General features: G+C 65.2%; 32 protein-coding genes, 3 pseudogenes and 1 other annotated feature (1 of these 36 cut by a window edge). Of the genes and pseudogenes, 12 read left to right on the forward strand and 23 right to left on the reverse strand.

Annotated features, from left to right (window positions below; genetic code table 11):
• The 7 genes in view from ACP16H_RS18695 to ACP16H_RS18725 are tightly spaced (at most 52 nt apart) and all read left to right on the forward strand, a layout consistent with a single transcriptional unit that may run on beyond the window.
• Nucleotides 1-19,497, forward strand: partial view of a hypothetical protein gene (locus ACP16H_RS18695; RefSeq protein ID WP_425073765.1) — the 3' end only. 28,590 nt of this gene lie to the left of the window's left edge; only the last 19,497 of its 48,087 coding nucleotides appear in the window; its start codon lies beyond the left edge, outside the window; the stop codon is at nucleotides 19,495-19,497.
• 52 nt (nucleotides 19,498-19,549) lie between these two features.
• On the forward strand, nucleotides 19,550-19,876 hold the full coding sequence (locus ACP16H_RS18700) for a DUF3467 domain-containing protein (RefSeq protein ID WP_425073766.1): 327 nt from the start codon (nucleotides 19,550-19,552) through the stop codon (nucleotides 19,874-19,876).
• Nucleotides 19,873-21,459, forward strand: a complete 1,587-nt coding sequence (locus ACP16H_RS18705) for a TolC family protein (protein ID WP_425073767.1) — start codon at nucleotides 19,873-19,875, stop codon at nucleotides 21,457-21,459. The genes ACP16H_RS18700 and ACP16H_RS18705 overlap by 4 nt, the downstream gene beginning before the upstream one ends.
• A complete protein-coding gene (locus ACP16H_RS18710) occupies nucleotides 21,459-22,277 on the forward strand; it encodes an efflux RND transporter periplasmic adaptor subunit (protein WP_425073768.1) in 819 nt (272 codons plus the stop codon). Before ACP16H_RS18705 ends, ACP16H_RS18710 begins: the two co-directional genes overlap by 1 nt.
• Before the next feature lie 16 nt (nucleotides 22,278-22,293).
• Nucleotides 22,294-24,441, forward strand: coding sequence for a hypothetical protein (locus ACP16H_RS18715; RefSeq protein ID WP_425073769.1), 2,148 nt, complete (start codon nucleotides 22,294-22,296; stop codon nucleotides 24,439-24,441).
• Nucleotides 24,438-26,495, forward strand: coding sequence for a hypothetical protein (locus ACP16H_RS18720; RefSeq protein ID WP_425073770.1), 2,058 nt, complete (start codon nucleotides 24,438-24,440; stop codon nucleotides 26,493-26,495). The genes ACP16H_RS18715 and ACP16H_RS18720 overlap by 4 nt, the downstream gene beginning before the upstream one ends.
• Before the next feature lies 1 nt (nucleotide 26,496).
• On the forward strand, nucleotides 26,497-28,293 hold the full coding sequence (locus tag ACP16H_RS18725; RefSeq protein ID WP_425073771.1) for an efflux RND transporter periplasmic adaptor subunit: 1,797 nt from the start codon (nucleotides 26,497-26,499) through the stop codon (nucleotides 28,291-28,293).
• A gap of 92 nt (nucleotides 28,294-28,385) precedes the next feature.
• Here ACP16H_RS18725 and ACP16H_RS18730 read toward each other — a convergent pair whose 3' ends face one another.
• The gene (locus ACP16H_RS18730) at nucleotides 28,386-28,517 is read right to left on the reverse strand and encodes a hypothetical protein (protein ID WP_425073772.1); all 132 of its coding nucleotides are present in this window, start codon (nucleotides 28,515-28,517) and stop codon (nucleotides 28,386-28,388) included.
• 192 nt (nucleotides 28,518-28,709) lie between these two features.
• On the reverse strand, nucleotides 28,710-29,024 hold the full coding sequence (locus tag ACP16H_RS18735) for a hypothetical protein (RefSeq protein ID WP_425073773.1): 315 nt from the start codon (nucleotides 29,022-29,024) through the stop codon (nucleotides 28,710-28,712).
• Between the two features lie 224 nt (nucleotides 29,025-29,248).
• Here ACP16H_RS18735 and ACP16H_RS18740 point away from each other — a divergent pair, with 224 nt between their 5' ends.
• Nucleotides 29,249-30,388, forward strand: coding sequence for a Fic family protein (locus ACP16H_RS18740; protein WP_425073774.1), 1,140 nt, complete (start codon nucleotides 29,249-29,251; stop codon nucleotides 30,386-30,388).
• Nucleotides 30,389-30,515: 127 nt separating this feature from the next.
• On the opposite strand, the gene ACP16H_RS18745 is transcribed toward ACP16H_RS18740, so the two are convergent.
• The 7 genes and pseudogenes from ACP16H_RS18745 to ACP16H_RS18775 form a co-directional block, all read right to left on the reverse strand.
• The gene (locus tag ACP16H_RS18745) at nucleotides 30,516-31,064 is read right to left on the reverse strand and encodes an RES family NAD+ phosphorylase (RefSeq protein ID WP_425073775.1); all 549 of its coding nucleotides are present in this window, start codon (nucleotides 31,062-31,064) and stop codon (nucleotides 30,516-30,518) included.
• A gap of 9 nt (nucleotides 31,065-31,073) precedes the next feature.
• On the reverse strand, nucleotides 31,074-31,412 hold the full coding sequence (locus tag ACP16H_RS18750; RefSeq protein WP_088652817.1) for an antitoxin Xre/MbcA/ParS toxin-binding domain-containing protein: 339 nt from the start codon (nucleotides 31,410-31,412) through the stop codon (nucleotides 31,074-31,076).
• 3 nt (nucleotides 31,413-31,415) lie between these two features.
• The gene (locus tag ACP16H_RS18755; RefSeq protein WP_425073776.1) at nucleotides 31,416-32,750 is read right to left on the reverse strand and encodes a hypothetical protein; all 1,335 of its coding nucleotides are present in this window, start codon (nucleotides 32,748-32,750) and stop codon (nucleotides 31,416-31,418) included.
• Nucleotides 32,751-32,819: 69 nt separating this feature from the next.
• Nucleotides 32,820-33,088 (reverse strand): annotated as a pseudogene (locus tag ACP16H_RS18760) (WGR domain-containing protein).
• 84 nt (nucleotides 33,089-33,172) lie between these two features.
• Nucleotides 33,173-34,105: a DUF2493 domain-containing protein gene (locus ACP16H_RS18765; RefSeq protein ID WP_425073777.1), complete on the reverse strand. Its 933-nt coding sequence runs from the start codon at nucleotides 34,103-34,105 to the stop codon at nucleotides 33,173-33,175.
• Nucleotides 34,106-34,468: 363 nt separating this feature from the next.
• On the reverse strand, nucleotides 34,469-35,500 hold the full coding sequence (locus tag ACP16H_RS18770) for a DUF7146 domain-containing protein (RefSeq protein ID WP_425073778.1): 1,032 nt from the start codon (nucleotides 35,498-35,500) through the stop codon (nucleotides 34,469-34,471).
• A gap of 3 nt (nucleotides 35,501-35,503) precedes the next feature.
• Nucleotides 35,504-39,880: a strawberry notch-like NTP hydrolase domain-containing protein gene (locus ACP16H_RS18775; RefSeq protein ID WP_425073779.1), complete on the reverse strand. Its 4,377-nt coding sequence runs from the start codon at nucleotides 39,878-39,880 to the stop codon at nucleotides 35,504-35,506.
• A 176-nt stretch (nucleotides 39,881-40,056) separates the two neighbouring features.
• On the opposite strand from ACP16H_RS18775, the pseudogene ACP16H_RS18780 reads away from it, so the two are divergent.
• A pseudogene (locus ACP16H_RS18780) lies at nucleotides 40,057-40,350 on the forward strand (hypothetical protein).
• 6 nt (nucleotides 40,351-40,356) lie between these two features.
• Here ACP16H_RS18780 and ACP16H_RS18785 read toward each other — a convergent pair.
• From ACP16H_RS18785 to ACP16H_RS18835, 11 genes are all read right to left on the reverse strand, one after another.
• Nucleotides 40,357-40,608, reverse strand: a complete 252-nt coding sequence (locus ACP16H_RS18785) for a DUF1778 domain-containing protein (RefSeq protein WP_425073780.1) — start codon at nucleotides 40,606-40,608, stop codon at nucleotides 40,357-40,359.
• The gene (locus tag ACP16H_RS18790; RefSeq protein WP_425073781.1) at nucleotides 40,571-41,272 is read right to left on the reverse strand and encodes an RES family NAD+ phosphorylase; all 702 of its coding nucleotides are present in this window, start codon (nucleotides 41,270-41,272) and stop codon (nucleotides 40,571-40,573) included. The genes ACP16H_RS18785 and ACP16H_RS18790 overlap by 38 nt, the downstream gene beginning before the upstream one ends.
• Nucleotides 41,269-41,670 carry an MbcA/ParS/Xre antitoxin family protein gene (locus tag ACP16H_RS18795; RefSeq protein ID WP_425073782.1) on the reverse strand — a complete coding sequence of 134 codons (402 nt, stop codon included), beginning with the start codon at nucleotides 41,668-41,670 and terminating at the stop codon, nucleotides 41,269-41,271. Before ACP16H_RS18795 ends, ACP16H_RS18790 begins: the two co-directional genes overlap by 4 nt.
• Nucleotides 41,671-41,735: 65 nt before the next feature.
• Nucleotides 41,736-42,380 carry an antitoxin of toxin-antitoxin stability system gene (locus tag ACP16H_RS18800; RefSeq protein ID WP_425073783.1) on the reverse strand — a complete coding sequence of 215 codons (645 nt, stop codon included), beginning with the start codon at nucleotides 42,378-42,380 and terminating at the stop codon, nucleotides 41,736-41,738.
• Nucleotides 42,373-42,792: a hypothetical protein gene (locus ACP16H_RS18805; RefSeq protein WP_425073784.1), complete on the reverse strand. Its 420-nt coding sequence runs from the start codon at nucleotides 42,790-42,792 to the stop codon at nucleotides 42,373-42,375. The genes ACP16H_RS18800 and ACP16H_RS18805 overlap by 8 nt, the downstream gene beginning before the upstream one ends.
• A gap of 75 nt (nucleotides 42,793-42,867) precedes the next feature.
• A complete protein-coding gene (locus ACP16H_RS18810; protein WP_425073785.1) occupies nucleotides 42,868-43,065 on the reverse strand; it encodes a hypothetical protein in 198 nt (65 codons plus the stop codon).
• A gap of 1 nt (nucleotide 43,066) precedes the next feature.
• A complete protein-coding gene (locus tag ACP16H_RS18815) occupies nucleotides 43,067-43,444 on the reverse strand; it encodes a DUF6915 family protein (RefSeq protein ID WP_425073786.1) in 378 nt (125 codons plus the stop codon).
• A 10-nt stretch (nucleotides 43,445-43,454) separates the two neighbouring features.
• Nucleotides 43,455-43,946, reverse strand: coding sequence for a DUF6878 family protein (locus ACP16H_RS18820; protein ID WP_425073787.1), 492 nt, complete (start codon nucleotides 43,944-43,946; stop codon nucleotides 43,455-43,457).
• A 97-nt stretch (nucleotides 43,947-44,043) separates the two neighbouring features.
• Nucleotides 44,044-44,562, reverse strand: coding sequence for a DNA repair protein RadC (locus ACP16H_RS18825; protein WP_425073788.1), 519 nt, complete (start codon nucleotides 44,560-44,562; stop codon nucleotides 44,044-44,046).
• 110 nt (nucleotides 44,563-44,672) lie between these two features.
• Nucleotides 44,673-45,113, reverse strand: coding sequence for a JAB domain-containing protein (locus tag ACP16H_RS18830; protein ID WP_425073789.1), 441 nt, complete (start codon nucleotides 45,111-45,113; stop codon nucleotides 44,673-44,675).
• Between the two features lie 125 nt (nucleotides 45,114-45,238).
• Nucleotides 45,239-46,438, reverse strand: a complete 1,200-nt coding sequence (locus ACP16H_RS18835; RefSeq protein WP_425073790.1) for a DUF932 domain-containing protein — start codon at nucleotides 46,436-46,438, stop codon at nucleotides 45,239-45,241.
• A 303-nt stretch (nucleotides 46,439-46,741) separates the two neighbouring features.
• Here ACP16H_RS18835 and ACP16H_RS18840 point away from each other — a divergent pair, with 303 nt between their 5' ends.
• Nucleotides 46,742-47,881 (forward strand): hypothetical protein, encoded by a 1,140-nt coding sequence (locus tag ACP16H_RS18840; RefSeq protein WP_425073791.1) that lies wholly within the window; start codon nucleotides 46,742-46,744, stop codon nucleotides 47,879-47,881.
• 138 nt (nucleotides 47,882-48,019) lie between these two features.
• Here ACP16H_RS18840 and ACP16H_RS18845 read toward each other — a convergent pair whose 3' ends face one another.
• On the reverse strand, nucleotides 48,020-48,424 hold the full coding sequence (locus ACP16H_RS18845) for a single-stranded DNA-binding protein (RefSeq protein ID WP_425073792.1): 405 nt from the start codon (nucleotides 48,422-48,424) through the stop codon (nucleotides 48,020-48,022).
• Nucleotides 48,425-49,392: 968 nt separating this feature from the next.
• Between ACP16H_RS18845 and ACP16H_RS18850 the strand changes: the two genes are divergently transcribed.
• Nucleotides 49,393-50,343 carry a Fic family protein gene (locus tag ACP16H_RS18850; RefSeq protein WP_425073794.1) on the forward strand — a complete coding sequence of 317 codons (951 nt, stop codon included), beginning with the start codon at nucleotides 49,393-49,395 and terminating at the stop codon, nucleotides 50,341-50,343.
• A gap of 78 nt (nucleotides 50,344-50,421) precedes the next feature.
• On the opposite strand, the gene ACP16H_RS18855 is transcribed toward ACP16H_RS18850, so the two are convergent.
• Together ACP16H_RS18855 and ACP16H_RS18860 are read right to left on the reverse strand one after the other, a co-directional pair.
• Entirely contained in the window at nucleotides 50,422-50,586 is a 165-nt protein-coding gene (locus ACP16H_RS18855) for a hypothetical protein (RefSeq protein ID WP_425073793.1), read from the reverse strand.
• Nucleotides 50,587-50,971: 385 nt separating this feature from the next.
• Nucleotides 50,972-51,292, reverse strand: a pseudogene (locus ACP16H_RS18860) (hypothetical protein); the annotation flags it as partial.
• 54 nt (nucleotides 51,293-51,346) lie between these two features.
• On the opposite strand from ACP16H_RS18860, the gene ACP16H_RS18865 reads away from it, so the two are divergent.
• A protein-coding gene (locus ACP16H_RS18865; RefSeq protein ID WP_425073750.1) for an IS3 family transposase occupies nucleotides 51,347-52,569 on the forward strand; the annotation gives its coding sequence in 2 pieces (ribosomal slippage) (nucleotides 51,347-51,635 and nucleotides 51,635-52,569; 1,224 coding nt in all).
• Nucleotides 51,628-51,744: a sequence feature (AL1L pseudoknot), on the forward strand. It overlaps the preceding gene by 117 nt.
• Nucleotides 52,570-52,608: the final 39 nt, after the last annotated feature.

Consider the following 52,608-nt stretch of genomic DNA (forward strand, 5'->3'; position numbering starts at 1 on the left):
GGCATCGACAACCGGACGCCGGTGGCGGGCGACGACGAGCGCCAGTACGACGGCACCGGGCTGGTGCTGTACGGGTCCGTGGCGGTGACGACCACGCGCGAGAATTCCGTCATCAACCTCGCGGGCAAGGGCGACGTGAAGATCCTCGCCCCCGCCTGGGTGAACATGCTCGACCTCGGCGGCTGGCCGGTCAGCGTGAACGGCACGCTGGGGCAGGACGTGTCCGTGGTGATGCAATACGACCGGCTTGGGTTCACCGTGGAGACGGTTCTGTCCCTGCCGCTGAGCGTCACGGCGGGGAATACCTCGATCACCGACCTTCAGGGCGATATCCGCGCGGCCTGGGACACGGCGGTCTGGGAGGTGATCCAGACCGACGCGCCGGGCGTGACGCCGGCGCTGGGAACCACCTACACCGGCATCGCCGGGGTGAAGGCGGCGTCTCCGAACAGCACCGACTCCGTGCCTGACCTCGACGTGATCATGCGCGACGGGCGGCTCGCGTTCGTCTCGCCCTACGAGATCAAGGTGAAGGCCGACGCCCGCAACGTGAATGCGGACTTGCTGGGCGTGACGTTTGACGGCGCGGCGGAACTGGTGTCGGGTCAGCGCTATGCGCTGGATGCGGCGGCGCAGGGCAGCGTGATCAACCTCGGTTCGGCCACCGGGCCGAATGGCGAGCTGTACATCGCGGGCAAGATCCGCGCCTATGCAGCGATCAACAGCTTTACCGATCCGGCCTCGCTGGATGGCGGCATCCGCCTGGATGCCACCGGTGTGCTGGAAACCGTGGATGGCGACATCAGCTTTGCGCTGGGGCAGTACAGCCTGATCGAGGGCGACATCATCGCCCATGGCGTCGACCGCGACGTGACCCTGTCGGCGCAGGGCACCCTGCACCTGCAAGGCTTGGTCGAAGCCTCGCGCACCATCACCCTGACGGGGGGCACGGCGGCGCGGGCGCTGGATATCGACACCACCGCGCGGCTGCGCGTGTTGCAGGCGGGTGGCGCGATCAACCTGGCGGGCGATCAGGAGATCTACCTCAACGGCACGATCGAGACGACACGGGACGACCAGACGATTTCCGTGGATTCGGCGCATGGCGACGTGGTGCTGACCCGCGATTTCGGGCGCATCCTCGCGGCGGGCGACCTGTCGATCCGGGGCGCGAATGTCGACGTGCAGGGTGTGATCACAAGCACATTTGCCAGCGGGTCCGACGCGGAGGTGCGCATCACGGCGGACAACGCACTGGATATCGGTACGAACCTGACGGCGGCGGGCGACCTCGCCTTGACGGCTGGCAACCGCCTGACGGTGGTGGATGCCGTGCTGAAGGCGCAGACCGTGGCCTTTGCCGGTGCCAGCGTCGTGCTGGGTGATGTGAACTCGAACCGGGGCGCGACGGTCAACGCGCGCGATCAGATCAGCGCCGACCTGAACGGTGATTTCCGCGTCGAAGAGGGCGTATTGCTCGGCACCTCTGCTGCGGGGTCGACCATTGACCTGTCGGCCAAGACCATGACCGTCATGGGCACCTTGCACGCCGGCGCGGCGGTGCAGGACCACAATGGCGCCCAAAGCCTCGTGGCCTCGGCGGACAATGCCTCGGTGAAGCTGACGGCGACCGACAGCCTGCGGCTGGGTGGCACCGATCAGGGCGGCACTGTGCGCGGCGGGTCGGTCTTTGCTACCGGCAATGTCACGCTGAACGGCGGCGCGGCGTCGATGCTGCGCACGGGTGGCGTGGTACAGGGCGCGGGACTTTACGTGGACGCGGCCAGCCAGGTGGTGGTCGAGAACGTCGCGGCCGATGCCTCGGGCACGATCACCGTCACCGGCCAGCGCGACGTGGTTCTGAACGGCCAGATCTACGCCGACCAGGCAGGCGGCGTGGTGGACGTCGACGTGCAGCGGCGCGTGCTGCTGGCCGGCTTCCTGCGGGCGCATACGGCGGTGGATATCTACGGCGGCATCTCTGACCCGCTGGCCTACTCGGTCGAGACCGAGAAGGCGGTTTACGACGCGGGCAACCAGCGCGTCTCGGGGTCGGTCATCGACACGATGGCCGAGAATGGCACCGTCTCGATCAAGGGCGGCGGCACGTTGCGGCTGGGCGGCAAGATCGGCGAGACCTCGGGCGAGGGCCTGCCGGAAACGATCACCCTGACCGGCCTGGACGCGGCACAGATCCACGTCACCGACGACATCATCGCCGGCGCCAACCTGCTGGTGGAGGCGCAGGACGTCTCGGTCATGGAAAACGGCAAGATGAAGGCCGACGACGACGATGGCCTGGTGCAAATCAAGGCGCGCGGCGGGATCAGCGTGGCTTCGGCCACCAGTGGCGGCACCAGCGGCGCGATCCAGTCCGATGGCACGGCGCACCTGCTGGCCACGACGATCAGCGTCGCGGGCGCGGTCGAGGCGGCCTCGGCCCTCTGGCTGGATGCATCCTCGCAGATCGTCGTTCTGGGCGCGGTGCAGACGCAGGACCCCGGCGCCACCGATACGCTGGTGCTGCGCGCCGGTGTCGACCTCGCGTCTCTCACCCCTGCGCAACTGCGCACGCCCGGCTTTACCCCGGTGCTGACCGGCGGGTCGATCTACGTCTTGGGCGCGGGCACGGTGGAATCGGAAGGCGACGTGCAGATGCGCGCGGGCGGCGATGTGATCGTCGACTCCGGCTCGACCTCCTCGACCGGCTACGACGTGGAGTTTGCCATCACCCGGTCCGAGCGCGTGGCCGAAGAGGTGATCACCGGCTACACGCAGGTCGCCGTGGGCACCGTTGACATCGAGGTGGTAAAGTTCGTCGAAACCACCTTCTTCGTGCAGGAAGGGTACAATTCCATCCCCGTCGGCACGACGAACCACACCTTTGCCTTCGAGCTGCGCCAGAACGGCTATTCGAACGGCACGCAGGTGTTGCAGTACTTCATCCACGGTGTGGATTACCGCAACAGCAGCTCGTCGCTGGGGTCCGAGAACAGCTCTGCCCCGGTGATCGACTGGGGCGTCCCGGGCGCAGCGGGTTCGGTGCAGGCACCCAATACCAACGCGGTCTGGAACGAGTTGACCGACGACCAGAAAACGCGCGTGCTGAACCAACTGGGTTACAAGCGGCATTACGATTTCGTCTACACCACCGGTTCCGGTCAGCAGGTCCGCAAGGAGAACGGCGCGGTCGCGACCACCTCCTGGACCCCGGGCTGGATGACGGGCGGCACGCCGAAGGAGACGGTGAACATCCAGGTCGATGGCCTGCTGGACAAGTGGATCACCATCCCGGTGGGTGCGGAGGATGACATCTCCAAGGTCGTCAGCACCGGCAAGCCGGTGACGTCGGACGTGACCGTGGGCAAGTACTACGACGAGGCCAACGTCAACTATAACCAGGCGTCCTCGATCCTGACGGGCAACCGCCACGAGATGAGTACCGACTATTACCTGTCGGATGACGACGGCAAGGGGCTGGAGTTCAACCTGTCGATCCGCGACGGGCAGAAGCGCGTCTTCGTGATCAACAACCGCAGTGAAGCCTCGCTGAACTATGCGTCGGTTTGGGGTTCGGCCAACCAGTTCACCAATGCGACCTCCTCGCTCCAGACCGACACGCTGGGCATCAAGACGCAGGGCGTGAGCGGCAACTATTACACGCTGATGCGCACGCTGGCCCGCGTGGGAGGCCCGACCGACGGCGTCTATACCAGTGCGGCGGGCACAGAGATCGAGCGCCGCACCGTGCAGTCAACATGGAACACCACCGGCTGGCACTATGGCCATGACAACGAATCCGGCAATGACGAGGAATACCTGAAGGGCTGGTTTGGCTACAACGGGTACGAATGGCACCAGTCGTGGACGGCGGGCGTCGAGCAGTACTCGGGCTTCCAGACCTACACGACACCGGAGCTGGCAGCTTCGGCCTTCAGCTACATGAACTACCGTTACGAGATCTGGGAAGAGGACAGTGGCGCGCGCGGCGGCGATGACCACATCTCTGACCACTGGGGTTCGGTGAGCGTGAACGAGTATTACTCGGGCTCGGTCAGTGGATCGACGGTCAGCGCGGCGTCGAACCACGTCAATTACCGGGTTGATACCACGGTCCGTTACCGTTCGGATGCAAGCTGGATCAACGGCCTGAGCGCCAGCGGCACGCGCAGTGAGAACGCTTACGGGTCGGGCACCTATGCCGGGCAGGCGTCCAATTTCGCCGCCGACTGGCGGATCGTGAACGGCCAGTACGAGGAAGAATACCGCAACTACGTCTACCACTGGGAATCGATCTACACGAACATCTCGGACAAGCGGACCAACCTGTCCTACAAGGCGGAATCCGCGCCCGTCGTGATCTACGACAACCAGCCCAACATGGTGAAGAAGACCGCCACCACCAAGGTGTCGGAGACCGCGACGAAGACCGTCTACGAAGAACGCGCCGTGACCGAGACGGTCTACCGCGACGTGACCTACCTTGACGATGCCTCTTCGCTGAACGTGAAGCCCTATGACGGCACCTCGGTGTCGGCGGGCACGATCACCATCGCGTCGGGCGGCAAGACGGTCGTTTCGGGCAAGATCGGCAGCACGGTGGACGAAAACGGTGATCCGGTGATCACGACCAGCGCGGTGACGGTCACGGCGGGCGGCGATTTCGGCCTGCGTGACCTGTCGCTGACGAACGGCAAGGTCGACAGCGCGTCCGAGATCAACGCAGGAGCACTGAGCGTCACGACGCAGGGCAAGGCGATCTTTGACGTGGCCTCGACGGCCACGATCGACGGTGCACTGACCGTGAACGCCGCCAAGACGCTGACCATGGATGGCACGCTGACGGCGGGCTCTGCCGCCTTGACCAGCGGCCAGCAGGTCGAGATGGCAGGCAGCGTGACGACCTCTGGTCCGATCACGCTGACCTCGGGCGCGGGGCGCGACGTGGTGCTGGCCGTGAACAGCGACCTGACCGCGACGCATCTGACGAATGGCAACATCACCATCAGCTCGGGCGGCGCGATCCGGATGGATCATGCGGTTGTTAACGCGGCGAACATGCTGACATTGGACGCAAAGGCGGGCGCGATCCTGTCCGACGGCCGACTGGTCAGTGCTGCGAACATGACCCTGAAGGCCACCGGCGACATCCGCTCGGCCACGGGCGCATTTGCCTTTGACGTGGACACGCTGGCCCTTGCGACCAGCACCACGGGCGTCATTAGTCTCGAGGACCTCGACGGGCTGGAGATCACCAGCCTGAGCGCTGCGGGCGACGTGAGCGTTGCGGCAGGCGGCGCGCTGGTGGCCCATGCCGTGACGGCGGGTGGCTCGGGCGACAAGGCGCTGGTGCTGCAAACGCTGGGCGGCACGGCGACTTCGCACGCGATCTCGCTTGGCACGATCCGCGGTGGCGACGTCACGGTCAGCGCAACCGGTGGCATCACCGGGCTGAACGGGTCCGTAACCACCGATGTGCTGGCCAACCGGCTGGCGCTGCGGGCGACCGCAAGCGTCACGCTGGAGGGGCTCGACATCGCGGTGCTGGATGCGCGGTTGATGGCGAACCTGGCAGCGGGCCATTCCACCGCGCGGCGGTTGGACCTGGCGACCACCGGCACCCGTGACCTGGCGGTCGAGCGGCTGGTGAACACTGGCGGTTCCGTGCAGCTGACGGCGGCGAAGAGCATCGACCTCGCGGCACTGACCTCGCAGGCGATCAGCGGCGGTGGCGTGGACATCACCGGCGGCGTCTACGTGCGCCAACTGGACAACGTCACGATCACCGGGCCGGACCTGGAGATCATATCCACGGGCGGCGCGATCCGCGGCAATGGCACGGATACCCAGCTGAAGGCAGCGCGGTCCACCGGGGCAAGTGTGGCCCTGACCGCCGCGACCGGCATCACCGGCGTGGTGATGGATGCCGAGGTTCTGGAACAGGCCATCACGACCTCTGGCGGGATCGACATCGCGCAGCGCGGCACGCAGGGACACAGCGTGTTCGACGTGCGCGGCCTGCGCGCCGATGCGGGCGACGTGACCCTGTCGACCACCGCCGCCATGCGGGTCGGTGTGATCGGTGCACGGCAGGACTCCGCCTCGGTTTCCGTTATGGCAAGCGGCGGCGACCTGATTTTCCTCGACGCGACGGCACGCAGCGCGCTTGGCCTTACCGGCCAGCTGGCGGGGCTCAGCGGGCTCAGCGCGCTGTCGGGTGGTTCCGTGGTCAACGGTGGTGTGGTGGGCAACCTGACGCTGGTGGCCTCGGGCACATTGGTCACCCCGGCGGACAGCCGGTTCGACGCACAGAACACCGTGACCTTCGACAGCGGCGACACCTATGTTCTGTCCACGGCGCAGACCTATGCCGCCGAGGTGATCCGTGTCACTTCCGACAAGGATATCCGCACCACCGGCAGCCTGGTGATCGGCGGGTCCAGCACCGGTGCGACCGAGATCACGCTGACCTCCGGCCGCGACATCACGCTTGCGGGCGTCACCCGCACGGCCAGCGGCGCGGCCATCGGGCAGATGACGCTGACGGCGGACGGCTCCGACCTGCAAAGCCGCAACCGCGTGACCGAGACCAGCGCGCGGCGTCTCGTGACAACGGGCAGCCAGACCCTGATCGAAGCCGCCCCGCCGACCGATGCCGATGGCACGGCCTACGCGGTCTACGTGCCGCAGACCGCTTTCGTGGTCGAGGAATTCGTGGCCAGTGGCCAGACCTGGTACGTGTTTGACGCGGCGCCCTTCGGGACGCTGCTGTCGGAGTCGATCAAGGTCGCGGCGAACAATGCCGACGGCCTTGGCACGCTGAAGCGGATCAGTGTCGACAGCACCGGCACGGTGGTGCTGGGCACGGATATCGCCGTGGTCGACAGCAATGGCAACGCCACTCCGCCGACCGTCATGGGTCGCAGCGGCATCGACGTCACCGCCCGCCTGAACGGGCAGGCGACCACCATGGTGTTGCAGGCCCCCGCGACGCAGACGGGAACTTTCTCGCTGAGGCTGGATTGGCCGACCGCCGCAGGTAGCATCATCAACCAGACGATCAGCGGCACCTGGGCCTCGCTCGCCGGGCAGATCGACGCGCTGACCGGGCTGGACGCCGAGGCGGCGACGAACGGAAACATCACCCTGACCCTGAACCGCACCGAGCTGGGCACGCGGGCCATGGGCGGCATCGCCGTGTCGGGTTTCACCCATACGGACAACGGCGTGTCCAAGCCCACCGTCCTGACCGTCTCTGGCAGCCAGCTGGCCGCGACAGAGCTGCGCAACGCCGGTCAGAAGGCCAGCGCGCAATACTTGGCCCTTGTCCAGGAGGATCTGTACCAGAGCCGGATCACGCTGGACCTGGGCGCAACCGTCTATGGAACCGTGACCATCGACGCCTCCAGCGTGCAGGGGTCGAATGGCCATGTCACGCTGAGCGCGGCGCAGGATATCGACCTCGACCGGGTTTCGATCGACGCCACGGGCCGCGTGGCCCTGACCGCGACGGGCACGGACTCGGCCATCGTCGGCAGCGCAGTGCTGACCGGCGGAACACTGGTGGCGCGCTCGACGGGCGAGATCCGGGTGAACACCGACGTGGACGTGGCCGACCTGGCCATCACAAAGGTCGCGACGGGCCAGGTGATCGACATTTCCAACGCCGGGCGGCTGGAGTTCTCCGGCGCGCTGAATGACGGCAAGGTCTACGTGGCCGCCAATGGCTCGCTGCTGTTGCGCGACGTGTCGATCGCGACCGACGCGGCCAGCAACAGCCTGACGGTGCACGCGGGCGACGACGGGGTCTTCCCGGGCGAGGCGGCACTGGTGGCGGCGCGGCTGGCGCTGACCGGCCAGAACGCTATCCCGCAGGAAAGCCCCCTGTTCGAAGGACGTGGCGGCGTGCTGATCGACAAGATCGACGTGGGCACGGCAGGCGCGGTGATGATCCGTACCAGCGGTGTCGTGCGCGAGGTCCTGGTGGATTCGCCCTCCGACACGCGTTACGGGCGCCTGACGACCTCGGCTTCGGACCGCACCACGCTGGAGGCCAACTATCCCGCCAGCGTCGACGTGATCGCGGCGCGCTTTACCGCCATCGCGGATTACGACCAGGTGAACCGTGGCGCAGCCGAGACGGTTGCGGCGGTCGCGGCGCTGACCGGCCTCGAATTCGCGGGCACAATGTCGGCGGCGACGGGCATCGCCTCGATTGGCTGGGACGTGCAGACCACGGCGAAGGTGGTCACTTCCAGCGATCCCGACCTGCGGATCATCCGCGACGCGCAGGGCAACGTGCTTCGCAAGGTCTATACCGTCTCGGGCAAGTACAACTCTGGCGTGACCTTCTCGAGCACCGATTCAAGCATCGAATTCGTGGTCGAAGGGCTATATGCCACCGGCAATATCTCCATCACGGGCGCGGGTCCGGTGACGGTGAACGGCGCGCTGTCGGCGAACACCAGCCTGACCATCAGCGGCACGGGGACCGTGACGCTGGGCAATGGCGCGAACCTGGCCGTCCGGTCGGGCAGCGGGACCCTGTCGGTGACGTCTTCGACGGGCGACGTACAGGCGGCAGCGGGCAGCGTGCTGTCGGCACAGACCGTGACCGTTTCGGCACAGGGGTCGGCGGTGCTGGGCACCGTGACCACGGGAGGCGCGCTGTCGGTGACGGCAACGAACGGCAACCTGAACGGCGGCACCTTCACCGCCGGCGGCGCGGTGACGATGGTCGCGGGCGGCAGCATCGGCAGCGATGCGCAGCCCCTCCGGGTCAACGCGGCGAACATCGCACAGGTGCGGGCGGGCCAGCAGGTCGACCTGTCCCTGCTGGATGCAAACGGGCGCGTGCGGTCCTTGCAGGCCGTGGGCGCGGATATCACGGCGGTGAACGCCCTTGGCCTGGCGACGGGCGACAGCTGGTCCCTTGGCCGCCTGAGTGTGGCGGCTCCGGGGGCCTTCACGTCCTCGGGCACTCTGACGGTGACGGGCGAGATGCGCGTGACGGGGGCCTCTGCGGTGACGCTGGGGACAAGCGGCAGCTTCGATGCCGGGTCCGTGGTCGTGGGCAATGTCGGCGCGCTGACGCTGCGCGACACCAACGCGCTGAGCGTCAGCGGCACGGTGACCGGGGCTGCGGACGTGGTGGCCAGCGGCACGCTTGGCCTTGGTGCGCTGTCGGCGGCGAGCCTCGTGTCGGGTGGTTCCACGATCTCCGGCAGTGGACCGGTGATGGTGGCGGGCACGACGCGCCTGACCTCCTCGGGCGCGGTGACGCTGACCGGTGCGAACGACTTTGGCGGCGCGGTGACGCTGGCGGCGACGGGCACGGCGACGCTGCGCGACGTGAACACGCTGGCGCTGGCGGGTTCCGCCGGTGGGCTGAGCGGCACGACCGATGCGGGCAACATCGACCTCGGCACGCTGAGCGTGACCGGTGGCGCGACCCTGCGTGCGGCGGGTGACGTGACCGACAGCGGCGTGGCCAGCGTGACGGGACCGGTGGTCCTGTCGGCAGGCACGGGCCACAACATCACGCTCGACAATGGCGGCAGCCTGACCGGCGGCGTGACCGTCGAGCGCGCCGAGGACCTGACCTTGACCATGTCGGGCTCCCTGTCGGTGAACGGCGCAGTGACGCGCAACGCGGTGCTTGGGTCGGCGTCTTCGCTGACCGTCGGCACGGGCGCGGGCCTGTCCACGGGCGGCACACTGGCGCTGACCTCGACAGGTGCAATGACGCTGGGCACGGTGTCGGGCAGCAGCTTGACTGCCAGCGGAGGGTCCACCATCACGGGCGCAGGCGGCGCGGTGCGCGTGGCAGGGACGACCAACCTGACGGCCTCCGGGGCCGTGTCCCTGACCCATGCCGAGAACGACTTTGGCGGTGACGTGACCCTGAATGCCGGGTCGGCAGTGCTGCATGACACCAATACCATCGCCCTGGGCGGCTCGGTGACCGGCCAGCTGACGGTGGACAGCGACGAGGCGGCGACGCTCCTGGACCTGACTACGCAGGGCCTGAGCGTGACCGGCGCGGGGATCTCCCAGCGCTCCGCGACCGTCGTGACCGCGACGGGAACGGCGGCGTTCGATGCCAATGGCGGCACTGTGGTGCTGGCGGGTGCCAACGACTTTGGCACCGTGGCGGTGAGCGATACCTCGGACGCGACACTGAATGACGTGAACGCTCTGGACCTCGGCGCTTCGACCCTGACCGGCGCGCTGCATGTCAACGCGGGCGGGTCTCTGACCCAGTCCGGCACGCTGACCGTCAGCGGCGATACCGTGCTGAACGATGGCGTTGCCACGCCGTCCGACATCACGCTGGGCAATGCGGCGAACCGCTTTGGCGGGTCCGTGACGGTGAGGCTGGCGGATGACGTGACGCTGCGCGCCTCGGGTGCGCTGCACCTGGTCGAGGCCGACGTGCGTGGCACCCTGACGATCAATGCCACCGGGCGCGTGTTCAACGCGGGCGGCTGGGTGGTCGCCGGGACCACGGATATTACGGCGCTGGGGCAAGCAGTGGAACTGACCGCCGACCACGACTTCCAGGGCGCGGTGAGCGTCAACGCGGGCTCGCTGGTGATCAACGACATCAACGCTCTGACCTTTGGCACGCTGACGCTGACCGGTGGCCTGAGCGTCACAGCGGATACGTCGATCACCGGCACCGGCGCGGCGGTTGTTGCAGGTGCCACCACGCTGACGGCAGGGGCGGGGTCCTCGGTCGAATTTGCCAATGCGGGCAATGATTTTGGCGGGCTGTTGACGATCACGCGGGCGGGGTCTGTCACGCTGGCAGACAGCAACGCGCTGTCGCTGGGTGCGCTGACGCTGAGCGGCGGGCTGACGGTCAACGCCTTGGGCGACGTGACCTCGGGCGTGCTGTCGGTCGGCGGTGACGTGACCGTGACCGGCGCGGCGGTGACGCTGAATGCCGATGCCAACAGCCTTGGCGGCGTGGTGTCCGTGACGGGCACGACGGTCACGGTGAACGATACCACCGCGCTGGTGCTGGGGACGGTCAATGCGTCGGGCGCGCTGGTGCTGCGCTCTGCGGCGGGCGTGTCGGGCACGGGGCGCGTGACTGCCGCGGCCACCACGACGATCCTCGCGGGCGGCGGCGACGTGTCGCTGACCCACGCGGCCAACAGCTTTGCCGGGCGGGTGACGCTGACCAATGCAGGGGCGATCACGCTGAATGCCACCGGCGCGCTGTCGGTCTCGGGTTCGACCCAGGGGGTGGGCAAGGCGCTGTCGCTGGCCACCACCGGGGCGCTGACCCTGACCGGGACGACGGTCGTCACCGGCAATGCGATGCTGTCGGCACAGGGCATCACCCTGGGCGCGATGAGCGTCGCTGGCGGCCTGACGGCCAATGCCGGGACCGGTGCGCTGCAACAGTCCGCGGCGGGGCTGAGCGTTGCGGGCGCGTCGATCCTCTCTGGCGGGTCGATCACGCTGCGTGACCAACTGCGCCTGACCGGCGCGGTGACGCTGACCGCGACCGGCAACGTGATCCTGAGCAACATCAATGACCTGGTGATCGCCGGGGCCTCGGTGGATGGCACGCTGAGCCTGACCTCGGCGGGTACGCTGACCCAGACGGGCGCGATCCGTGCCGCCGGGCTGGCGACGCTGGCCGCGGGCGCAGGCAAGGCCATCAAGCTGAACCATGCGGGCAACGATTTCGGGGCCGTGACCACGGCGGGGGCGGCAGCGCTGACCCTGCGCGACGTGAACGACCTTTCCCTGACGGCGAGCGTGTCGGGTGACCTGAACGTGACGGCGGGCGGGGCGCTGAGCCTCGGCACGCTGTCGGCGGCGCGGATGGTGGCCAATGTCGGCGGCCTGTCTGGCGCGGCGCTGGTCAACGTCGCCGGGACCGTGACCCTGACCGCCACCGGCGATGTCAGCCTGACCAACGCGGGCAACATTCTGGGCGCGCTGGATGTCACGGCGCGGAACCTGACCGTGACCGACAGCGGAGCGATGGCCTTTGCACGCCTTGGCCTGAGTGGCGCGCTGACCGCCGTCGCGGGCGGGGACGTGACGCAGACTGCCGCGCTTGCCGTGGCGGGGACGTCGCGGATCACCACGCGGGGCACGGATGCCGTGACCCTCGGCAATGCCGCCAACAGCTTTGGCGGCATGGTGACGCTGCTGAACGCGCGAAACGTGACGCTGACCGCTGCCGGAGACCTGTCTGCGGATGGCGCCATCGGCGCGGCCGCGCTGACGGCCTCGGGCGCGATGCAGTTCGGAACGCTGGCGGTGACCAACGCGCTGACGGCACAGGCCGGGACCGGGATCAGCCAGTCCGGACCCCTGACGGTCGGCGGTGCGCTTGGCCTGACGGCCGGCGGTGCGATCACCCTTGGCGCGGCAAACGCGCTGACGGGTGTCATCACCGCGCAGGCGGGCGGCGACCTGACGGTCAACACCACCACCACGCAGCGCCTTGGCAGACTGACCACGGGCGGCGCGCTGGCGCTGACCTCGGGCCAGTCGCTGCTGCAAGAGGCGGGCACGGCGATCATCACCACCGGCGGCGCGAATTTGCAGGCCAATGGCGGTGACCTGTCGATGAACGGGCGCGATATCAACGACGCGCCGTTGAACCGCTTTGGTGGCACCGTCACCGCGACGGCGACCGGCAACCTCGACCTGCGGGCCGCAGGCGTGCTGACGACCTCCGTCACGGCGGGTGGCACGGGCCGTGTCGAAGCGGGCGGCAAACTGTACCTTGGCGCCTCGGACGTGGGCGGCGCGTTCGACGCCATCGGCAACTTCACCCTGACGGGCGACATCACAGCGGCGTCTTACGAATACGTTTCCGTCAACGATTTCGACATGGCGGGTTTCGTGATCACGGCAACCACCGGATCGGTGCGGATCGTGGCCGAGAACGACGTGACCCTTGGCCAGATCGTCGCCAACAGCGGCGACGTCACGGTGCATTCGAACGCCGGGACCATCGTGGATGGCTACGCCTCCACGCGGCCCAACATCGTGATGACCACCGGCGCGCTGGACCTGCGCGCGGCCACGGGCGACCTGACCTTTGCCTTCGTGAACGACACCACCGGGCCGTTCGCCGCCGATGCGGCGGGTCTGATCCATGTGAAGGCGGACAAGCTGTCCTCGCTGACCACCTCAGGCGACCTGACGCTGTCGTCCGTGGGCGATTTCGTCATGGCCCCGGATGCGCGGCTGGTGACCGATGGCAATGTCATCGTGCAGTCGGACGGCGACATCTACCTCGCTACCATCGAGGCCGGGGCGGGCAAGTCCATCACGCTGGTCACCGATCACAACGTGATCGCGCTGCCGCGCACGGCGGGTGACGTGAACCTCTCGGCGCATGACATCATCTGGCGCATCGGTGGCACCATCGGTGCTGTCGGCGCCGAGGTGATCGCGGAAGTCACGAATGACGGCAGCGCGGGCTCCGTCCAGTTCGGGCGCGAGGCGCTGTCTGCCGACCTGTCCTTCCTGCAACGCAGTGGCGCGAGCGCAGGCGCGTTCGACCTGAAGGGCGAAGCGGGCGCCATGGGCGTCAGCGGAGCGCTGCGCCTGTCGTCGACCAATGTCGACATGACGCTGAAGTCCGACCTGATGGCGGCGACGGTCACCGCGGCGATGGCTGCGGCCAAGCTGGCCATGATGGACGGCGTGACGCTGACCTCGGGCGGCGCGGTGTCGCTGAGCGCGGACGAGGGGCTGGACCTGACCCGCGTCATCGCTCAGGGCGGCGCGACCATCGCGCTGAATGCCGCGTCGGGCCGCGTGCGCGACGTGTCCAGCGCGGAGACAGCGAACCTGACGACCTCGGGCCTGGTGACGATCAACGCGCAAAGCGCGGGTACGGTCGGCGCGGGTGACCTGGATATCGACGCCAGCCGCATGGCCGTGACGACGACCTCGGTCAATGCCGGGCAGGCCTCGGTGGAATCGCTGGGAACCGGCCTCGTGACGCTGGAAAGCGGTGCGATTTCCGGCGCGCTGACGCTGGTGGCGCATGGGACGCTTCAGCAGGCGGGGACGGTGTCGGTGGCGTCGGCGGTGATCGACCTGGCGCAGAACGGCGGCACGGGAGACTTCGTGCAGCAATCGGGCGCGCGGCTGTCCTCGACCGGCGCGGTGAGCATCGTGACCGGGCATGACATCGCCCTGACCGACCTGCGCACCACGGCGGGCGATGTGACCCTGACGGCGGCCAACCGCGTCAGCGGTGGCACGGGCGCCGCCCCGGCGATCACCTCGACCGGCGGCGCGCTGACCATCGAGGCGGCGCGGATCGGCGGCGACCTTGACGCCGAGGCGCTGTCGCTGGACGTGACGCGCATTGCCTCGCTGTACACCCCCGGTGCGGGGACTGCGGACCGGACCATCAATGTGATCTCGCGCGGGGAAACCACGCTGGTGGACATGGACACGGCGGGCATCGCGCGCTTTGTCCAGCAGTCGGGCAACCTGACGCTGGACGGCCGGGTAACGGTCGGCAGGCTGGACATGGGCGTGACGGACGGCAACCTGTCTCAGACCTCGGTGGCACGCCTGACGGTGACCAACGACATCGTGCTGGCGGCGGGCGACCTGTTGCCGGGTGACGCGGTGCAGAAGGGCAACATGGCGCTGTCCTCGCTGGTCAGCCTGACGGGCGATATCCGCCTGAACGCGGCGGGCGCGGTGACGGATGGCTCGGACGACCGCGAAACAGCGATCCTGCGCACGCAGGATGCGGCGGGCACCGTGAGCATTTCGGCAAAGTCCATCGGCGCGAACACCACGGCGGGCCGGGTCGAGGTGCAGACCGGCACCTTGGCCAACGTGACCACAACGGGTGACGCGAACCTGACGCTGCTGACCGGCGGCATGGTCCAGTCGGCCACCGCCGGCGGCGCGCTGCGCATCGACGCCGATGCGGGCGACCTGTTGCTGACGGGGGCTCTGGCGGCGCAGACCGCGCGGCTGGAAGCCTGGGACGGCTCCGTCCGGATGACGGGCGCGGCCACGCTGATCACCAAGGGCCGCGTGACGATCACGGCGGATGACGACATCACCCTGACGCAGGTGCAGGCCATCGGTGGGGCGACTGTCCCGGCTGTGACCCTGACGGCGGGCGGGGCGCTGACGGATGGCACCACGCCGGGACTGGTCACCGACGGGCAGGTCAGCCTGACCGCCAAGACCATCGGTACCAGCACCAACCGCTTTGGCCTGACCGCCGCGCGGATCACGCAGGCCCTTGCCGCCGACGATGCCTATATCGCGGCGAACGGGCACGGCGGGGCGCTGGAACTACGCAAGGCGTCTTCGGACGGCAACCGGTTCGACATGCTGGTCGAGAGCGGCAACCTGTCCGTGACCGATGCCGTGTCGGCGCGCACGCTGGCGATTTCGGTCGCGGCGGGCGGTCTGTCGCAGCTGGACGGCACCACGATGACCGCTGATACCGACCTGACCTTGACCACCACGGGCGACATGACTCTGTCGTCGCTGGTTACCACCGAAGGGCGGATCACGCTGAACGCGGGCACCAACGGGCGCATCCTCGACGGCACCGCCACCGAGGGGGCGAACATCACCGGCCTGCGGGAAACCGCCTCGCTGGTGCTGAACGCTCGCGCGGTGGGCGTGAAGACGCCGCTGGCGGATGGCACGAATCCGGGCGACCTGGATATCGCGATTGCGAAGCTCGACGGGATCACCGGCGGCGCGGATGGCGTCTACCTGCAATCCACGCGCGGTCTGTCGCTGGGCGACGTGTCGATCACCGGCGAGCTTGAGCTGGACGTGACGGCGGGCAACCTGTCGCTCACCGGTAACCAGACCGCGCTGCGCGGCATGGTCTCGGTCGACCTGGGGTCGCTGACCCAGACCGACGGCAAGGTGCTGAAGACCACGGGCGGGAGCCTGACGGTCGACAGCTTCTACGACATGACCGTGTCGCGCTTCGAGGCAAACGGCGGCGACATGACGCTGGCCTCGGCCTCGGGGGCGCTGCTGGATGGCTCGCTGGCCGAAGGCGACGGGAACGAGAACCTCGCCGTCACCGGCGGGCGGCTGGCCTCGGTCGACGTGAACCGCATCGGTACGCGTTTTGCCTCCGGTGCGGTGGATATCGACGCCATGAGCATCGGGACGCTGAAAACCAACAGCGACGGCGCATGGGTCCGCATCACCGGGCGTGATGCGCAGACGGTGCAGGTGGACGCGGTGCTGAGCCAGGCCCAGCATTCCGACATCGGCGTGACCGTGGCGCATGGCAATGCGCGCATCGACCGGCTGGAGGCGGAGAACGCCGCCGCCGTGACGGTGGCGGGCACTGTTGGCGCGACGGCGCTGACCGTCGGCACTGTGAAGGCAGGCGATACGCTGGCCCTGACGGCCACGGCGGGCGACATGGTGCAGCTGGCGGGCACAGTGATCACTGCCGACACGGCGGGTGCCATGACCACGCTGCGCGCGGGTGGCGATATCACGCTTCTGAACGGCAACGACTTCGCTGACCTGACATTGGTCGCGGGGGGCAAGGCGCAGATCAATGACCGTGACGCGCTGGCGCTGCATGACGTGACAACCGGGCAGGGCTTTGCCCTGACCACGGGCGACGCGTTGCTCATCGTCCCGGCGGCAAAGGTCACGGCGGGAAGCACGCTGGACATGACCGTGGCACTGGGAGACCTGACGGTCGGTGCCGGGGCGCAGATCGCATCGGGCGGGCAGACGACCGCCACCGTGTCGCAGGGCAACCTGATGGCACAGGGCGGGTCGCGCTGGACGTCCGGTGGCGGGATCGCGGCCAATGTCACCGGGGATGTCCGCATCGCCGGGACCACGACGATGCTGGCCGACCAGGACATCGTGATCACGCAGACCGGGTTGATCAACACCTCGGGCGTGACCTCGATCACCTCAACCCATGGCATCGTGCACCTGGAAAGCACCGTCTCGGGCGGGCTGACCTCGACCGGGACGACGACCATCAGCGCCGACCGGGGCGTGGCGATGGTGCTGAACCAGGGCTCGACCCTGCTGGATGGCACCACCACCATCACCTCGGCGCAGGGGCCGGTCAGCGTCAGCAGCCAGAACGGCGCGTTGACCGCCGTGGGCACGACGCGGATCACCGGTGCCAGCGTGGACGTGGACCTGCATGGCGCCAATGGCCGGGTGAACCTGTCCGGGACCTCGACCGTGACCGCCACCACCGGGGCCGTGACCATGGCGCTGGAAACCGGCAACGTGACCTTTGCCAACCGCACCACGCTGCAAGCCGCCACCGACGTGGCGCTGCGCATGGGCGGTACGGGCAACCTGGCGGTGTCGGGTACGACGAAGATGACCGCCACCTCCGGTGACCTGACGGCGGACCTGGCGGCGGGCAACATCACCACCTCGGGCGAGACGACCGGGACGGCTGGCCGCTTCCTGCGCATTGCCTCGGCCCTGGGGGACATGACGACCCGTGGCGCCACGACGCTGCATGCGGGCCGTGATGCGGAACTGCGGCTGGACGCCGGGGTGATGCGCCTCAACGACCGCACGCAGGGGACTGCGGATGGCATGCTGAACCTGCACGCCCGCGACGGGCTGTACGCGCAGGGCATCACCGACCTTGCCGGGGCAGCGGGTGTCGACGCCACCGTGACGAACGCGGGCGTCTTCCTGGTGGATCGCGCCACCGTGGCCTCGGCCACCGGAGACGTGCGCCTGACCGTTGACACCGGCGAGGTGCGGATCGAGGACTTCTCGAGCCTGCGCACCGACCTTGGTGACGTGGACGTGACGATCCTGACCGGCAACCTGTGGATGCAGAACGAAGCCGCGATGGACGCAGCCCGTGACCTGGCGGTGACGCTGGACCTGGGCCGTGTCGACCTGCTGGACGACGCGCTCTTGACGGCGGGCAACGACGCGGCACTGACCCTGATGCTGGGCGACCTGTGGATGCAGGACCGGGCCGAGATCAGCACGGGTCATGACCTGGCCGTGACGCAGAGCGAAGGCCGCTTGGACATGTTCGACGATGCGCTGGTGACGGCGCTGAACGATGCCACGGTGCACCTGACACTGGGCGACCTGTGGATGCAGGACCGCGCCGAGATCGGCACTGGCCGTGACCTGTCGCTGACCGTCACGGTGGGCGATGTCACCCTGTCCAATGACGCGCTGATGGTGGCGGGCCGCGACTTGGACGCGACGCTGTGCCTGGGTGACCTGCTGATGCTGGACGGCGCCGCGATGACGGCGGGGGCGCTGCTGGCGCTGACCCTGTGTGACGGCGATGTCCTGCTGCGTGACGACACGCGGATGAGCGCGGGCGCCGACCTGGACGCCCGGTTGCTGAGCGGCACGTTCCACATGACGGACAACACCCTGGTCGAGGCGGTGGACAGCCTGTCCGTCGTGATCACCGAGGGCGGGTTCGTCATGCAGGACGCAGGGACGCTGGTGCGTGCCGACAGCGTCACCATCGAGGTGACGACTGCCATGGTGCCACCGGTTCTGGACGTTCCGGGCCTTTATACCGGCGACATCCTGATCGACCGGATCGAGGGCACCTCGGATGTCACGCTGCGCGCGCTGGATGGCCGTATTCTGGACAACACCGCGTCGGAATCCGTCGACCTGATCGTCACGCACACGCTGTGGATGGAGGCCGCGGACGGCATTGGCCTGATGTGGGAGGACAACATCAACCTCCAGGCCTCGGTCATTTCGGCGCTGAACTGGCGCACGCATGGCATCAACATCCAGAACCGCACGGGCTTTGCCGTGGGGACGGGTGGCTTCTGGACCGCCAACACCGAGGAAATCGCCATCGTGTCGCGCGGGGTCGTGACCTTCGACGACAAGTACTTTGGCATCGTGCCGCGCGGCCCCATGGCGGGCACGCTGGCGAACATCCCGGGGCAGGGGATCTATGTCTACCACAATGCCTCGCGCAACGTGTTCGACATGCAGCTGGGCAACACCACCGAGGTGTTCATGCAGATGATGCTGTGGGGCAATCCCCCGGCGGAAACCCCGAGCGTGGACCGCTTCCCGCAGGTCGAGGAGGACGCCAACAGCCGTGACATCGCGGAACGTGTCCTGTCACAGACCGCCTTCGAGGACTGGATCGCGCGGCAGGCGGGGGTCGATGCCGATGACAGCGCCCCGATCCGCAAGGCGGCCTACCTGCTGGGTGCCCTGGCACAGCTGGGTCAGCCGCGCGTGGACGAGACCGGCGCGCTGTTCGAGGGCGTCTCCGAGGCGATCGAGGCGTTGCGGGCCGAGATGGCCGGGGAGGGCGACGACCTGTTGCCGGGGGCCGACGACCTGTTGCCGCGCGGCAATGGCCTGGACGACACGCCCGCTGGCGAAGCGCAACAGGTAGCCGTCGGTATGGCAGACAGCCCGGCGCGGCCCGTGGTACAGCTGGCCATGGCGCTGGCCGATGATGATCTCGATCAGCCGCTGTTCGCGGCAGAATGACAACAACACCCGGCCGCGAGGCGGGACAAGGCAGAAGACCGGAGGGACGACAGTGACCGAGGACAACAAGGACAGCACGGGCGACGTGGCCAGCCGCATGAGCGCGGGGGCCACCGGGGCGCGCGACGTGAAGGTGCGCTTTGACGATGCGAAGATGACGACCTCCTATGCCAACGTGGCCAACGTCGGCATGAGCCAGGACGAGGTGTCGTTCCTCTTCGGCGTGAACCGCACCTGGGGCGCGGTGGGCGACAGCGTCACCATCGAGCTGTCCAACCGGGTGATCCTGACCCCCGCCGTGGCGCGCAGTTTCTCGGAGACGTTGCAGCGCGTGTTGGCGGAATACGATCGCCAGATGGCGGAAAGGGCTGCGAAATGAGCCTGGATATCTTCCTGCGCGCACCTCTCGTGCTGGCCGCCGGGCTGGCGATTACCGCGCTCGCGGGATGCGAGCAAATGTTCATGGACGGCAAGGCGGCCCCCGCCGCCGCGCCGACAGCGATGGCGATGGTCGCGACCCCTGCCGCCCCCGCCGGTGGCAAGCTGACGCCCGCCAAGATGGTGCAGCTGATCGCCCATACCGACGAGGCCGTGCTGGCGCAGGCGCTGGAGGCGGACATTGCCCGGCAGGGCGTGGTCTCGGCCGACGGTGCGTTCGAGCCGGAATTCTACGCCGAGGCCAACCGCAGCTGGGAGCGGCGCGAGACGACGGCGCTCCAGATGTCTTCCGCCGTGGGCGGGCCGGACCCGTTCTGGTCGCTCAGCCAGGATGGCCGACTGGGCGTCAAGATGAAGACCCGCACCGGCGTCAACGTCGACCTGTATTACGACATGCAGCGGGTGTCGAACTCGCTCCAGGCCTCGGCGGCGCTGCCGCTGGTCGAGAACACCTCGAAGACCGGGATAAGCCTCAAGGTGCCGCTGCTGCGCGGCGCGGGGCAGGCGGTGAACACCTCGGGCATCAAGATCGCGCAGATCGACGAGGCGATTGCCGCCGAGACCTCGACCCTGGTCAAGACCAAGCGCGCCTACGAGGGCCTGCGCACCTATGTCGCCTACCAGCGCGCCGAGGCCCGCGTGTCGACGCGGCGCGACCTGCTGGCGCTGTCGCAGCGGCTGGTGACGGAAATGCGGGGCCAGTATGGCTCGGGCATGACCGACCCGCGCGACTTTGTCGAGGCGCAGGGCAATGTGAACGAGGCCCGCGCCGCGCTGTTGCAGGCACAGGCGGAACTGGCCGAGCAGCGTGACGCGCTTCAGATCTACTTTGTCGGGCTGCCGTCGAAATCGCCCTCTGACATGTGGCTGCCCGCAGGTGGCCTGTCGGTGATCGACGGGCGCAAGCTGGGCGCGCTGTCGGGGCTGGACGCGGTCTATGCCCGCCGCCCGGAAATCCGCATCCAGGGCCTGCAGATCGAGCGCCGCGAGATCGAGACGCTGGTGGCCGAGAACGCCGCCAAGTCGGAGCTGAACCTGAACCTCGACTTCGCCAAGACCAAGGTCTCGGGCGATTACATGCCCTTCCGCGAGCTGTTTTCGAATGCCAACCCGAACCAGACATGGCGGGTCGGTTTCGAATACCGTCGCGGTCTGGGCGGCAACCGCAGCGCGCAGGCCGACCTGAAGGCGGCGCAGCTGCGCGAGGAACAGGCCGAGCTGACGATGAACGCCTTCCGCCAGCGGCTGGCGGGCGAGATCAACGCCATCGACGGCATCCTGACCCGCGCACGGCTGGCCGTCTCCGAGAACGAGAAGTTCCTCGCGGCGCAATCGCGGCTGGTGCGGGATGAACGTGACCGGGTGGGCAGTGGCCTGTCGACGCAGGTCTATGTCGTCGAACGCCAGATCGACGAAGTCCTGACCCGCGAGGCGCGCAACGACGCCATCGCGCAGCTGAACCAGGCGTATTACCTTGCGGCCTATGCCAACGGCACGCTGCTGGACGTGTTCGGAGTGCAGTGATGCAGTGGGGTCTTCTGCTGATGCTTTTGCCGGGGCTGGCCTCGGCGCAGCAGAACTATGACACGATCGGGATCGACAGCGGTCCCGCCGCCGGGCTGCGCGGCCATTCCGAATGCGTGGCCGACCTGGAACTGGCCTTCCCGGTATCGGGGATCATCGGCGCGATGCCGGTCGAGGAAGGTGCCATGGTTGCCGCGGGGCTGGTGCTGGCGCAGCTGGACCAGCGCATCGAGGAAATCGAACTGGCCCGCCGCCAGGTGCTGCTGGACGACCTGTCGGAACTGAACGCGGCACTTGCGCAGCAGGAGGTCAGCGCGGCGCAATACGACGCGGCGCAGCGGCTGTTCGACCGGGGTGGCGCGATCTCGAAGGAGGACCTGCAGAACCGCAAGCTGGCCCGCGACCTGACCGTGGTCGAGGTGCAGCGGCTGCGCACGCAGGAGGCGCTGCAGGCGCTGGACCGCGACACCGCGGCGCAGGCGCTGGAGCGGCGGACCATGCACGCGCCCTCGCCGGGGATCATCAGCCGCGTGATCCGCAAGCCGGGGGAGAGCGTGCAGGCCTATGAGCCGGTGCTGACCCTGTGCGACGTGTCCGAGATCCTGTTCACCGCCAGCCTGCCCGCCTATGGCATCGAGCTGTCCGAAGGCGCGCCGGTGACGCTGGCCTTTGTCGGGCGGGACGCCATCGCGGGGCGGGTGCGGTTTGTCTCGCCGGTGGTGGACGCCGCCAGCGGGTTGCGCGAGGTGCGCATCGAGATGCCCGAGCGCCCCGCTTGGATGCGCCCCGGCCTTGCCGCCGACCTGATCCTGAACTGACCCGTGACCTGATCCTGTGGCCCGCCGCACCTTCTATGACCAGTGGTACCGCATCGGCGATCTGCGGATCGGCTTGCGCGGGTCGGTGCTGGTGCGGCGCCACGAGTTCCGGGACGAGCCCTGGCACGTCTACTACGACCCCGGTCATAACGGGTTCTACCGCGCCCGCGCGGAAACCCATGACGTCATTCGCCGCCTGACCCCCGAACGCACCCTGCGCGAGATCTGGACCGACATGGTGCAGACCGCGCCCGAGACCGCGCCGGGGCAGGAGGATTTCTTTGACATCGTGACGGCGCTGTATCGCGGTAACCTGCTGCACGTCGAAGGCACGGTGGACGAGGCCCGCCTGCTGGACCGCGCCGCGACCAAGAAAAGGAAACCGCTGGCGCAGCGGATTTCCGGGCTGATGTTCTTTCGCGTGCCCCTGTGGGACCCGGAGCCCTTCCTCGACCGCCATCGCCGCGCCTTTGACGTGATCTACAGCGCGCCCGTGGTGGCGCTGGTGATCGCGCTGTTCCTCTGGGCGGGGGCGGTTTTCGCGCTGAATTACGAGCGCGCCTTTGCCCAGTCGCGGGGCATCCTTCAGGCGGGCAACCTCGTTGGGCTGTTCCTTGCGACCTTTGCCACCCATGCGCTGCACGAACTGTCCCACGCCGCGCTGTGCAAGCGGTTCGGCGGGCACGTGCGGCAGATGGGGATCATGTTCCTGATCCTGACGCCCTTGCCCTATGCCGATGTCACCGCCAGCTGGTCCTTTCGCGATCCCCTGAAGCGCGCCATGGTCGGCGCGGCGGGCATGTACGTCGACCTCGTCAGCTGCGCCCTGGCCACGCTGTTCTGGGCCTATTCGCCGCCCGGTGCGGCGAACGAGATGGCGCTGAACCTGATGTTCGTCACCGCCGCCTATACATTCGTATTCAATGCCAATCCCTTGATGCGTTTCGACGGGCATTACATCCTGTCCGACCTCATCGCGATCCCGAACCTGCACCAGGCGGCGCAGCGCCAATGGAATGCCGAGGCAAAGCGCCTGCTGCTGGGCGAGCCCCTGACGGTGAAGGCGCGGCCTTCCGGAAGGCGTCGGGCGTTCCTCGTGGCGTTCTTTGCCGGGGCATGGGTCTATCGCACGCTGGTGATGATCGGGATCGTCACCTTTGTTGCGGATCAATACTGGGGTCTGGGGCTGGTGGGCGCGGCGGCCATCGCCTACTCCTCTTTCGTGATGCCCATCGTGAAACTGGTGAAACCGCTGACCGACCGAAGCTTCATCGCCCGCCACCGCGCCCCGGTGCACCGCATGCTGATCGGTGGGACGGTGGTGTTCGGCCTGCTGGCGTTCCTGCCGGTGCCGGAAACGCGCCGCCTGGAAGGCGTGATCGAGGCCGCGACGCGCACGGTGGTCGTGGCGCCGGTCGAGGGTGAGATCGTCAGCATGCCGGATCGGTCGGGCGTTCAGGTGGCGCAGGGGGCAACCCTGCTGCTGCTGACGAACCCCGAACTGGACGACCAGACGGCTGAAATCGCGGCGGGGATCGCCTCCAACACCGCGCGGGAAACGCAGGCCCGCGCCAATGGCGGCTTTGCCCTGGCGGCGATCCAGCAGGAGCGGGCGGAGCTGCAGAACCGCCAGGCCGAGAACGCGCAGGACATCGCGCGTCTGGCGCATGTGGCGCCGCATGACGGTGTCTGGGTGCTGGGCAAACGCGCCTTCCACCCCGGCAACTGGGTGTCCAAGGGCGAGCCCGTCGGCACGCTGGTCGATGAGACGGTGCTGAAATTCCTCGGCGTGCTGCCACAGGCCGCCGCCTATGGCATCGGTACGCTGGCGCCGGACCGGGTTTCGCTGCGCATCGAGGGCGCGCGGGGGACCGAGGTCGCGGTGGACACGCTCTCCATCGTGCCCTGGTCGCAGAAGGACCTGCCCTCGGCAGCGCTGTCACCCTTGGGCGGGGGTGGCCAGTCGATCGACGCCGACGAACCCGACAGGCTGCAATCGGTGGAACGCTTCTTCCTGTTCACCGCCACGCTGGCGGGCACCCGCCCCGAAGGTGTGCTGGACGGGCGCACGGCCTGGCTGAGGATGGAGCTGCCGCCGCGCCCCCTGCTGGCGCAGGGCTGGGACCGGCTGCGGCAGTTCTTCCAGCAAAGGTACACGCTGTGAGCCGTCCTGCTTTGGATATGGCCCTCGCGCGGCTGGCGGCACAGGCGGGCGACCTGCCGCCAGCCGAGGGGGCCGTGCAGCCGGTCTTCCCCTCGCGCGCCCTGCAGGTGCTGCTGCCGCACCGCGCGGAACCCGAGCTGTCGAAGATCGACGCGCTGGGGCGGCGGCTGACCGGCTGGACTGGGCGGCTGTCAAACCCGCAGAAACGCTTGCGCAGGATGGCGAAACGGGTCGACCAGCAGCGCGCGCATCACGCCGGGCTGGACGACACCGGCTTTGCCGATGCGGTCGATACGCTCGCCGCGCGGGCGAAGTTCGAGCATTCCGGCGCCGCCACGCGGCTGGGACAGGTGGAACTGGACGCGCTGGCGCTGGTGGCCGAAGGGGTCAAACGCACCCATGGATTTTACCCCTTCATCGAGCAGTTCATGGGCGCGATTGCCTTGCTCGAAGGCCAGGTCGCCGAGATGGCCACCGGCGAGGGCAAGACGATCACGGCCACCATGGCCGCCATCGTCGCGGCGTGGCGCGGCTTGCCCTGCCACGTGATCACATCGAACGATTACCTCTCCGCCCGCGACTGCGAGCTGGGCCAGCCGCTGTTCGCCCTGTGCAAGGTCTCGGCGGCGTCGGTCACGGGCGACACGCCCCCCGACCAGCGCCGCGCCGGTCACGCGCATGACATCGTCTACACCACGGCAAAGGACATGCTGGCCGACCACCTGCGCGACGACATCGCCATGGGCGCGCGGGCCGATCGCACCCAGTTCGTGCTGAACGCGATGAATGGCGGGGCCAAGGCCGGCGTGACCATGCGTGGCGTCTTCCAGGTGGTGGTGGACGAGGCGGATTCCGTGCTGATCGACGATGCGGTCACGCCCTTGATCATCTCGGAACCCACCCCCGACAGCCTGCTGAACGAAGCGGCGGTGGAGGCAGTGACGCTGGCGCGCGCCCTGACCGAGGGCGAGGATTTCACCGTCACCGCCGAGCTGAAACAGGTCCGCCTGACGCGCGCCGGGCGGCGGCGGCTGGCCGCCTTGTCGATGAACGCCGGGCCGTTCTGGCAATCCACGTCACGGACCGAGGAATTCGTGACTCTCGCGCTACAGGCCATGCATGCCATGCAACGCGACCGCCATTACGTGGTCGAGGACGGCAAGGTCGTGCTGATCGACGAACTGACCGGGCGGCTGGCGCGGCAGCGCACGCTGTCCCTGGGCCTGCACCAGGTCCTTGAGGCGTCACTGGGGCTGGAGCTGTCCGACCCGTCCGAGGTCCGCGCCCGCCTCAGTTTTCAGCGCTTTTTCCGTCGCTTGCCGAAACTCGGCGGGATGACCGGCACCGCGCGCGAAGCACAGGTGGAGTTGCAGTCGGTCTATGGCCTCTCGGTGGTCGAAATCCCGACGCATCGCAAATCGCGCCGGAAATGGCGTCGCCATCGCGTGTTCAAGACCGAGACCGCGAAATTCCGCGCCATCGTGCAACAGGCCGAAACGCTGGCGGCAAAGGGCTGCGCGGTACTGATCGGCGTGCGCTCGGTGCAGGCCAGCGAGGTTCTGGCGCGGGCCTTTGCCGAGCACGCGCCCAGCCTGCACCCCGCCGTGCTGAATGCGACGAATGACAAGGAAGAGGCCGCGCTGGTCGAGGTCGCGGGCCTGCCCGGGGCGGTCACGGTTGCCACGAACATGGCCGGGCGCGGCACCGACATCAAGATTGACCCGCAGGTGGAAAAACTGGGCGGCCTGCATGTCATCATCGGAGAAAGCAACGATTTCAGCCGCATCGACCGCCAGCTCGAAGGGCGGTGCGCGCGGCAGGGTGACCCCGGCGTGGTGCAGCGCTTCATCTCGATGGACGAGGAACTGTTTCGGCGCTTCCTGCCGACATGGCGGCGCAGGCTTTGGCAGATGACCTTTGCCACGGGCATAAATCGCCAGCATATGGCCGCACGGATGTTGACCGTCGCGCAATCGCGGGCGGAGAAACTGGCGCGCGGGCAACGGGGGGCCTCGTTGATGGCCGAGATCGAAACCGAGAAGAAGATGTTCTGACGTGACAGAGACGCTTTCGACAGACTGGCAGGCACAGGTCGCGGCGCTGGCGCGCTTCAGCGGCGGCCCGGCTCCCTTCTGGGAACAGTTCCGCGCCTTTGCGGCGGCCTCGGTCGAGGCGCGCGAGGCCTGGGTCTACACGCGCGGCGGCGATGGCGGCTGGACGGCGGTCACACCGGGCGCGCCTGCCTTTGACGGGTTGGTGACGCCGGACCTGCTGCGCACGCTGGCGGTGCAGGGTCTGGCCACGGGGACCAACCCGGCGGGGCAGGGGGTCGGGCTGGCCACGATCCCGATGGGGCAGGCGGGGCGCGACTTCGTGCTGCTGGTGGTCTGGCCGCGCGCCGTGGCCGGACCCGTGGCACGGCTGGCAACGCTGGCCACGATCCCGGTGCAGTTCGAAAGCGGCCGCCGCGCACGCGCCGCCGCCCGCGATGCGCAGCGCTTCGGGCAGGCGCTGGCCCTGACGGCGGCGATGATGGATGCGGACAGTTTCGGGCAGGCCGCATCGGTGCTGGTGAACCGGCTGTCGGAACTGATGGCCTGCGAGACCGTCTTCCTGTGCTGGCGCGCACGCGAAGGGCAGCGGCTGCACGCCGTGTCGCATGGCGAGAAACCCGACCGCCGCAGCCAGGAAAGCGCGCTGGTCGAGGAGGTCGCGCAAGAGGCGCTGACCCAGCAGGCGGAGGTGACGTTTCCGCCGACAGGCCGCGCCGTGGCCTTTGCCGCCGGACGCTTTGCCGAGCTGGCGAAACCCGGCCATGTGATCACCCTGCCGATGATCCGCTACAGCGCGGATGGCAAGGGCACGGAACTGGGCGCGGTCACTCTGTGCCGCAAGGCGCCCGGCTTCACCGAGGCCGAACAATGGGCGCTGCGCCTGATGATGGAGATGGGCCAGCCGGTGCTGGAGGCGCGCGCCGCCGAACGGCTGATGCTGCCGCACCGCCTGGCGCATGAAATCGGACGCTCCTTGCCAAAGGCGCTGCGGGCACGCACCGTTCCCGGCAAGGCGCTGCTGGCGCTCGGGCTGGTGGCGCTGGTCGGGCTGGCTGTGATGCCGGTGCCCTTCCGCATCCATGCCTCTGCGGTGGTGCGCACGGACGCCATGGGGTTTGTCGGCGCGCCGTTCAGTGGCTATGTCGAGGCCTCGGACATCATCCTTGGCGATACGGTGACCGAGGGCCAGCCGCTGTTCCGCCTGTCCGTCAATGACCTGAACCTGGAACGCGACGGGCTCTTGGCGGAACTGGCGCAGGCCAACCGCGATGCCGAGGTGAACCGGTCGCTGAGAAAGCTGCCGGAGATGCTGGTCGCCCAGGCCCGCGCCGAGGAGATCAAGTCGCGCCTGATCCGCCTCGACCGTCAGATCGCCTCGGCGCAGGCGGTGGCGCCGCTGTCCGGCGTGGTGATCGAGGGCGAACCGGCGAAACGCATCGGCCAGGCGGTGAACCGTGGCGACGCGGTGGTGACCGTGGCGGCGCTGTCCGGCATGTATGTCGAGGCGGCCGTCAGCGAACGCGACCTGGCCTTTGTCGCGGCGGGGCAGACGGTGGAGCTGACGCTGCTGGCCAGCCCAAAGGACGATTTCGCTCTGAGCGTCCGCGAGGTCATCCCCGCCGCCAGCGTTCAGGACGCCGACAACGTCTTTCCCGTGCGGCTGTCGGGCGCAGAGCCGCCGGACTGGTGGCTGCCCGGCATGACCGGTGTCGTCCGTATCGACGTCGGCCGGGCCTCCCTGGCTTGGGTCGCATCGCGCCGCCTGCTGGACATGGTGCGGCTGAAATTGTGGATTTGACCTGCAATTGCGCGGCCAGCATTGGTCAGTGTCGCGCGGGTGATCACCTGCGGCAGCTCCATCTCCTTCGCCTGACGTGTCCCGCAACGCCCTCAGCCACGAATACCTTCAACGCGCGGCTGAAATCCGGCGAAACGCAGATCGGCCTCCGGCTTGGGCCTGGTGATCCGTGATGCAGTGCGCGTGGCTATGGGCAGCAATGCCGCATGCTGGGTCAGTGGCATGGGCCTTCTGCCGGGAGAACCCGTGGACAAGCGCGCTCTTCATCCCCTTACCGATCCTTCATTTCAAATAATCAGGACTACGGGCGAAACGGTAGCCCGCTTGGCATACCCAAGTAACGCCACCATGGCACTGAGTCATTCAGGGAACCGCTGTACCCAAGAAATCCACGCAGACGAGACGTTGTTTCCGGATCAGGAATCGACCCATATGGAGACCGAGACACCTTTCGGTTCTTTGACGAAACCATCAATCCCAACGACCTTGATCCTGAACCTGCGTGCCTCCTCAATGAAGGGCCGTAGGCATCGGCAGTGAGCTTCATCTATTTGGCCAACAGGTTTGGCGCCTCCGCCAAACATCCAGGCGATCAGACCCTTTGGTTTGGCAATGACCTCGACCCGGTCTGCGACCTCTCGAAGATCGAGCTGGTCTCCAGGTTTCAGGCCAAATCTCGCCAAGTTTCGCGGGATTTCGACCAACTTGCACGAGTAGATCAGTGGGTGCATCTGCTGTCCTCCTGGTGGCAGCGCTCTTAATGGCGCCTGAGTCTCTTTAAACAGGGTATTGCAGCTTTGATCTGCGGCAAAGCGCAAGGTTGGGACGATTTGTGAAGCAACTGGTCGGTCTCTTTTGGAGCAATCTGCATTTCAGGTGGCTTGAGCAATAAAATTGACTTCTATTCCTCGCCATTGTTCAATGTATGAGTTATAGGAAAGGACATCTATAACTCATGGCTTGGAACTGGACACCGCCCCATTGGCCGGATTTCCGGTATGACGCCTCCGCTCTGGCGCCGTTCGAGCAAAGGTTTCTGCTATCATCCGGGGAAATCCTCGGCGCGGTCCATCATGTAAATCAGACGGATCGCGAGCTACTCCGTATCGAACTGCTCAGCGACGAAGCCATGCAGACCAGCGCCATCGAAGGCGAAATCCTTGACCGGCTCAGCGTCCAGTCTTCGCTGCGGCGCCATCTGGGCCTCGATCCCGACAGCTACCCCGCCAATCCGCGCGAACAGGGCGTCGCGGCAATGATGGTCGACGTCTATTCCAGCTTTGCGGAGCCGCTGAGCCACGAGACGCTGTACCGCTGGCATCGGATGCTCCTGTCCCATGACCGTCGGTTGGAGACCATCGGGGCCTACCGACACCACGCCGAGCCGATGCAAATCGTTTCCGGCCGCTTGGACCGACCTACGATCCATTTCGAAGCGCCGCCTTCAGAGCGGGTCATGCCTGAGATGGAGCGATACGCGGAATGGTTCAACAAGACCGGGCCGGTGGGCCCAGAGCCGCTTCCAGCGCTGACTCGCGCAGGGCTAAGCCACCTATATTTCGAGAGCATCCATCCCTTTGAAGATGGCAATGGCCGCTTGGGCCGCGCTCTCGCCCAAAAGTCGCTGGCACAGAACATTGGCCAGCCGACCCTCATCTCGCTCGCCTTTACCATTGAGAAGGAGCGCAGGGCTTACTACAACCAGCTCGAGCAACATCAAAAAACGCTCGACGTGACGACGTGGCTCATCTGGGTCGCACAGATTGTCCTGAAGGCGCAGCAGGTCACACTCGACCGCGTAACGTTCTTCATCAACAAGGCACACTTCTACGATCGACACAGAGACCAGCTGAACGACCGCCAGGCCAAGGCCATCGCCCGGATGTTTCGCGAAGGGCCCGCAGGGTTTAGCGGCGGCCTCAGCGCGGATAACTACCTCAAGATTACTGGCACCTCACGTGCAACCGCGACTCGTGATCTACAGGACTTGGTCGAGAAGGGCGCGCTGAACCGAACCGGCGAGCTGAGGCACACCCGATACTGGTTGAATCTTGACGTGAATTGGGATTTTTATCATTTGAAAACAAATAAATAGAAGAACAGGTAATCCGTTTTATGTAAAAAACGGACTATTGCGATCGGGGATAGCCAATCGAAACCGTCATGTCCTATTCGTTAGCCAAGAAGGTCAAGTGGATGGCCTGCCTCGTTATCGAGTTGGATCATTTCTGCCAGTCGACGACGCCGTAATCCCTGAGAGTGGCCTCGGGTAGCGATCTCACCTTGTCGCAGAACACAACAGCATTCCTTGCGTCAGATCGTGCGGACGGGACAATTAGGCCATCGAAATCTAGAAAATGTGCCACTTCACCGATTTCTTGGGTACGGGGATACTCGTCATTCTTTTGCTCGTACGAAAGACGACCGAACGTTTCCGTGTTCAGCCCGACCCTGGAAAGCGCTTCCAGATCCAGAAATTGAAGCGCACGCCCAAGTGAAAGTTCAATCTCAAACATGCGATACTTGACCTTGCTCGGCATTACCGGTTGGCCGCGCATCAGATGAAAACGCATCTCTTCCAGAGCACCTGAGCGAGCCAAGGAGGTATAGAGCACATCGAACGTCCCGTCGTCCCACCGACCACCGGACGCGCTGCAGATCAGCGGATCGCGCCCGTCGCGCACCAGCCGCCAAACGTTCCCTTCAAAAACGACGGGCTCGATCGCCTCAATCGCGTCAATCAGCCGGTTGTCGCGTCGAGCTTTAACCATTCATTGGACCTACACATAGACATCATTGTCCAGCCGGTCGATGACGGCCAGTACTTCGAGCGAGCGATCATTGTGAATGAGGTCCATAGCACGCTCACCTCCGAGCTGTGGGTGCCGCGCATAGAGCCAGGCACGAACCTCGTCCGGCGTGTAATATTCATTGAGACGGCCAACGATGTAATAGAGGTCGGACAGAATCAATTCGTTCTTTGGCTGCGGCTTGATATCACCAGCCTTCCAACGCGATACCGTCGCCTTGGAGACATCCGTGATATTTGCGATATCGGTTCCTTTCAGACCCCCGATGTCGGCAAGTTCGCCGATGTAGCGTGAAACTGCACTTTGCATTTCTTACCTCTGATCATCGCGCCACAGGGCCGTGTCGACATTGAAGTCGCAAGCCCGAACACGCGGAGACTCCATTCCGCGCTCCTCATGGAGCTTTTCAAGCGCGTCTGCAACCTTGCCCATCGTCTCTGCATGCGCTCGGGTCCACTTGAGCAAACTCGTCAGGTCGATGCCCGCCGCCTGAGCTTGAGCCTCAGTGGGCTTAAGGAAGCTGACATCTTTTGCGCGACGCTCGGCATCCGCCATCGTCTTCGACAAGAAATGCCCTGCTCGGTTGAGGTCCGGCACGGACTGAAGCGCTTCTTGCGAGCGCACCAAATGAAGAGCCTGAACCTGCTTTCGAGTTCTTACCATTTCTTCAACGCTGGAAAGGATTACAAACTCGCTTTGCAGAAGCAGCTTCCGCCCGCCGCGAGACTTGGCAAGCAATTCGAATTCGTTGGCATAGAAACCCCTGCCAAGACCCGGAACCTGCAAAATACGCGGCCGAGCAAATCTTGCATCAGGATCTGGTTCTTCGGGCGTCTTGTGCCAATCCCGAGCGTTGAACTGATCCAACTCGAGTATCCCGCTCGCGGACCCAGATGCGACGCCAAATGCCTCTGTAGCCTCTGAGTTCAAACCAGAGCAGTAATCGAGGATCACGGGCTTCCCGATATTGTGGAAACCGCTGAGCATCCGGATCAATGAACGAACCTTTTGTGGACCGGGTTCTTTCCCTAGGCCGGAGAGGCGCATCCAGATAGAATCGACAGGAAGTATCGAAAGTGTTTCCGCTAGTGCCTTCCGCGACGTGGGATCGACCAATCCTTGGACGCTCTGTATTATCGGATAGTCGATCCGGATTCGGCCTCCGCCCAAGCGATCAAGCGCCGCTCGAAGAGCCGAGCAAGAGGCAGCATCCACCTTGAGCCAGCCGTCGAAGCCGGGATCGCCCAAGAAATGACTCGGGGCAAGCACGCGGTCCGCGCCAACCGCAACCGCCATTTCTGCGATGCGCTCAATAATCTCCGTGGTGAAATCGTCCGGCCCCAAAGGCGACATCGGGGCCTTAGTCAACCAAGCAGAATCGCGTACAAACGTCCCATGTCGCGCCGGGCTCGACAGCTCGGCCGCTCCAGTGTCGATCGTTATCTCCACACCCTCTGCTTTCAGCTCTTTTGCGAGAGCGGTCTGTCGATTGAGGCGTCCGGCATCGGAGACGACTCGCGAAGCCGGCAGACCTCCGGATGCAAACATCTCCGCAAACTTGTTGTGAGAGTCTCCGACACGGAAGAACTGAGCCAACGGCGAACGCAGTCGTTGGCCTTTCGGAAATGGGACGACAACCTTGGTCATGGCGCTTGTTCCATATCAGTTTCACAGATCAATATAGTGAAACCGTTACGGAACGTCAATCCTTGGAGTTCATCCCTCAAGCAACCGATACCCTCGCCGCTTCTTCGTCGCCGACAGCTTCATCAGAGCGTTGACCGCCCGGCCCTCGTCATCATGCTGTTCGACCAGCATCTGCCCTCGAAACCCGATACGGCCCCATTCCCGCACGAGGCATGCGCCGCCAAACAGGTCCGGCTGAACGCTCATTCGATAGAAGCGCCGCATGTTGAGTGACGGATCGATCCGCTTGAGGTCGACCGTCGTCGGGAACACTTCCATTGCTGCGATATGTCGAACATGTTGTTGACGCCTCTCTCCAGACCACAATATCAAGCGCTCTTCGACGTTTCCACAATGTTCTGTCCCGGATTGAAGTCGGGGGCTCACGCCCCCTTCTCGAACTTCATGACCGGGATGCCGAGCTTCTTGGCCTTGTCGGCGAGGTTTTCCTGGATACCGGTTCCGGGGAAGACAAGGACCCCGACCGGCAGCACGTCCAGCATGGCGTCGTTGCGATTGAAGGGCGCGGCCTTGGCGTGCTTGGTCCAGTCGGGCTTGAAGGCCACCTGCGTCACGCCGCGGGCCTCGGCCCACTTGGCAGCGATGAGCTCTGCGCCCTTGGGGCTTCCCCCGTGCAGAAGGACCATATCGGGATACTTGGTCCGGACCTGGTCGAGCTTGCCCCAGATCAGCCGATGATCGTTGAAGTCGGTCCCACCGGTGAGGGCGACTTTGGGACCTGCGGGCAGCATCACCTCGGTCTCTGCCCGACGCTTGGCGGCCAAGAAGTCGCGGCTGTCGATGAGCGCTGCGGTCATGTGCTGGCGGTTCACCATCGATCCGGTGCGGGGTCGCCAGGTCGATCCCGTGTGATGGACGAACTCGGTGGCGGCGTGATCGCGCATCATGTCCATGCAGTTGCGCCGTTCAACGAGAGTCAGGCCTTCGGCCGTCAGACGCTCGAGTTCGACGGACTTTACTTCGGAGCCGTCCTGCTCGCGCTGGAGGCGGCGCTGCGCCTGCTCGTTCTCATCGAGCGTCCGCTCGATCCGGGCCGTGGCGCGGTGGAAGAGGTTGACCTGGCCCCAGAGCACCTCTTCGAGGTCGGGTTCCATGCGGGTGTCTTCCAGGGTTGCGACGAGGGCGTCGAAGATGTCGGCGACGGCGACGGCAAGGCGCTGCCCATCGGGCATCGGGCGCGGATCGGGCTCGTCAAAGGGACGGTAGCCGTAGAGCTGGAGCTCGTCGAGCGCATGGGCGGTCTGGGATGCGCTATGGGCGGGTTCATACGCGTCGTCGTGGGTGAGGATCGTCATCGGTTTCTTGCCTCCGGGCCTGTCTCGTCCGCGCGTCATCCCGCGCGGCCTTCATGGGCAGACCCGAGCCGTCGGGGCGGCTGCCCCTTCACCCCGGCTTCACCGGGGCCGGAACAGCGTGGAGGAGGTCGGCAGGGAAGCTATTTGTCTCGCGATGCAAAGGCGGCTTTGCCGCCGGCGGAAATAGGTTCCCTGCCGACCTTGCAGGGGCAAACGCTTTGACGGCCTGCCCATCTATTGAAGGCCGTGTGGGTGACGCGCGGATGAGATTGCCCGGGAAGAGGCAAAGCGACGATCCACAGCCATGACAAGGATCCGCGACCCCCGCCCCGCACTCCCAGCCCCCCCCCTGCGCGATGCAGCTCAGCTGGGCAGGCGATGCCGATCCTCTGGCCCGATCTGACCTGCCAGATGCTGGCGCAGCGCGTCCTTGCCGTTCGCCCGGAGATCATCGTTGAAATCCCCGAGCCGCGGTTCCAGCACCCGCACGCGCATCCCGACGTCGGAGGCTCTGGCGCTCAACTTCTCTGCCGCGCGTTGCCCTGCCGGATCGCGGTCGATCGCTATGTAGAGACGCTGCAGCCCCGCCGGCAGCAGGACCGCCCCGAGGTGTCCCGACGAGAGCGCCGCCCAGACGGGCAGGCTGGGGATCGCCTCGGACAGGGACAACATGGTTTCGATGCCTTCGCCGATGACGAGGCTGTCATCCTGCGAGCTCAGCCTGACGGCATTGCCGAGGAGGTGACCCATTGCCCGACGCTGCGGATCGACTTCTGCTTTGCCATTTCCGTCAGGCGCCAGCCAGGTGCGATGCACGCCCTGCACGGCCCCAGCCCCATCGGTAACCGCCGCGATCATCGCCGGTCTGGGGATGCTCCGGGTCTGCCCCTCTTCCCGATGCCAGCACTTCGGGTGGAAGCGTAAGGCGCCGTTCGCCCCGAATTGGGTGATGCCTCGGGAACGGAGGTAGGTCTCAGCAAGCGTGCCTGTGATCGGGTTCGAGGCAGCAAACAAGCGCGCCGCCGCCGCTGGCGTGCCACCGGGGGTCTTGGCCTTCCTCGGCTCTTGCCTATCCGGGACGACCGGCTGCGGACGGCCAAGATGCGCTCGGGCCTCGGTGAGAAGGTCGGGGAAGCGCGTGATCCCCGTCCGGGCGCGGATGATGTCCAGGAGATCGCCATGCTCGCCTGTGGCCCCATCCGTAAACTTGCCCGCTGCCCCTGGTCCCGACGCAGGGCCGGTCAGCCGCACGAAGAGTGACCGGCCCGGGTTGTTCTGCAGATCGCCGACGATCCAGTAGGATCCTTCCCGCCGTCCGGCGGGAAGGTAGGCACGACAGATGCCTTCGGCATTTTCTGCCAGATCGCGCACGAGGTCTTCGGTCTCGGAATACATGGGTCAATAACCTCCGCGATCATGTAGACTTGCGACAGGACAACGTGCAAGCAGACGATCCAGTATCGCGACGCCATCGGCGTCGGTCGGGCAAAACAGCCGAAGCTTCCAACTAATAATCTCGGAGAAGAAGCCATCGGCCTTGAGCCGATCCTTGGCTGCCTCCGAGAAGCCCGAGAGTTCGATCCGGTTCGCGCCCATGACGCGCGAGCGGTGCAATTCCATCCCTTCGGACAGGCACACCACGGTCTTGCCCTCCAGAACGAGGGCATGGACCTGCGCGGCCGAGAGCTTGGGCGCATCGGCGGCCAGCGTGGTCGCGACCCAGGCAGGCGAGACGCGGCGGCCGATGATGCGCTGCCCGTCATCGGTCTGCAGGCGGTAGACGCGAGTTTCATCCTGGGGAAGCTGCTTCCAGATCGGCAACAGCAGACCTGCCACGATGTGCAGCGTGGATTCCGAAAACTCCGGCACCTCGGCCAGTTCCGCAGTCCACGCCGCTGTGAAGGCCGCGCGGTCGGCCTCGAGCCAGTGGGTGTCCTCCATGACCTTGGCCGGGACCGTGCTGGCCTCGGTCGGGCGGATCAGGCGCAGGCGCGGCTCGATGGTCCCATCGTCCAGCATGTGACTGGTGGCGGGAACCTGCACGGCAGCCCGGCCCGAGCGGCTGTTGACCAGAAGCCGCGCCTGCGGGTCATCCAGCCATTCGAGCGCATCGGCCAGCGAGGTCGGCGTGTTGCGGCGCTTTTCCGCGATGGTCAGCAGCTGGGTTTCCGCGCCGGAGCCCGGATGGGTGTAGATGACCTGTGCGTCGGTCACCCGGAAGCTCTCGGCACGCAGTGTCTCGAGCCCGAGATCATAGACCCCGGCGGCGATGGCGCCCTCAATTCGCGCATCCAGGAGTTCCTCAAAGGCCGAGAAGAGCACCGCCTGCATGTCGATCGTCAGGGCCAGCAGGCGATTGAGGAAGGTCGTGATCGGCGGCAGGTCATCCTTCAGCCCGTTGAAATCGGTCAGGCTGAGACCGGTGGCATCCTCGAAGGCCCCGAGCGAGCATCCGGCCAAATCGCCGCGATAGATGCGGCGGTAAAGCTGGCGCAGGGCGTCGCGCGCGTAAGGAGACTCGAGGTTATCCTCGGGGCGGAACAGCCCTTGCCCTCCGGTCTGGCGCTGACCGCGCGTGATGGCACCCAGCGTGTCGAGGCGGCGCGCGATGGTCGACAGGAACCGCTTCTCCGCCTTCACATCGGTGGCCACCGGACGGAAGAGCGGCGGCTGCGCCTGATTGGTGCGGTTGGTGCGCCCGAGGCCCTGGATCGCGGCATCGGCCTTCCAGCCGGGCTCCAAGAGGTAGTGGACCCGCAAGCGCTGGTTCTTCGCTCCGAGATCAGCATGATAGCTGCGCCCGGTGCCGCCGGCATCCGAGAAGATCAGGATACGTTTTTCGTCATCCATGAAGGCTTGGGTCTCCGAGAGGTTCGCGGCTCCGGCCCGGTTCTCCACCACGAGCCGTGCCGAATGCCCTTCGCCCTTGCGCACGATGCGTCGTGAACGCCCCGTGACCTCGGCCACGAGATCGGTGCCGAAACGCTGGACGATCTGATCTAGCGCCCCGGGGACGGGTGGGAGCGAAGCCAGCTTTTCGATCAGCGCATCGCGCCGGCGGACGGCCTCGCGGCATTCGACCGGTTGGCCGTCCCGTGTCACGGGCCGAGACGAAAGGTTGCCCTCGCTGTCGGTGAATGGCTCGTAGAGCTGCACCGGAAAGGAATGGGCGAGGTAATCCAGGACATATTCCCTTGGCGTGATGTCACAGCGGACATCGTTCCATTCGTCTATCGGGATCTCCGACAGGCGGCGTTCCATCAGTGCCTCACCTGTCGAGACGATCTGGATGACGGCCGCATGGCCTGCGGCGAGATCGGCATCGATGGATGCGATCAGCGTGGAGGTCTTCATCGAGGTGAGCAAATGGCCGAAGAAGCGCTGCTTGGCGGACTCGAAAGCTGACCGCGCAGCGGACTTCGCCTGACGGTTCAGCGTACCGCTCTCGCCGGAAATGTTCGCGGCTTCCAGCGCAGCGGTCAGGTTGTTGTGGATGATGGCGAAGGCCCCGGCATAGGCATCATAAATGCCGCGCTGCTCGGGGCTGAGCGCATGTTCCAGCATCTCGTATTCGACACCGTCATAGGACAGCGAGCGCGCGGTGTAGAGGCCGAGCGCCCGGAGGTCGCGGGCCAGAACCTCCATCGCCGCGACACCGCCAGCCTCAATGGCTTCCACGAATTCCGCCCGGGTTGCGAACGGGAAATCCTCCCCGCCCCAGAGCCCGAGACGCTGAGCATAAGCGAGGTTGTGGACCGTCGTCGCGCCCGTGGCCGAGACATAGACCACGCGGGCATTCGGCAGCTTGTGCTGCAGGCGCAGACCCGCCCTGCCCTGCTGCGAGGCCATGGTATCGCCCCGCTCGCCTTTGCCGCCGGCCGCATTTGCCATGGCATGGCTTTCGTCGAAGAGGATCACCCCGTCGAAATCCGCCCCGAGCCAGTCGACGATCTGGTCGACGCGGGATTTCTTGGTACCCCGTTCTTCCGAGCGCAGCGTCGCATAGGTGGTGAAGAGAATGCCCTCGGTAAGCGGGATGTCGCGGCCTTGGGCAAATCGCGACAGCGGCGTCACAAGAAGTCGCTCCTGCCCGAGCGCCGACCAATCGCGCTGCGCGTCCTCCAGAAGCTTGTCGCTCTTCGAGATCCAGAGCGCCCTGCGGCGGCCTTGGCACCAGTTGTCAAGCAGGATCCCAGCCGACTGGCGGCCCTTGCCCGCCCCGGTGCCATCACCGAGGAAGAAGCCGCGGCGGAAGCGGACGGCGTCAGCGGCATCGTCCGGTGCAGCGGCGACCACATCACCGGTCTCATCGACGGTCCAACACCCGGCGAGGTAAGCGCCGTGGGCATCGCCCGCGTAGATGACGGTCTCAACCTGCGCGTCGGACAGCAGGCCGTCGCGCAAGATGGCCGCCGGAAGCTTGGGGCGATAGCTGGGTTTCGGCGGTGCGACAGAGGCCATGGCCGCCGATTGCACAAGCTTGGTCGGGTGCGCGGCCGCGCCGGGGATGTCGATGGCCTGTAGACGAAAGGTCTCGTAAATGGCATCGGACAGCCGCGCGGCATCTTCGTCCTCTCCGGCGTCGCGGAGAGCGTAGTTTAGTTCTTCGGCAACCAGCGTAGAGACACTTGCTTCGGCGTTGGCGGACGGCGTTACACGCGATTTCCCAGATGCAGTGCCGGACGCACGGGCAGGAGCTCCCCGGAAAGGGGAAGTGGGTTGCGAGGGCGCGACGAACGACGCATTTAGTTCGAGGCGCGGTGGCACCTCGGCAACTATCCGGGACAGAAGGCTCGCCACGTCAGCGGACATGGCTTGGCCCAGGTCTGCGGTAATGCCGCCCGGCTCGCCGCCGCGGCATTTATCGAAGACAGAAATCCGCGTCTCGAAGCTGGTGCCGTGCTTGGCGAAAGCTGCGCCCGACACCGCACTGGTGAAGACCAGATGCGCAGCCCCGGTCAGGTGGCTGAAGGTCTCGGACCAAGAGGGCGCATTCGGCGCGAAACCGGCACCGGTGATCGCGATCAGACGCCCGCCGGGGGCCAACCGGGCAAGGGCGGAGCGCAGATGGCGCGCCGTCGCTTCGGTCGTCCGGCCATCGACATTGGCCATCGCAGAGAACGGAGGGTTCATCAGGATGACGCTGGGGCGCAAGCCTGCGTCCAGATAATGGTCGATCTGTGCGGCGTCGAAGGTATTGACGGGACAACCCGGAAAGAGGAGGCGCAGAAGATCGGCGCGGGTTTCGGCGAGTTCGTTCAGCGCGAGGCTGCCACCCGCGATCTCGGCAAGGATCGCCAGAAGCCCAGCCCCGGCCGAAGGCTCGAGGACCAGATCGCGCGGTGTAATCTGCGCGGCAGCGAGCGCCGCCAGCCCCATCGGCAGCGGGGTCGAGAATTGTTGGAACCGCTCCATCTCCTCGGACCGCCGGGTGTGCGTCGGCAAGAGGCCTGCCACCTTGGCGAGGATCGGCAAGAGCGCCGCAGGCGAGCCGGCACGCGCAAGCAGCGCCCGACCGAACTTTCGCAGGAAGAGTATCAGCGCCACCTCGCCAGCCTCATAGGCGAGCTTCCAGTCCCAAGCACCGGTCGCATCGGAACCGCCAAAGGCATGTTCCATCTCAAGCCGCAGACGCAGCGCGTCGATCTGAAGCCCTTGAGCCAGATCGGGCTGCAGCGCTTCGGCAACAGTAACGATCGCAGGAGCGGGATTTGCGGCCAACGGGACAATGGGCGCAGGCAAAGACGCCTGCGCAACAGGGGCAAGATGGGTCATCGGGAAACTCCGGATTGAGGAACAGGATCGGGTCCGGACACCCTCTCTCGGGCATCCTCGGACCTGATCTTTCCCATCCACCCTCTGCCTCTCTCACCAAGGCACTGCGGCACACAGCTTGATTTTGTTCCCTTTATGTTCTATTTTGGGAGATGAGCCAGAAAGGGAGTTCTTCGATGGAAAGCACCACCTTGACCCTGCCCGCCACGCCCAAGCAGCTCGCCTATGCGCGGTCCCTCGCACAGCGCAATGGAACACTCCTGCCTTGGGAAACTCAGCAAGATCGACGCGCGTTGAGCGCCTGAATCGACGCCCAGGCCAAGCGCGCGCCCGTGGCGTCAGAAAACCGACCAACCTCGAAGCAGGTTGCTTTCGCTGAGAAGCTCGCCCGGATCAAACGGCGCGCCGTTCCGGACGAATGCTTCCGCGACAAGGGGCTCATGTCGAAGTGGATCGACGGGAATAAGTGATGGTTGTCAGTTGGTGGATGGCGAGTCGGCGCACGCATCCACCAAAGCTTCCTTCCGCCTACGAAATGCCGCCCGCAGCGCTTCCGTCGGTGAGGGCGGAGAATCCAAAACCTCGAAGAACGCCTGATGGTCGCTTGGCTTCAAGTTCGTGACGTCGGGGCTATTACTGTTTGCTACTTTCATTTCTTCTGACCTCCAAGGGCGCATGCGCTGAAATTCGTCAGCCGACGGCCGCAATCGAGTAGTGCGGTGTCCCATCCCACACAAGATCCCAAGAAGCGCCCGGCCGGACGTTCTGGATGGCGTGGGGCTCGAAGCAGACGAGGCAGTTCCCGCCCGGCGCGGGAGCCCGAACTGAGGGGTAGATAAGGCCCCGCGATCCAGCCCGGCGCAGATGCTGGGCAAGGCTTTGGCCCTCGGGATATCCGACAGCCGGATCCGGATGCAGCGCGGGATGACCCGGCTCGTCGGTCATGTCGTCGAAGACGCCGATGAAGTCCGCCAGCATTTCCACATAGCGAGCGCTGTCATGATAGCTGCCCGTGAAGTCAAGTTCGCGCGTGCGGTGCCACGCCACTTCGCTGACGGAAACCATCACATCCCACGCACAGTACCAGGCACCGCGCTCCTCGGTGTTGAACCGGTTTCCGCCAGCGCGGGTGTAGGTGAAGGCGGCGTTGACGTGACTGTCGCCGTAGAGACGCAGATCACGGCTGCGCCGCTGCCAGGCCAGCTCGCGCGGGTCCAGATGCGGGTTGCGGCCACATTCCGCCAGAAGACGGCCGCTGGTCAGGCCCTCGATTTCTGCCAGAATCTCCATCTCGTCTTCGGTATCGACGAGACCACGCAGGGATGGCGGCTTGTGGTAAGTGGCGGGCAGGAGACGAACGAGACCACGATCAGAAATCTCGGTCTGCTTCATGCCCCACCGCGCAATGCATCAAGATAGGTTCGAACCGCGAGAATTTGCGGCAAGCCACCGTCGATGGCGGTGTCAACCGGACGGCTACCCCCGAACAGCGGCCCTGTGTTCGGTCGGGTGAACCAGCTTCGCGCGAGCGGCCAGGAGAAGTAGAGTTCGAGCGATTTGTAGATGCCGATCACCGCACTGAGCCGCAGCAGTTGGTCCTTGGTGAGCTCCCCCGCGAAACCCGGCTTCTTGGCGCGCTTCCACGTGCTCACCGTCATATCGGCAAGGCCAGCCGCTTCGTTCAGGTTAAGGCCCCAAGCATCGACCACGCGTGCGTAAGCCTTCAACGCGACGGCGTTAACCTGTGCAGGTTCCCGGGTTTTCTCAGCAACGTACATGGCGTCCTCCATTGACTTCAATGTAGTCCATATGGACTTACTGTAAAGATCAAATGAACCTTGCACATTGATCTCTGTTACCCGAACCGGTGCCCTCCTTCGGTGAACGTATACTCATTCACGATGATCCCCTCCTCGATGGCCTCGTCCGAGGTCAGGTGGTCGTATTCGGCCTCAAGCTGCCGATAGAACCAGCGGGTCAGATCGCGCAGCGCCTCAGTCACGACCTCTTTCGCGTCCTCGGTGGGAGGCTGCCAGGTCGGGCTGTCGCGGGTGACGTCAACCGACATAGTGTATTCGTGGTAATAGCGGCCGCGGTGGCTGACCTCGGCGGTGAGTTGGTAGAAGTTCCGCCGCTGTATGGCCTGCAGCCGGTCGGCTATGCCGTGCAGCGTCGCGTCGGTTGGGGCGTAGTCCCGAATGCACGCAGCCGCGCCCTTGACGTGGGACCAGTAGCCCTCGAAGCAGGCCCCATCGCCTTGGCTCCAGAAGCCGGAGAACCAGATGCTGGGCTTGGCCCGCGTGCCGCCGCCCATCAGCCGGACGGGAGTGGTTTTCAGGCAGATGCCGAGGATTTCGCAGACCCGCCCGAAATCCTCATAGACCGCGTCCCACCAGTCGTCGTGCGGCCCTAGGTCACGATACCAGCAGCGCGCCTTTTCCTTGGCCGCATCTGACAGTTCAGGGAACTGGTAGACGGTGGTGCAGATGATCTCAGGCATCGACGTCCTCCCCGTTCAGCGCCGCGACCATCCATTCTTGCGTGCTGGACCAGCCGATGGATTTACGAGCGCCGAGATCGACGACATGCGCGCCGCCGCCGAAGGCGTCAAGGCGCGGCCGGGAGCAGGTCAGAGCATACTGGAACCCCCAGAGGCCGGTGAGGTCAAGGTCGTCGGCGAGACGCAAGACGAAGCGAATGACGGCTTCGACATCGCCGTGGTCGTCATCATGGATCCAGAGGCTGCTGCCCTCGGGGGCATCCTGGTGCACGAGATCGAAGCCAGCGACATCTGGGTCGTCGGCGTCCTGATCCGCAGCGCGAAGTTCCTGAAACAGCGCGAGCGCGCGGGCGGCCTTGTCGGGACTGCCGACGTCGATCAGGCATGAGAAATGGGTGAAGTAATCCGCCATGGGGACCTCCTGAATGGGGAAGACCCGGCCAAGAAGCCAGGTAGTGCGTCCGGATGAAGGGTCGGCCGGGAGCGATCAGCCGATCGACGTGTCGTCTTCCGCCTTTCGTGCGGCGTGCGCGCAGAGCATTTGCCGGTAGAAACGCTTGCGCGCCGTCCGGAGGCCGCAAACAGCGCGTGTGTCGGGGTGCAGCGCCCGGACCGCCGCGCGAACCACTGCCAATGGCGAAGCGGTCGGCGGCAAGCCAAGACTTAGATAAGTGGGATCGGTCATGTCACGTGACCTCGACCACGGGCGAGACGAGATGCGGATCGACCTGTGCCTCGATCCGTTCGGTCCGCCCCATCCAAGGCTCGGGCCGAATGGCCTTCACCCAATCGGCGAAGCTCGGGATGAAGCCGAGATCCTCTTTCACATGCTGCTCGCCGACCCATCGGGTCGGGATGACGCGCCCGGTCGAGAGTGTGAGCGGCGGCCCGAAGAGCGTCTCGGCCATGAAGATGCCTTCGGCGTGGTGGCGCAGCGCCCGATGCCGAAAGTCGGCCGTGATCTCCTTGCTCTGGTCGAACCAGGCATGCACGGCCATGAAGTCGTCGACCGTGCCGCCCCATTTCTTTACCGATGACAGGGCGTGGTGATAGGGATGTGCCATCGCCGCCCCCTCAGAAATCATGCGTGTAGAGTTCGGACGAGGTGAAGCGCTCGTTGAACTCGAGATGGATGGAGCGAGCGCGCGCGTCGAAGCAGAATTCGCTGTAAGCCCCATCGTTGTTTTCCCAACCGCCATGGGTGTCGGAGAGGAAGTCGTAGGCCAGCTGCTCCACGACATCTTCGAGCGAAAGCACCCGCATCTCGACCTCCGGGTCGTCCCAGGTCAATGCGGCATAGGCGATCTGGGTCTTGGGCAAAGCAACCTCGGCGTCGCCAGCATAGGCCGCGATGCTTTCAACCTGGCCGCTATCGCCATAGCCGTCGAAGCTCACGGTCACATGTGTGATGCCGGCGGCAGACAGGCCATCGAAGAGGCGCTCCTTGTTGGCCGGCCGCAAAGCTGCGATCCGCGCGTCACGCTCGGTCTGCCGGGCCAGCACGGCCGTGAAATCAATCCTGGACGGCGCCATCGGCGCGGCCAGGGTGGGTTCGATCTTGGACATTGGAAACTCCGGAATGAGGAAAGGGATCTGAACCCCGAGGCTCTCTCTCGTCCTCGCAGGCTCACATCTTCCCCTGCCCTTCTCTGACTCTCGGGCGTCACGCCGCGTTCTGCAGGGCGCGAGACGCGAAGACACGCCAGAGCGGATCGACAAGACGGGCATCGAGAAGGTCGGCGTGGTGCCGCAGCCGTCGCGCGAGGCCATGTTCATGCCACTCGGCCGCCCGCATGGCCTGCGCGCGGGTCTGGCTGGCATCGGACACGACGGCGCGGGCTTCGGCGGCATCCGAGACCGGGTAGCACCATGCGACCCCGACATCACAGGTAGCTCCGGCCAGAACGAGACGGCCCTCCCGATCGAGGATTGCCAGGATGCGCGGAGCGTCTTCAGGTGTGATATCTTCGGCGTGAACGATTGCCCCCTGCATGGCCTCGGCCAGCGTGGCAAACCGCTCCAGTACCTTGGGGTGTGCCTGCCCGGACATGAGAGCTGCGGGCGCATGGCAAGCCGTCGTGAGTGCGAACGGCAAGTCTTGATCTGCAAAAACGGTCAGGAGGCTCGGCGGCAAACCTGTTGTCTGCGTTGCTGGCCGAGTTTGGAGAGGAAGGTCGAACATGGGAATACCTCCGACGGTGCGGAGAGCCTCTCTCCCCGCTTCAAACCGTCAAAGACCGAACCGCCGCCCTCGTCCTCCAAGGGGCGACGGCTGCAGATCCGAATGGCGCGTCAGAGCTTGGCCAGGGCCCGCAGGCTCAGCTCCGTCCCGGCGCCGACGATGATGTGGTCGTGCAGCGTCAGCCCGAGATACCTGCACCCTTTCTGGATCTCCTTGGTCATGCTGAGATCGGCCTCCGACGGCGTCGGATCGCCGGACGGGTGGTTATGGATCAGGATCAGGGCGCAAGCGTTCAGCAACAGCGCCCGCTTGATCACCTCGCGCGGATAGACCGGGACATGGTCGACCGTGCCGGTCGAGAGTAGCTCGTCCGAGATGATGCGGTTGTTTCGGTCGAGGTAGAGGACATGGAAGCGCTCGACCGGCCCGCGCACGGTCAGCGCGCAATAGTCCAGAAGCGCCTGCCAGCTGCCGATGACCGGGTTTTGACTGAGGTAGCGACCAAGGATGTCACGGGCCTCGAGGATGACGGTTTCTTCCTGGGGGGGCATGGGGGTCTCGCTGAAATGCGCTCGCCGAAGCGCCCTGCCCCTTCGGGACGGGACCAGTGGCATGCATGTGGAAGGGGAAAACGCGACCGCCGCAGATGCAGGCGGTCGCTGTGGCGGGGCCAGCGTCAGCCGACCCGGTCGAGGAGCTTCTTGGCGCGGCCTTCCATGTCGAGACGGGCATCCTGCTGGGTTTTATCGCGCGCAAGCCGCGTGATGCCCTGCACGAAGTCGAAGATGCTCTCGGGCGGGCGGCCCTCTTCCATCAGCACCTTCTCGATGATCTTGCCCGACTCCGCCTTCGAGAAGCCACGCTTGCGCAGGAAATCAGCGCGATCCTCGTCGGTGCGCGCCACGATCTGCTGCCGCGCCGCTTTGATGCCGTTCACGAAGCCCTGCGGCGAGGAATTGGCAAACCGCGTCAGCGCCGGGGCCGCCTCATGGGCGAAGCGCGAGGCGGCGTATTTCGAATGCCGAATCCGGGTCTCCTGGAATTCCTCGACGCCCCACAGATTCCTGTTTTGACACACTGCCCGCAGGTAGAAGCTCGCCATCCCGAGGGTCTTCGCGCCCACCTCGGAGTTCCAGCAGTAGAAGCCCCGGAAGTACAGATCGGGGGATCCGTCGGGGAGCCGGCCCGCCTCGATCGGGTTGCGGTCATCGACCAGGAACAGGAACACTTCACGGTCCGAGGCATAAAGCGTGGTCGTGTCGCGGCTGATCTCGACATCGGGGTTGTAAACCCCGGTCGACCAGTCGAGCACGCCCGGCACCTTCCAACGCGTGTCGCCCGTGCCATTGCCCGCGATGCGCTGCACCGCCTCGACCAGCTCGAAATCGTGGATGCGGCCATAGTCGGGACCGGTCACCGCGCGCAGCTCCGTGCGGCCATCCTCGGTCTCGAAGGTCTTCACCTGCTCGGCGCGGTGGTTGGTCAGGCCGTATTGCAGGTTGATCCCCGCCAGCGGCGCGGGCAACTGCCGCAGGTAGGACGCCGGAGCACCGACGATGCTGGCAAGCTGGCCGAAAGCCCAGTGCGTGGGTGCCAACGGCTCCTGCGCTTTTGGCAGCATCAGATGCAACCGCTCGGGGTTGTCGCGCGCGGCCTCGACACGGATATCGGCTGTCTGAACGACCCGGCTGCGGCTGCGCTCGGAGCGACCCTTCACGTTGGCCCAGAGATCGTCGAGCGACAGATACCGCTCGTCATCCGGCCGGTTGAACCACTCGGACGACACCCGCCCGTTCCGTTCACCCCGGCTCACATCCACTTTCCAGCCACCAGCCCGCGCCGGCTGAACCGGATCCAGAATTTCAACAACGCCCATCGGCTATCTCCCACGACGGGCGCCGGGAGCCACTCTCCCAGCCCTCAACCCATCACCGGAAAACCGGCCAAACTCGGACTCTCTCGGGGAAACGCCGGTAAGTCAGAGGCGCTCCACGCCCGACACGCATCGGTGTTGACCTGCACCCGAAAATGGCAGAGGTTGGTGGAGGCCGTTCTCGCAGGCCGGTGTGCCCGCCACGCGAAGCTTTGCAGCGATCTTGATTTCGAACAACAGACCTCATGCCATCGGCGGGTCTGATTAGCAGCGGGCACCTAGTCAGATCCGGCTTGGACATGGATCATGACAGAGAACAATAAGCTTAAGACTTTGAAAATTCTGGCGAAGCGTTACGCTAGGGCGACGGCTCAACCACAGCACGTAGCGCTCGACCTTGTTGCCAGTCGAATGGGCTTTGCTCATTGGAACGCGCTGACAGGCAGCGCCAAAGGAGAGTGGGTTCCCTCCGAAGCACAAGTTGCCACGATCAAGGCCTTCGTGGAACGGATCACTTGCTACGAGGGTTCGGCCTTCGACCATATCTTCGGAAGCCCCGATGCCGTCACTCGAGGAGAAGTACGGGGGCATCCATACGAACTGAAAACAATGCTTGGTGACGTCCGCATGGATGGTGAGGGTTGGCGGATCGTGCTGCCAGAAAACCCTTTGGCCGCCTCTCGTGTCGAGATCGACATCAAGCATGCCCAGACCAGCCCGATGAACGATCGCGTGCTACGTGAAGAAGCCATCGGGATTGCGAGGGAATTGATGCAGAGCGTCAAGGCGCGGCGATTTGCCGATTGGCCACGACGCGCCACAAAGCCGGATGCGGAAGGAAATGTGCGGCACCCGTTCTTGGAGATGGAGGAATCGAACCTCTGGTACTGCCTTCACTGCAACTCAGAGATCACCGGCCCACAGATCGCTGGAGACCAATGGCACTGCCCCGGCTGCGGCGCATCACCAATCAACATTTTTCCAGAAGCCATCTGGCTGGGACCGACCGATGAAAAACCAGTGCCAGTCCAATCCCGCGCCGAAAGGCAAGAGATTGAACCCATCGTATCAATTATAGATCCACGGCCAAGCCTTGACCTCAACAGTGGCCAGGTGACCCATTTGATCCGGGCTGCCCTGTTCGAGGATGCGACCAATGCCAGCGAGCGCATGGGAGCGAGTCTGGCCGAAATCTGGGTTGATGACGATCTCGACGTGGTTGTTTCCTTCGAGGATCACTACTGGCCCGAGGACAAGGAGCCGACCGCTGCGATCGAAGTGGCCGCAATGCTTGGGATCGAGATTGAGGTGGAAGTTACTTGGTCGGATCCGTTGTTCGCATGGCCCGGTTTGGGCACCGTGACCCAGAGCACGGCCGAATATACGCGTATGATGCTCGACGCATATCGCAGTCACGGCGCGACCAGAACCAAAGACGAAATCTAGCTCGTGCGCACGTTGGACAATTAGGCGCATTCAAGGCCCGCAGCATCGGAAGGCAAGCGTGGGTGCCTTTTCCAGTGACCCGAAGAAACTTTTGGCCCGGCGGGAAAACCCGCCGGGCCAAGGGGGAGACCCCGTTCTTCAGAACGGGATCTCATCGTCGCGGTCGACCAGCTCGGGGTTTTCGTTCTCGGCCGACTTCGGACGGCTCAGAAAGTCGACCTTCTCGGCGATGATCTCGCAGCCGTAGCGGTCGTTCCCCATGCTGTCGATCCACTTGGTGTAGTGGATGCGGCCGTGGACGAGGACCTTCATGCCCTTTTCGCAATGCTCGGCGACCGTCTTGCCGAGACCATTGAAGCAGGTGATGCGGTGCCATTCGGTGTCCATGAACCGGTAGCCGTTCTCGTCGCGCATCACACGGCCTTCCGAGAGGCGGGGGCGCGAGGTGGCGAGGCTGAAGTTGGTGATCTTGGTGCCGCTCTGGGTGGTGCGGGTTTCGGGGGTCTGGCCGATGTTGCCGGCGAGGATGACGATGTTCTGCATGATAAGCTCCTGTGTGTTCTATCTTCGGGACCGTCCCTTCGACAAGACCCTGAAAAAGCCCGTCGGGTGACGCGTGCACGGTGGACAGCATGGACACCGGACACCCCCAGAGGACCGGGGTGGAGCGGGCAGGACGCCAAAGGCGGCCAACACGGCCCGGACTGACGCGGGGTTGCGCGCAGGAGACCGAACGGGATTAGGGGATTGTCAGTCGAAGGGATGGCCCAGGAGACAGAGGGATGCGGGGAGCTCATGCCAGACCAGGTCCCCTTGCCAGTCGGGACAGGCTGACCCCCTACCCAACTCCGTCGCGACGAAAACCATGCCCTCAGATTTCTCCCGCCACCTTACGCCTCTGCCTATTGGACGGTGGGTACGGTTTCCGAGACCGACAGCGTATTCCGGGTTGGCTGGACACAAGGCACATTCACCAAAAAATCAACCATAAGGTGCAAACGAAGCGCATACCGAAAAGCTGAAGGTCAATGCCAGGATCTTCCCTACCACACGCGATCGCAGCCGACTTGGGAACAACCGCTGAATGCGCGATCCGCGGATACGGAGGCAGCGTTCCCTCAGGCGATTTCACAGTCGGAATGTCGAACACCAAGAGCATGTGTCTGCGACGTTGACTTAACCCAAACCGCGAGCATTTTTCCCGAACGGTCGGCCCAGACAGGTGCTTCGTCGCAACCGTGACCGACTTTCTCACCGCCGTTCTCAATGGAACTGAAGGCATACCAAGTTAAAGACGTGGCTTTTTGCTGACATGACTCTGCGGTCACGTTAAAAAAAACGCACCTTGCTAACATGAGACGGGGAACATGTTAAAGCCAACATACGCCATTCCAGACCTCCCTCCCGCGGCGGAGATTGAAACGATCCCGGTGCTGAAGGCGCTGGCACGCGCCAGCCGTGCCCTTGCCGACCTTAAGGGTCAAGCCAAGACAATCTAGAACCAGGGCATTCTGATCGACACGTTGGCTCTGCAAGAAGCCAAGGCGTCATCCGAGATCGAGAACATCGTCACCACGCAGGACGAGTTGTTCCAGGCCGACTTGTTTCCTAACAACCCGCAGTCCCCCGCCGCCAAGGAGGTTGCTCTATATCGCGACGCTTTGCGGCTTGGCTACGCACGGCTGGGGGAGACCAGCGGGCTGATCCCCAATTCGGCACTCGTCGACATGTTTCGCCTCTTGAAGAGTCGCAGCGACGGCTTTCGGGTGACACCGGGTACCGCTCTCAGAAATGAACAAACCGGGGAAATCGTGTTCGTTCCCCCCCAAGATGCCCGCGAAATCGTCACGCACATGACTGCGCTTGAACGGTTTATCAACGAAGACGATCTCAGCGATCTCGACCCACTGATAAAGATGGCACTGATCCATCATCAATTCGAAAGTATCCACCCGTTTCCAGACGGGAACGGACGGATCGGACGCATCCTGAATGTGCTCTATCTGACCCGGACCGGGCTGCTCGATATCCCGGTCCTTTACCTGTCGCGCTTCATCACCCGCAATAAGTCTGACTACTATCGGCACCTTCAAGCCGTGCGCGACATCGGGGAATGGGAAAGCTGGGTCATCTACATGCTCGACGCGGTTGCCGAGAGTTCCGCAACGACGGTCGAGATCGTGACCGGGATCCGACAACAGATGGCTAACGTGAAGCGCCGACTGCGAGATGAACTGCCGAAGATTTACAGGCAGGAACTTCTAAATAACCTGTTCCGCCACCCTTACACCCGGATTGAATACCTCCAGAACGATCTGGGTGTCAGCAGGCAGACCGCAGCGAAGTATCTCGACACCTTGTCGGAACACGGCTTTGTGGAGAAGCACCGCTCGGGGAAGAGCAACTATTTCATAAACGTCGATTTGGTGAGCCTCTTCCTCGACGTTTCCGGGCGTCCATAAAGCTGAACGATCGGCATGTGATCCGACGAAGGGGGCGGTTCTGGCTTTAATCCAGAGCCCCCTTCGGAGGCGTGGGCGTTATGCCCACGGGTCGATCTCACCCACCACCTGAACTTCGTCTCCGTCGATTTCATCGGCGGGGACGGCGCCATAGGTTCCATCACCGGCCTGGACGACGACGATCGAAACCATGAGCGTGGCGGCGAGGGAGGCGGCGAAGGCGTGAGCATCTTTGCGGGACATCTGTTTGGCTCCTGTCTTGGAGGCGGGGTACCATCCCCCGCGCGACAGGACCTCGCAGGCCCGAAGACTCGCTGACATCACCGGGTGCGTTCGGCTCGTCCGAATCCACCCGGCGGCACGGGTTCGCCCGTAGTCCGACCCCTCGCGGGTTGATCTCGAAGACGGGATTCGGGGCAAGGAAGGGAATGGCGAGCGGGGGATGGTGCGACCGCTGACTGGAGCCTGGTGTTCCGCTGATGCTATCGCTGCCAGCCTCCCGGACACACATTTGGTAGAAGATTTCTTTCCGTGATGGATTGAATCCTATGGTGCCCCGCGATCTCACAGGACAGGGTCGTGTGGGTGAGAGGCCCGCGCTTTGGGGGGCCCCTTGGATTTACCAGGCTCAGGCGGCGAGTTCTGCGTTCCCTGCCCTATCGCCGTCCTCGCTGCCGACAATCTCCAGCCGCGCGTTGCGATAGCCTTCTCTGGCGATCCAGAGTTCGGCAGCCGTGACAGACTCGGCCAGATGGAGCAGCTCCGTGCACCCCCCGAAATCCAGCAGGACGCGCACCTGTCCGGGCTTCGGCTCCTCAGCCACCTCGAAGGTCAGCGCACTGTCAGCCGAATGCGTTCGCATGATGGTGACGAGGAGGATCCCGTCCGAAGAGAAGTTCCCCTCGTGCAGCGTGAACGACGCCGGTGCGATCCAGGTCGGATAGGGTCGCTGAACCGCGCCGGGTTTGCCGGAGGCTCCAACTCTTGAGTAGGATGGAGCATTATGAGCAAGACGACGAACAAGTATTCCCCCGAAGTGCGCGAACGAGCCGTTCGCATGGTTCTGGACAACGCAGGGCAGCATGAGAGCCGCTGGTCTGCGATCCTGTCGATTTCGTCGAAGATCGGGTGTGCGCCTCAGACGCTGAACGAGTGGGTCAAGAAGGCGGAGGTCGATCGCGGTGATCGCGCCGGTGTCTCGACCGAGATGGCCGAGAAGATGAAAGCGCTGGAACGCGAGAACCGCGAACTGAAGCAGGCCAACGAGATCCTGCGGAAGGCATCGGCATATTTTGCCCAGGCGGAGCTCGACCGCCGGTCCAGGACATGATCGCCTTCATCGAGGAACATCGTGACGCCATCGGGGTCGAGCCGATCTGCAAGCACCTGCCGATTGCCCCATCCACGTTCTACGATCACATGGCCAAGCGGGCGAACCCCGACCTGCTGTCGGATCGGGCGAAGCGGGATATTGCCTTGAAGCCCGAGATCGAACGCGTTTGGGAGCAGAACTACAAGGTCTATGGCGTTCGCAAGGTCTGGCATCAGATGCGCCGGGAAGGCTTCGATGTGGCCCGCTGCACGGTGGCGCGGCTGATGAAGGATCTGGGGTTCGAAGGCGCCATCCGTGGCAAGAAACACAGGACGACGATCCCGGACAGGTCTCAACCCTGTCCGCTTGACAAGGTGAACCGCCAGTTCAAGACGCCTGCGCCAGACATGCTCTGGGTCAGCGACTTCACCTACGTGGCCACATGGCAGGGCTTCGTCTACGTGGCATTTGTCATCGATGCCTTTGCCCGCCGCATCGTCGGTTGGCGGGTCAGCCGCACAGCGAATGCCGGGTTCGTGCTCGATGCGCTGGAACAGGCCGTTCATCAGCGGCGACCAGGCTCTGGACTGGTGCATCACTCGGATCGCGGATCGCAATACCTGTCGATAAAATACACCGAGCGCCTGGCGGAGGCCGAAATCGAACCGTCGGTCGGCAGTGTCGGTGACAGCTACGACAATGCTTTGGCCGAGACAATCAACGGTCTTTTCAAAGCAGAGGTCATTCATCGCCGAGGGCCATGGCGCAGTTTCGACGCCGTGGAATACGCCACACTCGAATGGGTCGATTGGTTCAACGACCGCCGCCTGCTGGAGCCCATCGGGAATATCCCACCAGCAGAGGCCGAGGCAAACTTCTACGCCGCTCTGGAAAGATCAGACATGGCCGCGTAACTAAGACAAACCAGCCTCCGGCAAACCCGGCGCGGTTCA

This window comes from Sagittula sp. S175, from assembly GCF_049800975.1.
GTDB lineage: Bacteria > Pseudomonadota > Alphaproteobacteria > Rhodobacterales > Rhodobacteraceae > Sagittula.

What these genes read in the sequence shown, in the direction of transcription:
- ACP16H_RS18705 (WP_425073767.1), top strand. Translation starts at nt 19,873, where the DNA reads ATGAGCCTGGATATCTTCCTGCGCGCACCTCTCGTGCTGGCCGCCGGG.
- ACP16H_RS18710 (WP_425073768.1), top strand. Translation starts at nt 21,459, where the DNA reads ATGCAGTGGGGTCTTCTGCTGATGCTTTTGCCGGGGCTGGCCTCGGCG.
- ACP16H_RS18730 (WP_425073772.1), bottom strand. Translation starts at nt 28,517, where the DNA reads ATGCCACTGACCCAGCATGCGGCATTGCTGCCCATAGCCACGCGCACT.
- ACP16H_RS18735 (WP_425073773.1), bottom strand. Translation starts at nt 29,024, where the DNA reads ATGCACCCACTGATCTACTCGTGCAAGTTGGTCGAAATCCCGCGAAAC.
- ACP16H_RS18740 (WP_425073774.1), top strand. Translation starts at nt 29,249, where the DNA reads ATGGCTTGGAACTGGACACCGCCCCATTGGCCGGATTTCCGGTATGAC.
- ACP16H_RS18745 (WP_425073775.1), bottom strand. Translation starts at nt 31,064, where the DNA reads ATGGTTAAAGCTCGACGCGACAACCGGCTGATTGACGCGATTGAGGCG.
- ACP16H_RS18750 (WP_088652817.1), bottom strand. Translation starts at nt 31,412, where the DNA reads ATGCAAAGTGCAGTTTCACGCTACATCGGCGAACTTGCCGACATCGGG.
- ACP16H_RS18755 (WP_425073776.1), bottom strand. Translation starts at nt 32,750, where the DNA reads ATGACCAAGGTTGTCGTCCCATTTCCGAAAGGCCAACGACTGCGTTCG.
- ACP16H_RS18765 (WP_425073777.1), bottom strand. Translation starts at nt 34,105, where the DNA reads ATGACGATCCTCACCCACGACGACGCGTATGAACCCGCCCATAGCGCA.
- ACP16H_RS18770 (WP_425073778.1), bottom strand. Translation starts at nt 35,500, where the DNA reads ATGTATTCCGAGACCGAAGACCTCGTGCGCGATCTGGCAGAAAATGCC.
- ACP16H_RS18775 (WP_425073779.1), bottom strand. Translation starts at nt 39,880, where the DNA reads ATGACCCATCTTGCCCCTGTTGCGCAGGCGTCTTTGCCTGCGCCCATT.
- ACP16H_RS18785 (WP_425073780.1), bottom strand. Translation starts at nt 40,608, where the DNA reads ATGGGACACCGCACTACTCGATTGCGGCCGTCGGCTGACGAATTTCAG.
- ACP16H_RS18790 (WP_425073781.1), bottom strand. Translation starts at nt 41,272, where the DNA reads ATGAAGCAGACCGAGATTTCTGATCGTGGTCTCGTTCGTCTCCTGCCC.
- ACP16H_RS18795 (WP_425073782.1), bottom strand. Translation starts at nt 41,670, where the DNA reads ATGGAGGACGCCATGTACGTTGCTGAGAAAACCCGGGAACCTGCACAG.
- ACP16H_RS18800 (WP_425073783.1), bottom strand. Translation starts at nt 42,380, where the DNA reads ATGCCTGAGATCATCTGCACCACCGTCTACCAGTTCCCTGAACTGTCA.
- ACP16H_RS18805 (WP_425073784.1), bottom strand. Translation starts at nt 42,792, where the DNA reads ATGGCGGATTACTTCACCCATTTCTCATGCCTGATCGACGTCGGCAGT.
- ACP16H_RS18810 (WP_425073785.1), bottom strand. Translation starts at nt 43,065, where the DNA reads ATGACCGATCCCACTTATCTAAGTCTTGGCTTGCCGCCGACCGCTTCG.
- ACP16H_RS18815 (WP_425073786.1), bottom strand. Translation starts at nt 43,444, where the DNA reads ATGGCACATCCCTATCACCACGCCCTGTCATCGGTAAAGAAATGGGGC.
- ACP16H_RS18820 (WP_425073787.1), bottom strand. Translation starts at nt 43,946, where the DNA reads ATGTCCAAGATCGAACCCACCCTGGCCGCGCCGATGGCGCCGTCCAGG.
- ACP16H_RS18825 (WP_425073788.1), bottom strand. Translation starts at nt 44,562, where the DNA reads ATGTTCGACCTTCCTCTCCAAACTCGGCCAGCAACGCAGACAACAGGT.
- ACP16H_RS18830 (WP_425073789.1), bottom strand. Translation starts at nt 45,113, where the DNA reads ATGCCCCCCCAGGAAGAAACCGTCATCCTCGAGGCCCGTGACATCCTT.
- ACP16H_RS18835 (WP_425073790.1), bottom strand. Translation starts at nt 46,438, where the DNA reads ATGGGCGTTGTTGAAATTCTGGATCCGGTTCAGCCGGCGCGGGCTGGT.
- ACP16H_RS18840 (WP_425073791.1), top strand. Translation starts at nt 46,742, where the DNA reads ATGACAGAGAACAATAAGCTTAAGACTTTGAAAATTCTGGCGAAGCGT.
- ACP16H_RS18845 (WP_425073792.1), bottom strand. Translation starts at nt 48,424, where the DNA reads ATGCAGAACATCGTCATCCTCGCCGGCAACATCGGCCAGACCCCCGAA.
- ACP16H_RS18855 (WP_425073793.1), bottom strand. Translation starts at nt 50,586, where the DNA reads ATGTCCCGCAAAGATGCTCACGCCTTCGCCGCCTCCCTCGCCGCCACG.